This is a genomic window from Serratia sp. J2, assembly GCF_046269175.1.
Taxonomy (GTDB): Bacteria; Pseudomonadota; Gammaproteobacteria; order Enterobacterales; family Enterobacteriaceae; genus Chania; species Chania fonticola_C.
In genome coordinates this window covers 229926-287369 of record NZ_JBKABN010000003.1, presented here as the reverse complement: position 1 = coordinate 287369, position 57444 = coordinate 229926, and the positions used below count along the sequence as shown (strand labels likewise).

The following is a 57444-nucleotide window of genomic DNA, read 5'->3' as shown; positions in this document are numbered from 1 at the left end:
AGCCTTTATCTAACAGGTGTTTCTGATTGTCTGTGAAATCAGGTACAGAGTTATCCAGTACCACAATCTGCTCGCCCTTCACGAAAAAACTGTAAATCACCATAGTATCTTCCTTAAGTTAGTGTCACGACGATCCCAAGATCGGATGAAGGTTGTGTAGACTATTTTCGCATAGGTCGACAAATCACAACCATTGCTATCGCGCTGCAAAATGGGAAAAATGCCAGTTGTAGCCAGGGGAAAATGGCCTCATGGGAAGGGACCAATGCGGCGTCAAGTTGGTTGCCGAGAAAGAAATTTCCCGCTAATACCGCACATCCTCCGGCTGAGGCAAGTGCACCATAGTGTGCGCCCAGCGTCGATTCGTTAGCAAACCATGGGATCAAATCTTTCACTGAAGGTACCAGCAGCATTTGCCCCAGGGTCAGTAACGTCACAAAACAGGCGGCAGGCAAAAGCCGGGAACCGTTTTCTGGCGGAGGCGTGGCAGCAAACAGCGCGACGCTGAGAAACGAGACGGAAATAAGCAGAAAACCCATGGGCAGGATGCGCGCAGCTCCGATGTGGCGAGCAAAGCGTGCAAGCGGTAGCTGTAGGGCAATAATCAGCAGCGATGCCAGCACAAACAACGGGCCAAGATCTTTTTCACTGCCGCCAGCACGTTGGATCTCCACAGGCAGCGCAAAATATAACTGGTTATAGCTTAACAGCCATGAGCTATAGGCGATAATAAAGGCGACAAACCGTGGTTTACGGAATGTCGTCCACCACGGAAAGATGTTTAGTGTCTGTTTCCTGACATTCGCAGCGGGAAGGCAGAAAAACAACACCACCAGTGCGACGACGAAGACACCAGCCCCCGCCAGAGCCACCTGACGAAAACCCAACCCTGTCAACAAAGCCCCTGCCACCGGCCCCAGAACTGCCCCCAGCTCTCCACAAACCGCAAATAACGCAAACCATTCCGCCCGGCTGCGTTTGCCCTGTAATTCGCTTTGCGTTCCAGCCTTTGCCAGTAACGCTTCGATTGACGGAGAGAACAGGGCACCGCCAATGCCTGTAAGGCAGGCGCCAATGATAATCGGACATAGTGACTGCCCAAGTGCCAGTAGCAGATAGCCCGCCACACGGATCATACAGCCGCAGAGGATAATGATACGTGCACCGTAGCGATCGGACAACGCGCCGCCAACGATAAACATGCCTTGCTGAGAAAACGTTCGCAAACCTAATATCAGCCCGATGAGTCCACCGGACAGCATCATATCGTCGCGTAAAAACACGGCCAGAAACGGCACAACGGCGTAAAAGCCAATGTTAAAAACAAACTGGCTGCCCAGTAACACAGGCGGCCAGACCTGAGTCACTGAGCGCAAAATTGGCAAAGACATGCTAGTGACCTGGTCTTAAGCGATGTAGTGGATATGTTTTTTTCCGTGGAAGGGAGAGATTTCAATCTTTGTCTCTACCTTGAATACATCCCAAAGCAGTGACTCTGTGAGGATCTCCTGCGGGCTACCTGCGGCGACGATCTGGCCCTGTTGCATCACAATCAACGAGTCGCAGAACATGGAGGCGTGGTTGAGGTCATGAATAGCCACAATGCTGGTCACTGGCAGTTCGCTGACGAGTTTCATCAACTGTATCTGATGGCGGATATCCAGATGGTTGGTCGGCTCATCCAGGAGGATCTCCGTCGGCGATTGTGCGAGAGCTCGTGCAATGTGAACACGCTGGCGTTCGCCACCCGATAAACTCTGCCACCCTTGCTCACTTTTGCTAAGCATATCGACACGCTGGAGTGCGGCGGTGACAGTATCGTCATCCTGCGTACTCCAGTTAGAAAACGGGGAGTGATGAGGAATACGCCCCAGTTTGACCACGTCGACAACGCGCATATTGGCCTCGGTCATGCCGTGCTGCTCTACAAAAGCTACCCGGCGTGCCAACTGCTTTTTGGTTATCTGGGCGATATTTTGCCCGTCCAGCGTGACAGTACCTGAGTGGGGGCGTCGTAATCCAGCGAGGATCCGCAACAGTGATGACTTTCCGCAGCCGTTAGGGCCCAGTAGCCCGACGGTTTCTCCACTCGAAACGCTCAGCGAGATGTTGTTGACGATGGTTTTTTTACCCACACTCCAGGTAATATTTTCAGCGGCGATACTCATCACTTATTCCTTGAGCGGTAGATGATAACGGCAAAGAATGGCACGCCAACCAGCGCGGTGACCACGCCGACCGGAAGACTTTGCGGGGCTATCAATAAGCGCGAAGCTATATCGGCCAGCACCATCAAGATGGCACCTGCCAATGCGCAGGTGATAAGTAACCTGCGATGCAATGGCCCAAAGAAGAAGCGCATGACGTGTGGAACGACCAAGCCCACAAAGCCGATAGAACCTGCCATGCTGACGATGGTTGCTGTGATCAGCGCAGTGATGGTGAACAGGATCAGGCGAACCCAGGGCACGGCAATGCCCAGCGAGGCGGCTGCATCATCGCCAAAAGTAAAAGCATCCAACGCTCGAGAATAGTAAAGGCATACCGCAAGCCCTACCAGTACGACGACCAGCGCCAGTTGAAACTCAGGCCATCTCACGCCGCTGAAACTGCCCAGCAACCAAAACATCACGTCACGCGCCTGCTGCGCGCTAGCGGATGTGCTGATGGTGTAAGCAGTAATCGCGTTGAAGAGTTGAGACGCAGCAACGCCCGCTAGAATAGTGCGCTCATTACCACCGCGTGCGCCATTGGTCAAAAAGGCGACAAAGGCAAAGGCGGCAAATGCCCCTGCAAATGCCCCGGCGGAGAGCGACACGGCACCGGTGCCGATACCCAAAACGACCACTGAAACCGCGCCGGTTGAAGCGCCAGCAGAAACGCCAAGCACGTAAGGTTCTGCCAGAGCATTCTTCAGCAGGCTTTGCAGCACTGCACCGCATATTGCCAACCCGGCACCGCAGCAGGCCGCGACAAGCGCACGGCTCAGGCGAAAGTCCCAAATCACACTTTCGTAAATGCGGCTAAGGGGTACCTCTGTCAGTCCGAGTTTATTGCTTATGGCATAGAACACGCTTCGCAGCGGGATAGAAAGCTCACCTACGCTAACGCCAATCGCGATCACCAGGAATAACAACACCACTGAAAAAACACTCGACGCGGCTAGCAGAAACGTCTGTTTCATCGGCTGTGACACTACTGTCATTTATCTAGCCCAAGATTTCTGAGCTGTTCGCCAACTTGTTCTGCACCATAGATGGTGCGAATCGTTGGGTTCATTGCCTGACCATCCATCACGACGATGTGGCCTTTTTTCACCGCGTCTAATTGACTAACCGCAGGATCGGTTTTGAGAAATTTAATCTTTTCTTCTGCGTTATCGAGCGCCCAGCGATTTCGGTCAAGGCTTGAAACTACTATCACATTGGGGTTAGCGGCAATGATGCTTTCCCAACCGACGGTTGGCCACTCAGTCTCTGAGGTGATGGCGTTATGGCCGCCTAACAGATTAGCGATAAAACCGGAAGCGCTGTTCTTGCCGCCGACATAGGCATCAGAGGAGGGGGAAGAGCTAGAGAACCAGAAGACAAACGAAAGGTCTTGGTTGTTTTTTCCGAACTCTCGGCGAAGGTCTGCTTCGCGTTGTTTAAAATCGGCAATTAGCGCCTGGCCGCGATCTTCGACGTTGAAGATTTTGGCAAAGTCTGCAATCTCTTGATAAAGGAATGTCATGTCCCACAGTTTTTGGCGGCTACCGTACATATCGCCAATGTCTTTTTTGGTTGCGCACATGCCAGGAGACATGTAGCTATTCACGCCAACGGTGGCGAGATCTTCGCGCTTGGCGACTTTACTTTCTGGGCCGAGCAGCAAAGGCAGTTGTGCGGGAACAAAATCAGGGTTTTGCGCAAGAATAGATTCCAACGTCGGTATTTCTACCGTCAGCGTTTTGATTTTTTCATTCTGTTCAGCTAGTTGCGGTAGCACTTTGGTTGGCCAAAACGCACTGGCGACTATCTTGTCCTGCAACCCCAATAGCAGCAGAATTTCGACGGTATTTTGTCCCAGTGCGACGACGCGCTCGGGGGCTTTGGTAAACGTCTCTTTATACCCACAATTCTCAATCGTTAGAGGATACGTGGTTGCCAAAGCAGAGCTGGCCGAGGCGAGCACCATTCCTAACGCACAGATGACCTTTTTCATTTAACACAACTCTTAACGGAATGAATGTTGACTGCGAAAGCGCAATGATAATGAAAATTATTTATTATGCGATAAAAATTTACTGCTTAACCCATCGGAAAAAACGCATTAAATACACATCAAGACTAGGGATTTAGGCGGCGAAAAACACGTTAAGTTGGGCATGAGGCCGCGGGTAACCATTTCGCCTGATTTTGGCTTTGCATCAGCTCCCTCTGACTAAGGGGCTGTAGGGGGATGTTGGTCACCGTACGTGATAAACACTAACAAAACAGAGCTGGCATCTTGGGCGAACTTATCAAACACGAACGAAGCAATATTTCAGACGCAGCCAAAAAGATATGTAAAAAGCTGCCCCTTTCGGTTGAACATCAAAGAATTCGAGAACAACAAGAAGACCGACAATACGAATAGCGGTTTGAATGACAATAACTCAATTGGAGCATTTGTCTGTCATCGTAGCGGTTCTTCATGGGCCGCTTCGTGCCAAAAGCAAGCGGACGTTAAAACCATCAAGGTGTGCGAATCAACGGGGAGCAGGTCAGACTATCAGGAAACAGTTTCTGCCACCACTCGGGTTTCATATCTTCAAACGAATGATACTCCGGTGTCAGCGCAGGATCGTTTGGATTATCAAATACTCCACTCAGTAATGCGATTATGGGTCCGTCATCTATGGCTCCAATGGAACTGCCACACCGTGGGCAAAAGGCTCGGCTTGAGGCTGGTGAGGAGCGGTAGGTTGCGGGTTTGCCACCTTCCCCGATCCATTGCACATTGGAGGTTGAAAACTCAATCCATACGGCGGATTGGGCACCGGTATGCTTTTGGCAAATATCGCATGAGCAGGTGTGTGGATTTGCTGGGCTGGTTGCCTTAAAGCGTATGGCTCCGCACAGGCAGCCGCCGGAAAACTTGTTGGTCATGCGTATTTGCTCGAGAGTGGAGTGGGTTGCTGAACGGTAGCAGATTGGATTTGAAATCGCTAAAGGAGGTAGGCAGATCAGTCTCGTTAGAAGTTTCTCAGCAAGAAAAAAAGATGACGAAAATAGTATTAGTCGATCACCTATGAACCAAATGTCAATGACAGTAGAGCCGTTGACGGAATCAATGATGATATTATCGGAATCAGTCAGCACAGCATTAAATTAGACACAGCAGACATTAACAAGAGTGAATAAATCATTAGAAACAGCAATAACAGCTTTAAACTCAGTGAAAAACATCATAGACCAACAGACAAAAAAATTAGAAGAACAGCATAGAAAGCTACACAAATACGCAGCAGAGTTGAAAAAGCAACACAGTAAAAAATCAATCAAGCCTTATAATCAAAGCTGTCTCAGTCGTGGGAATACTAAATGTGGCAGCAGTTCTATTAGTAGGATGCTTGAGCATGCAGAAACAGCAACAACAGCGACCAGTAAATTTAGATTAAAATCCGTTACAACATCAATAGTAGAACAACTAAGAACGAATAAATTAGAAAGCGATTAGGAATAAGGAAGCTTATTGTAGTCTCTAAGAATAAATAAAGAAATATTCATGAAGAAATAAATATAAAGTCATCTCATATAATTGAGTGTGAAAAGAGATTCAAATATAAATTTAAATTGAGCTAAAATATTAGGCATGAAAATCATCACAACAAGAAGAAGGTCAAAGCATGAAACATCAAATATTTAAAAGGAGGCACTATGCCTCCTTTATTTTATACGGATTAAAAGACTAATTGTTTTTTCTAATGGTTATTGCTTCTTCAACAGCATTTTCTAGGTGCTCTTTTATCCAGTTATATTTTTCTTGGCTTGTAGAACCAGTGGGGTTATAACATTTCACAATAGCTGAAAGTTTTTTTCCAGTATTACTATACCCAATATAATCGAAAGGATTATCACCTTTAGTAGAGGTATTTCCATCACTATCTTTTAGACCATGAATATAAATACCTACAACACCTTTTCCGTCATCCCATCCTTTGATAATTTCATGATTGATCCACTTGCGATCAGCTGTATCGCTACCAACGAGCACAACAATGCATGACTTTCCATTCATTTCGTCTGCGATCCATTTCTTTATCGCCGCATCTCCGCCTCTTTTAACTGTTTCCCAGTTGTTATCTGAAGTGGGACTATTACCGTCAATGGCTCCGATATTACGCACTGTGGCAGCCCGCCAATTATCGGGTATATAATGAAAGCTGTAGAAGCAATTACGTTTAGTCATGATTGAATCCTTATTTCAATGAGCCAAGTAAGTCGATTAAAACACCCTTAATTGTTTCAAAATCTGAGTTATGATCGGCAAGTTTGTTTATATGCTCTCTTAATTCCTTAGGGAATTCAGCGCTGTCAAAGTACCCATCCTGAGAAAGTTTATTGTAGATTTCTCTTGTCGCATACTCAGTTGCTCCGACAGGGATTAACAAAAGTCCGTTGTTTTTTGCTATTTCAAACTCTTTCATTAAACCATCAGCAACAACAACATTGCCATCGCTGATTTTATTACCAAAAACAAAAATAGCTATCCCAGCATGCGAAATCATATCTGTACGATATTCATTCCATATTTCTGAAATCGGACGTTTACCAACTTCATACTGTGGAAAAGGCCTAAGTATTAACTGTTCAGAGTCTAAGCGTTTACCGCTCATAAACACATTTTCTAATACGCCGGTAATAACTGAGCTACCAACACCTAACCCAAAGCCAGAAACTATTCGGAATCCTAAAACTGCGATCTCTTTTGATAAAGAGTAAATAAAATGTTGGGCTTCATCTGATTTCCACCGGCCATACTCATGTGCCGATCCAGATAAAAAGATAGTTCTTCTTCTATATGCCCATTCCAACTGATGAAGAATGTCTGTTATTTCTGAATAGTCAGATACAAGTATTGTTTTGATACCAAATCGAAGCAAATCTTGAATGAAAAGCTCTTGTTTCCGTTTTCTATATTCTGTGTCTGCCTGAGATTCACCGGTTGTTGACGCCACAATTTTCTGAATGCAATAATGCTGTCTTTGATCATTTGAGTAAGCAATTCTCACTCTACTCAGAATATAATCAAGATTTGGATCTGTAAAACTAAAACCTAAGAATAAAAATGTCTTAGATACTAGATCACCGCTTAAAGCATTAATAAACGGTTGCATCTTGACATGATAACTCTCGTAATCATCTTTCGTGATTACAGCTTCATCAGGATTCTCTATGTCTCCGTGCATTTTGTAAATAACAGCATCTCGGCCCCGCTTTGTGAAACTCAGTTGTTTGACACGATATTTTGTATCGGGTATTTTCCCTGCTTCAGTTAACGATTTCTCAATAAGTTTATCGTAGTTAGTTGTCCAATATGTAGATATTGGAAGTCTTGCAAGAATTCTATGATTTGTTGTTATTTCAACATCATCAGATAGCTTATTTATCAAGAGTTGGTTGAGTTTACCTCGGTTTGCTAAATTTGAATTGCAGTGATATTGAGCTAAAGCAACTAAATCTGTTTCTTTTTCAATGTCGAGTTCTAGGTCTTCAGCTATGGGACGGAGTAATTCAGTCCAACTTACAAAGCCTGCGGGGGCTGAAAGGCCCGCTCCTGCAAAGATTGCTAAATTCTCTTCTGCTAAATCATTTAGCAACGTAGCAATTAATCGTCTCCTTTGTGACTCCGTAGTCGCTTTCAATTTCCCACTCCATAATTTGTAACTGCTATGCCGTGATTTTTATCCTATACACAATGTAAACGAAGCCGTAAACAACAATATAATTAACCATTATAAAAAGTAGGTCAATAGTTTAATTACATCAAATTTTAACCTTTAGATAAATGTAATAATTGGTCATACTATTCAATGTGTTATGATGAATTTTTCTCAAACTACATGGGGAAATGACCCCGGAGTTGCAAGCGCAGCACCACAGCCGGATCTCCAAGCGGGAACTGACCAAAGAGTTCGACGGCCTGATTGAAGAAATGGAGGTGGATAAAATGTACCTCCACCTTTGCTGTGGAACGACAGCCCCCAAGCTGGTCGACGCGCACCGAGATGCTTTGAACGCCTTTGCCGAGCACGCAATGGCTCAGGCCGTGGACTCCCTGGGGAAAGCGCTCTTGAGCGCCGATGTTGTCAATGCCTGCTCCCTGGTAAAGAAAGCCTACAGTGTTTACCACGATAACCCGATGAGAGTGATTGAACAGAGCGTATTGGGGGCGCTGACTGCGCATGTTATTACGGCTACGGCGCAAAAGAACATTGAGCACCCGGTGCTGAGTGAAATCGGACTGGCACAGCCCGAGGAAACGGGGGTATTACCGGCGCTGCGCGACAGCCCAGTCAAACGCTGGCAGTTGGCAACGGAAATAGCGGAAAAACGCAAGAAATTTAAGGAGCGGGGGATTAAATCATGATGCGTTGTCCCTTTTGCCGCAGTGGTTCACATACCCGCACCAGCCGGTATTTAACCGAACAGACCAAAGAGGCGTATTACCAGTGCCAGAATATCGACTGTTCCAGCACCTTTAAAACGCGGGAAAGTATTGAGTATGTTATTCAGCGGCCCTTGCCACCGGAAACTATTGCGGCACCGCCCCCACCGGAACGCCGAACGTTAAACCGTTACGGTAACAATAATCACCCACACTGATTAATCACCCCGCATCTTTTACCAGGATGTGGTTTTTTGCTTTCTACCGCTCTCCCAAACCCCGCCTTTTTTCTGGCTAGCCTGTCTCAAACTGCGCGTGCATGCATAGAGTGCATGATTTTGCATGCGTATAATGTGCGTGTTTAGCCTACCTAGCCCCAGTGCTGGCGCGGCTTCAAGCCCGCTATGCATCTGCATGAAATGCGACACATAAAGCGGGGCAGGCGAGGCGGGGATAGCATTGCGCGCGAGTATAGTAAACCCTACTCGACTTGACTTTTATCTTCTAATTGACGAATGCGACTTCGTATTGCATCTTTTTGTGATAACTGCGGGAATTGTTCCGAATAAGATATAATCCTCTCGTAAGCATTCTCTTTATCAATGTTATTCCATTTTGAGAAATTGAAGCTCTGCTTATCTAACCATTCAGCAATAAATGAATTCTTTTCTATATGTTCAAACAATCTTGACAGCGATCGTGAACCTGTTGATAGTTCGCTGTCATTACAATTCAATAAGTCTCCAAAGTCTTTGATTAAGCTAATCTGTCTTTCAACCTCTATGTCTCTTTGGTATATTATATCGGACAGCTCTCTGAGTAATTTATTTTTAGCAACATCGGAGAATGCATCAAAAATCATTCTGTTATAATTATCTTTTAATTTGTTTATATCTAGCTTTGAATAAAAATCATAAATATATTCTTTTTTATTTTCTAGACTTCTTTTGAAGTGCTTAGCTTGAGTAATTATAAATTCATGCTTTCTATTTTTAGTTGAAGTGAATATATTGAAGTTTTTCTCATCAATTTCCATATCGAGACAATCATAGATAGCGAGGCAAATGGGAAGAGGGCTACGCTTTTCTAAAGTATCGATAATAAATGCTTCGTCCATATTTTTTATATATGTATTTTCTATTTCAGTTACCAATTCATCATGGTTATTATTAATTATTATTTGCATTGCCTCAGGGGATAAGGATTGCTTTATAATCGAGTATGATGAGCTAATAATGTGTATTGGTTCTATTTTTTTTATTTTATCAAGCTTGAGCATTAAATCTATTGCAGGCGAAATATATTCGTTAATGACTTTGTTTTTCAATGCGTTTATTAGTTTCTTTTCATTTTTGATATAACATAAGTAAATCGATAATAGTTCTGTGAATTCATCAAAATCTTGAATTTTATCAGCGAAAATATCAGTTGATGGATAAGTACCTGTTGCTACCATGTGGGCTGTCATGTGCGCGATATAGTGGTTTGGCCAGTCATTAGATATGTTATTTAGTGCTGGGTAGTAACCTGTTAAATTACTAGTATGCCATGTTTTATTTAAAACTAGTAACTCTAGTTTTTCTTTGCAATCCATGCTTATATTGTTTAAAAAATTGCTATATATAACCCTGATGTTATTATGAGCATCTTGATCTATTTCTGTCTGAATAAATTCATTCCCGAAATGTACGTGCTTACTTATATAACTATTAGTTATGTCCATTAGTTCGCTGGATGATATTGTCTCAAAAATCATCCGACAGGTTTCATAGTCATTAAGCGCAATACTATCAGTGGCTAAGTGTGGGTAATCATTGCCGTGGTCGGTCAAATAATAAGCATAAAACACTCCATCAATGTCTGGCATTATCAGTTCAAAAATATTTTCACCAATCAATTCAGAAAACATATCAACTTCAGTAAGAACAGACTTTATTTGATTGTTAGTAGTTGGGTCCTTTACGTTATTGAATGGTGTTGGGAAAGAATTTTTAGCTTTTTTGACTAAATTTTCCTTATAACTCTGAAGGTAGTCGCCATGAAATGGTATGTTTTTATTTTTAAATAGCTTCAATGATAAAAGGAATTCTGTAATAAACGGTATCTCATTGTTATTGTTGAAGTCTACGTTTAATGTCTTGATTAAATTTGGTAGTATCTCACTGACTATTTCCGGTTCTTTGTCCATCACGCGAGATAGTAACACACACCACTCCATAGGATCAGTATTGTCAAGTATTTTTATCCAAGAAGAGCCAAAGCCAAATGATTTAGATAGCTCTATAAATGAATCACTATCACTTCGTTTAATTGACAACATTAATGGCTCATCTATGAGTTCACATTTAGCTAGTTCCACAGAAGTCTGGTAATTAATACATAAAAGCTGGCCGATCCACTCATCTTTTTTTCCATCAAAAATACGCTTTAGTTTCCTATTGGTTTTCTTCATTCGCTCGATTAAATAATTGTCATTTTCATATGTATGACTTCCTTCCTCGTCATAATCAAAAGTCAATTTCTTAAAATCTATGTTATTATATTTCACTGCCAGTATATAATAAGTAACAACTATAGGGTTAACTTCAATTGGTGTAATTAACAAGGTGAGTTGTACGTCGTTTGTTATTTTCTTTAATAGTCTGGGGGTTATTTGTTGAATGCTTTTTGGGAGCCACATCTCGATAAATTCCGCAGCCTCTCTAGATATGCTACTATCATGGTTTGGAAAGCTCTTCTGCCAATAAATATAAAATGCATTTCTCCAGCCAGCAGATAATATTGGTGGAACTTGAAGGCTGATTGGAATTCTTTTTGATATAAACTCTAAACCCTCATCAAAATCTTCTGATAAAGATAATGCAACATGTTTAGATGAATACGGCAATAATATTTTAAATTTTTTCTCTGATGTATTAGCTATTAACTCTATATCACTCCAGATTTCTTTGACTTTATCCGGGTTTACGCGGTCAAGATTATCGATAGTTAAAATAAAAGTGACTCCTGGAGGTATACAGGATTGAAAACCCTTTATTGCTTCGTATAATTCTATGCTGCCGACCTCTTTTGATACTAGCATTTTCTCTGTTATAGTATCCACTGTATTTCTTTTTATAATATCACCAAAACTTATTGAGGTGTTCTTTCTGTTAAAATAACAAAATGCAATAAAAAGAAGAGCAGGTGATAGAGTTAAGGTAGAATTAGCCATGAATGATAACCATGAGAAATCTTTATCGTCAAGATGCTTTATATCTTGAAGTAAAAACCTAATGGACTGCATTGAGAATATGGATAGGCTTATGAAACCTATAGTCCATAAATTCATAGAGCTATTTTGTGTTTTTTTATAGCTTATAGTATTGCCCAAAGCGTTATCTTTATATTCTGTTAGGCTTTCTCGTAAGTCATGAGGTATTTTTTTATTCATCCCATTAAATATTTTAGTTATCAGTGCTTTTTTAGTTGAACCTTGGTGGTAAAGTTCCACGTCGAAATCAATGAATATACACTCTGGGCTTTCTATCTTCTCCTTCAATAATTTTATTACAGTCGATTTCCCTGAGCCTAAACAACCTTCAAGCCCAACGATATCCACATCTTCCTTGCTTAATATATTAGCTATTTGGTTAGCAATATTTTCATGGTTTTTACCATCAAATAAATCTTTAGAAGATGGTTCTTCAGAGTGAAGATAGATAGTCATAAAATTCCTTATTCATAATTTTGATGCAAATTGTCCCCACCAGGACATCAATTTTTTTCTTTGTTCTAAATAACTCGTTCGATTGTAAGCTTTTCGAACTTCATTTCTGTCGGAATGTGCAAGAGCTGCTTCTATCACATCAGGATTAAACTCAGCTTCATTCATTGCTGTACTAGCTATAGAACGTAACCCATGTGCGACTAATTTTCCACCATATCCGATACGTTTTAAGGCCGCGTTTGCCGTCTGGCTGTTCATCGGCTTGTGTGGATCGTTACGGCTTGGGAAAACATGCTCACGTCTACCGCTGATAGGGCGCATGATTTCGAGTATCTCTAATGCCTGGTCTGAGAGCGGAACAATGTGATCGCGCTTTGCCTTCATACGTTCTGCCGGTATGCACCATTCCCTTTTCTCTATATCGATCTCGGCCCAGGCCGTTGCCGAGGCTTCCGCAGGGCGTATCAGCGTTAGCAACTGCCATTCCAGCAAACAGCGCGTTGGTATCGATAGATTACTCATCGAGATAGTGCGCATCAGCTTAGGCAGCTCTTCAGGGCGTATAGTCGGCATATGCTGCTTTTTAGGGCGTTCAAACGCATTACCAATACCTGAGGCAGGGTTCGCCTCAATCAAGCCGGTGTTGACGGCGTAAATCATGATTTCGTTGATGCGCTGTACCAGACGGCGAACTGTCTCCAAAGCTCCACGCGCTTTGATAGGCTCCAGCACCTGGATTAGCAAACGGGCCTTAATTTCCTGAACAGGGACATTCTCCAGGGAAGGCAAAATATCTTTCTCGATAGAACGCCAGATATCTTTCGCGTGATCCGCGCTCACGTGGGCTTGTTTCAATGCAAACCACTGCTTTGCCACGTTAAGGAAAATGCTTTCCTGTGCAATCTGTTTCTGTTCGGTTTCTTCGGCATCTTTGGCCTGTGGGTCGATACCCCGAACGAGTAGCGAAATCTTCTCATCACGGATCTGTCGGGCATCAGCTAACGAGAGGGCAGGGTAGGCACCTAGGCTTACGTTGGTTCGCTTGTCAGTACCTGGGCGTTGGTAGCGTAACCGCCACAGCTTTTTGCCGCTGGTCTTGACCAGGAGGAACAGACCGTCGCCATCGTGCAGCGTGTAGTCTTTGTCTTAAGGCTTGGCTTTGAGGATTTCATTGTGGGACAGGGGGCGTGTTAGGCGCGCCATAGCTAGCTTTCTTCCATAATTGGTACACGATTATTGGTACACATTATAGCGTGTACCTAAACGTGTACCAATTATCTCTGGATTCAGGCGGATATCCTCGGACTACTACAGACACAAAAAAGCCCGCAAACCTAGGTGGGATGCGGGCTTTCCGTACTTCTCCGGACTTATCTGGTAATACCCGGATCATTATTTGGTGGAGCTGGGGGGATTTGAACCCCCGTCCGAAATTACTACACCGTCGGCACTACATGCTTAGTCCAATCTTTACATTCGCCGGTCAGCTGCGGATGGACACGCCACTAACAAACTAGCCTGATTAGATTTAGCACTTTAGCCCCAGGCAGGACTTCCATGCGATCTCTTTTGGGTTTGACCTCTCTTTATCCCCGTCTTAAGAGCGGAAGCTAGGGAGAGAGGGCTCTAAGCAGGGTATTAAGCTGCTAGTGCGTAGTTTTCGTCGTTTGCGACTATTTTTTTGCGGCTTTTTACGAGGCAAACCGCCCCTCGGCATGCTCCTAGGGCTTCGCAAATCCCGTCGAATCCAGAATCAGCCCCAAGTACTTTGTGCAGTATAACAGAAGATTACCCTGTTAAGCCAGCGGCTTAACGATTGGCATGCTTCATGATACGGGCTTTCGCCGTCTGCCACTCACGATCTTTGATGTCATCGCGCTTATCGTGTTCTTTCTTACCTTTGGCTACGCCGATCTTCACCTTGCTCCAGGCATTTTTCCAATACATGGAGAGGGCGACGACGGTATAACCATCGCGGGTAACGCGGCCGATCAGTGAGTCTAGCTCACGTTTTTTCAGCAGGAGTTTACGGGAACGTGTTGGATCGCATACCACATGAGTTGAAGCAACGTTCAGCGGCGAAATGGTGGCGCCAAACAGATAGGCTTCACCGTCGCGGAACATTACATAACTGTCGCTGATGTTAGCTTTGCCAGCACGCAGTGATTTTACTTCCCAACCTTGCAGGGCCAAACCCGCCTCGATCTCCTCTTCAATGGAGTATTCGAAACGTGCTCGCTTGTTTTGTGCAATGGTTGCGGAACCGGGTTTGTATGCTTTTTTCTTTGTCATAGTGCGCTCATTATACTGGATGACGCAGCGAAAGAAATCCTTTCCCACTCAGCACCTGCGCAATTTCTCGCATTTTGGATCCGTGCCGCGCGTAGCAGATTTTTTGTTTGGCGCCAGATAAATGGTATTATCTGTACGTTTTTTGCCTCTCAGGAAATGATATGCCCCAGATCAGTCGTTCTGCCTTAGTGCCGTTTAGCGCTGAGCAGATGTATCAGTTGGTTAACGATGTTCATTCTTACCCCGATTTTCTGCCAGGATGCACCGGCAGCCGGGTGATTGCCGCTTCCCCTAATGAAATGACCGCCGCGGTAGAGGTGGCAAAAGCCGGCATCAGCAAAACCTTTACCACGCGCAATACGCTGCTGGATAACCAAAGCATCAATATGCAACTGGTCGATGGCCCGTTCCGCAAGCTGATGGGCGGCTGGCAGTTCACTGCGTTAAGCCCCGAGGCGTGCAAGGTAGAGCTGCACCTGGATTTTGAGTTCACCAACAAACTGATCGAGCTGGCCTTCGGTAAAGTGTTTAAAGAACTGGCCGGTAGCATGGTGCAAGCGTTCACTCAGCGCGCCAAAGAGGTCTACAGTGTCTGAGATACGCGTTGAGGTGGTCTATGCGTTGCCAGAACGCCAATATGTGCGCCAGGTTAAGTTGGTAGCAGGCAGCAGCGTTGAGCAGGCCATCCTGGCTTCTGGGTTGTTAGAGCTACGGAACGATATCGATTTGGCCAGCAACAAGGTGGGTATTTACAGCCGACCGGCTAAGCTGAACGATGTGCTCAATGATGGCGACAGGGTAGAGATTTATCGGCCATTGATTGCCGATCCGAAAGAACTGCGCCGTCAGCGGGCAGAAAAGGCAAAAAAATAAGGCGCTCAATGCGCCTTATCTTCATCAGAACGTTGTCTTCCGAGTTGCAGCCTGCGACTGTCATGAAGGATCTCACTCTTCCCCCATGGGCCGGATGACAGCTCCGGCTCGGCTTACTCAGTCAGTGCCGGTTTATTCTGCAGATCCGTCAACACACCTGCGCTGTCGAACGTCAACGTCAGCGTTTGCTGCGTGATCTTCTCATGGCCTGGCTCTTGGCGGAACACGTAGAACCACGTCTGGGTACCAAACGGATCCTGCATCATTGGCGTGCCCAATGTGTAAGCAACCTGTTGTTGCGTCATTCCCTTGTGGATTTTTGCCACGTCGGTTGGTGTCAGGTAGTTACCCTGGTTGATATCAGGCCGGTAAACCACCTTCTCAAAAGTAGAACAGCCTGCGGTCAGCATCACAAGAACCACAGCGGCAGCTGTCAGCATTTTACAGCGCATAATAATCACATTCCTTTAGGGCATAGGATGCCGATGATAATAGACCTTGCAGCAGTTGGGAACCTTTACAGGGCCTCATTATGACCTCAGGAAAGTAAAAAAGTTATGCGGCCAGCAATTCTTTTGCATTTGCCAGCGTATTTTTAGTGACTTCACTGCCGCCAAGCAGGCGCGCCAACTCTTGCAGACGGGCGCGTTTGTCCAAGGGGGACATCTGGGTTTCGGTTACCGTGCCGTCGGTTTGCTTGCTGACAAATAAATGCTGATGACCGCAACCGGCGACCTGCGGCAGGTGGGTTACGCACATAACCTGGGTTGATTCACCCAACTGGCGCAGCAAGCGGCCAACAATGGCAGCTGTTGGGCCACTGATACCTACGTCCACCTCATCGAAGATCAGCGCCGGAGTTTCCATTTTACGGGCGGTAATGACCTGGATGGCTAATGCGATGCGGGAAAGCTCACCGCCGGAGGCCACTTTTGCCAATGGTTGCAGCGGTTGCCCCGGGTTGGTGGAGACGCAGAATTCAACGCGGCTGGCCCCCTCACTGCTCAGGTATTCCGGTTCAAAGCGGACGTCGATATTAAATTTGCCGTGCGGCATCGAGAGTGCATTCATGCTCTCGGTGATCAGGGTGGTTAACTCGGCTGCATAGTGCTGCCGCTTCTGGTGCAACTGCTCAGCCAGCGCCAGCGCCTGTTGATGATGCAGGTTGACTGCTTCGCTCAGGTGTTGCTGATCGCTAGCCTGTTGGGAAAGCAGCTGTTGCTCATCCAGCAGTTGTTGATGCAGGCCGGGTAATTCTTCCGGTGAAACATGGTGCTTACGTGCCAGGCTGATTTGGCGCGACAGGCGCTGCTCCAGCTCATGCAGGCGGTTGGGATCGAGATCCATGCGGTCTGCGTAATGGCGCAGTTCATCGCTGGCTTCGCTGATTTGGATCGAGGCCTCTTCCAGCATATCCAGCAGGCCGCTTAGCTTCTCATCCATGCCGATCAGGTCCAGCAGCAGGTGCTTGGTGGTGTAGAGTTGGCTGAGCATGTTGTGTTGCTCGTCATCGGCCAGCAGTTGCAGCGCCTGCTGGCTGAGGGTCAGCAACTGGCCGCTGTTGGCCAGACGCTTGTATTCGCTGTCGATCTGCTCAAATTCACCGGCCTGTGGGGCGAATTCGTTCAGCTCTTTCAACTGGTATTGCAGCAGTTGCTTGCGGGCATCGCGCTCGAGAGATTGCTGCTGATGGTGTGCCAGCTCGCGGCAGCTTTGATGCCATTGGTGGTAAGCCTGGTGCATGGCGGCCTGCAAGGCCGGTTCGCCAGCATAGGCATCCAGCAACTGTTTTTGATGTTCGGGTTTTAGCAGCAACTGGTGAGCGTGCTGGCCGTGGATCTGGATCAGGCGCTGGCCAAGTTCCCGCAATTGGGAAAGGGGAACGGCGGTGCCGTTGATAAAGCCACGGGAGCGGCCATCTGTCCCGATCACGCGGCGCAGCAGGCACTCGTTGCTGTCATCCAGCTGGTTTTGTTCCAGCCATTCGCGGGCGGATGGGGTATCTGCCAGTGAGAAGCGGGCACAGATATCGGCACGGGAGGCCCCCAGACGTACCACGTTGCCGTCTGCGCGGTTGCCGAGGCACAGGCCCAACGCATCAATAGCAATCGACTTACCGGCACCGGTCTCACCGGTGATTGCCGTCATACCCGCTTGAAAGTCGATCTCCAACTCACGAACGATAGCAAAATTGCTGATGGTTAATTGCGCCAACATAGGGACCTTCCTGTGTATAAACACATAACTGTGATTTCATACAGTATAAACTGGTTTTATATACAGTAAAGCGGTTGGCGCCATTTTTAGAATAATTTTTTTGACCAGCCCAATTTGGTGCTCAACGTATTGAAATAGCTGTAGTCCTTGGGGTGGATCAGGTTTAAGTGGAAGTCGCTGCGGCGGATCAGTACCTCTTCGCCTTCCTGAATGGGCAGGGCGATCTGGCTGTCGCAGCTGATTTCCAGATCGCTGCCGATATGGGAAAACTTCAGGCGAATGGTGCTGTCGCCGTTGATCACCAGCGGCCGGGCGGAAAGCGTGTGCGGGAACATCGGCACCAATGCGATGGCTTCCAGCGATGGAGTCAATATTGGCCCGCCTGCGGAAAGCGAGTAGGCGGTAGAACCGGTCGGCGTGGCGATGATCAGGCCATCGGAACGCTGCGAGAAGGCGAAGCGATCGTCTATGTAAACTTCGAACTCGATCATATGCGCCACCTTGCCAGGGTGTAACACCACTTCGTTAATTGCGGTGCTGACGCGGCATTGCTGGTGCTCTTTATGGACGATGGTTTCCAACAGGAAGCGCTTCTCGTCGATATATTCCCCTTCCAGCACGTCCGCCAACTGCTGGAGTGCGTTGTCTGGGTCGAGATCGGTCAGGAAGCCGAGATTGCCACGGTTGACCCCGATCACCTTGATGTCATAACGCGCCAATACGCGCGCTGCGCCCAGCATGTTACCGTCACCACCCACCACGACGGCCAGATCGGCCCGTTGACCAATCTCCGCCAGGCTGCCGGTATCTACGTCTTTCATGCCCAAATCGTGGGCAATCTGGCGTTCAAGGATCACCTTGTAGCCACGGGCAACCAACCATTCGAACAGCATTTCATGAGTAGCCAATGCGGAAGGGTGACGCGGGTGCCCAACAATGCCAATACATGCAAATTTTTTCTTCATCGCTGCCATTTTCCTCACCAGGGACGGTTTATGCCCCACATTGTGACCGGTTGACTTGAAACCCCGGTTTTGATCCCCATAATAAGCCAAGTTGCGAGATTAATGCTAAAACGCGGAGATATTCATGAGTAGTAAAGAACAGAAGACGCCAAACGAGCAAGCCTCGGAAGAAATGGAACAGCAAGCACAGCACGAGGAAGCCATGGCGGCAGGCGCCGATCTGCGCGATGATCGCATTGCCGAGTTGGAAGCCCAACTGGCTGAAGCTCAGCAACGCGAGCGTGATAGTGTGCTGCGTGCCAAGGCCGAAATGGAAAACGTTCGTCGCCGTAGCGAGCTGGATGTCGAGAAGGCTCACAAATTCGCGCTGGAAAAATTCTCCGGTGATTTGCTGCCTGTGATCGACAACCTGGAGCGTGCACTGGAGCTGGCGGACAAGAACAACCCTGAACTGGTCGCGATGATCGAAGGGATTGAACTGACGCTGAAGTCACTGCTGGACGCGGTACGCAAGTACGGCATCGAAGTGGTAGGTGAACTCAACGTGCCATTCAACCCGGACGTTCACCAGGCGATGAGCCTGATGGAATCAGCCGACCATCAGCCGAACCATGTGATGATGGTGATGCAGAAAGGCTACACGCTGAATGGCCGCCTGCTGCGCCCTGCGATGGTAGCGGTATCCAAAGCCAAGTCCTAATAAGACCTGCTGAGGATAAAGGCACCCGCGTGGTGCCTTTTTTGTGCCTGGTGGATCATTCCTGCGGCAGGTGCGGTACCCAGTCAATCGGTGCCAGGCCTTGTTGTTCCAGTAACTGATTGGTTTGCGAAAAGTGGTGGCAACCCAGGAAACCGCGATGGGCAGAAAGCGGGGAGGGATGCGGCGCTTTCAACACATGATGGCGCTGGCGATCGATAAAGCTCCCTTTCTTTTGTGCGTGTGACCCCCACAGCAGGAACACGACACCCTCGCGATTTTCGTTTAACGCGGCAATGACCTTGTCGGTAAAGGTTTCCCAGCCCAGATTGGCGTGAGAATGCGCCCGGCCACCTTCAACGGTTAATACGGTATTGAGCAGCAGTACGCCTTGCTCGGCCCAGCTTTGCAGGCAGCCGTGTGTCGGGCGTTCAAAGCCGGGGATATCCGTCACCAGCTCTTTGTACATATTGACCAGTGAAGGCGGCGCAGGGATGCCTGGGCGCACGGAAAACGACAGGCCATGGGCCTGGTTCGGGCCGTGATAGGGATCTTGCCCCAGGATCACCACTTTGACGTCTGCCAACTCGGTAAAGCGGAAAGCGTTGAACACGTCTTTCTGCGGTGGATAAATGGTCTTACCAGCCTGGCGTTCATTAGCTACAAAGGCGAGTGTATCCAGAAAGTAGGGCTGCTCTTTCTCTTTGCCGATGACGTCGTGCCAGGTGAGGGAGGTAGACATAAGCACTCTCCTTTGTTTTTGTTAGCAATTCATGGTGCATAGCTTACCGTTAACCTCCGCTCGGCGAAACCCGCTATTTTCAATAGGTATGGCGAGCGAGGTATACAAATATTTTTGAAAATTTACAAAAATAATTTTAATGAGCAAAAAGGTAAAATTGATATAAAACATAAATTTGCCTCTACCGCTCATTTCAGTACCCCGTAAAAATTGATTTTAGTCAAAGAATTGACCCGGTTTGACTGGTATACAGAACAACAAGACAACATTGGTTTTACCAAATGGCCGGAAACCACAACCGAGTTTTCGGCGACGTAGAAATTTTTCTCCCTATTACGGAGGCAACAAAATGATTACTGGTATTCAAATCACTAAAGCGAACAATCAAGCACTGGTGAACTCTTTCTGGCTGCTGGATGAAGAGAAATCAGAAGCGCGCTGTGTATGTGCCAAAGCGGATTATGCGGAAGATCAGATCGTGCCTGTTAGCGAACTGGGCCAGATCGAGTACCGCGAAGTGCCGATGGAAATGCAACCTACCGTGCGCGTAGAAGGTGGTCAGCACCTGAACGTGAACGTGCTGCGCCGTGAAACGCTGGAAGATGCGGTTAAGAACCCAGAAAAATACCCGCAGCTGACCATTCGTGTTTCTGGTTATGCGGTGCGTTTCAACTCACTGACGCCAGAACAGCAACGTGACGTTATCGCACGTACCTTTACCGAAAGCCTGTAATTTTCGGCTAGGTAGACAAAAGGGAGCTTTGGCTCCCTTTTCTATTGCCTTCACGGCAGAAAATAGATTTTGATCACATTACCTGCAAAAAATAATCATTCCCATTACAGAACTCGTATGACTCGCCGATAGCTAAATCAGTTCCATTTGGGGCTGTCTATTGATAAGGAGTCTCTATGAGTTTGCCTTTGAGTTTCATTTCGACGATGACGCCCATATCCGCTGTATCTGCTGCGGCACTCCCGGCTCAAAACGCAATAAAACCAGTCCAAACCGACGAGCCACAGGTGACAAAAACTGCTGTGTCGCTCCCCTCTGAAAATAGTCGTAATGCACAAAACCTGTTGAATTCACTGACTCACGATCTCTCTGCTGCGGTCCCTTTGGCTGCTAGGCGGGAGGTGTCTCGTGGGCAAGAGTCTCAGCAGGGCGATTACTCTTTGGCGTTATTGGCCAAGGATGTCTACAACCTAACGGGGCATGGTGCAGAGGGTTTTTCGCGCATGAGTGATAACGATTTGCTGAGTGTTGGCATTGACCCCGCAAGTCTATTGGATACAGCCTCGGGCTTACAGGCGGGTATTTATTCGAATAAGCAGCACTATGTGCTGGCTTTCGCTGGTACTAATGATATGCGCGATTGGCTGAGCAATGTGCGCCAGGCTACCGGGTACGACGATGTGCAGTACAATCATGCCGTGGCGATTGCCAAGAATGCCAAAGCTGCGTTTGGTGAAGCGTTAGTGATCACCGGCCATTCGTTGGGGGGAGGATTGGCGGCAACGGCGGCGTTGGCAACCGGTTCTCTGGCGGTAACATTCAACGCCGCTGGGGTTTCCGATCATACTCTGAACCGTTTCGGTATTAATCCCGCTGCGGCAAAGCAAGATGCAGAATCTGGCGGGATCCGTCATTACAGTGAACAATACGATATGTTGACGGGGACACAGGAGTCGACCTCTCTGCTTCCAGATGCTATCGGGCATAAAATCACCATTGCCAACAATGAAACTCTGAGCGGCACTGATGCTTGGCGGCCAAGCAAATATTTCGATCGCAGCATGACGGCACATGGCATCGATAAGGTAATCAGCTCAATGGCGGAACAGAAGCCGTGGGAGATCAAGGCGAATGCCTAAAAGGTGGTGCAGAGGCTGCTGGATAGCGGCTCTCGTTTTGCCCCTGTTTGGGATCGCTGGGTTATTGATGGTAGCCAAGGAGCACTATATGGAACAGCAAAATTCGCCATTTGCGGGTACCGATAGCCTGTCTTTATCACAGGCGGTGGCTGAAGGTGATGTTTGGCAAATTAGCCAGCAAGCAACAGCTGAACGGCTTCATGTGCGGGGAGATTTGCAGATCACACTGTTGCAGTGGGCGATTCTGCAGCAGAGGCCAGGCAGTGTGCAGGCATTGATACAGGCGGGGGCAGATATTGGGCAACCTGGTATGGAGGGCAACGGGGCATTGCATACGGCGGCGATGGTCAAGGATGCGCAATATTTACGCTTGCTATTGCAACAGGCTCCCCAGGTTAATATGCGTAATCTGGTCACTGGGGCTACGCCATTAGCCGCCGCTGTGCTGGCGGGGCGGGAGGAGCAGGTACGTATACTGTTGAATGCCGGGGCCGACAGTACATTGAGTGACAGAGTAGGGGATACGCCCTTGCACCTGGCCGCAAAAATCAACGCACCACAGTTGGCGCTGCTCCTGTTACAAACGGGGGCTGATGCCAAGGCACTAAATCAGCAAGGGAGGACGTTCCAGTATTACTTTGCCCAGACGCCAGTGCATTTGCAGAATAGCGAGTTGCGTGAGCAGTACCGTCAATTGGAGAGCTGGCTCAAAAGTCAGAAATTGGCTGGGCACTATACTCAGCCTTGAAAATAAAAAAACCGCCTTCAAAGTGATGGCGGTTTTTTGATGGCAGAGAGATTATTGTGCGTCTGGTTTGGCTTTTGGCTGGCGGCGCTTACCGACGTTTTTCGCGTCGCGATGGCGTACCTTCACCTTGGCCTTCTCTTTGTTCTTCAGCTTGTCTTCGATGCGCTTGGCCAGCACCTTCTTCGAAGGTTTACCGTTGCTCTTCTCGCTAGGCACCTTGGTGGATGGACGCAGTTCGTCGATCACACGGGCTTTCAGTGGCTCATTGAGGTAACGCCCCACTTTGCCCAGCAGCAGATGGTCGTGCGCCTCTACCAGCGAAATGGCGGTGCCTTTACGCCCGGCACGGCCAGTACGGCCAATGCGGTGCAGATAGGTATCGGCAGTGCGCGGCATATCGAAGTTGAACACGTGGGTGATATCCAGGATATCCAGCCCGCGCGCTGCAACGTCGGTGGCGACCAGCACGTTGACGCGGCCATCCATCATGCGTTTTACCGCTTCGTTACGCTTGGCCTGCACCATTTCCCCTTCGAGATAGCAGGTATTGATGCCCGCTTCACGTAGCCAGGCGGCCAGCTCATGCACGCGCTCACGCTTACGTACAAAGATCACTGACTTCTGCACGTCCGGCTGTTGCAACAGATGCACCAGCAGGGCGGTTTTATGCTTCACGTCATCGGCGCGGTAATACCATTGCAGGATCTTTTTACGTTCGCGGCGGGAAGGATCGGCTTCAACCTCAACCGGCTCCTTCAGGATGCGCTCGGCAAACTCGCGGATAGCTTCGCCTTCCAACGTTGCGGAGAACAGCAACGTCTGGGTACGCCAGCGGGTTTCCGCCGAGATGGTCTCGATGTCTTGCGCAAAGCCCATATCGAGCATGCGGTCGGCTTCGTCCAGGATCAGTGTTTCTACCGCACGGCAGTCAAAGTTTTCTTCTTTGATGTATTGCAGCAGGCGGCCGGTGGTAGCAACCACCACGTCCTGGTTTTCACTAAAGACTTCGGCGTGGTTCATATACGCCACGCCGCCGGTGATGGTGGCGATATCCAGCGAGGTATGCGCAGCCAATTCACGAGCCTGATCGGCCACCTGCATTGCCAGCTCACGCGTCGGGGTGAGGATCAGTACGCGCGGTGGGCCAGACTTCTTACGTGGGAAATCCAGCAGATGCTGCAGAACCGGCAGCAAGAATGCGGCGGTTTTGCCCGTGCCGGTCGGTGCCGAACCTAATACGTCGCGCCCGTCCATGGCTGGCGGGATCGCCTCGGCCTGGATAGCGGTGGGGCGATCGTAGCCTTTATCACGCAAAGCGAGGATCAGGCGCTCATCGAGTTCGAGTTCGGAAAAATTGGTTGCTGTCATTATCTACCTCTACTTGGGGCGCCGATTATAGACGGGATGGCCGCAGGGTTCACCCTTTTTAACTTTTACCCTAGATCAGTTTGCCTTATGCTACGCCAGTTTTGTCTGCTGGTGGCTATTGTGAGTAATCAAATTAAAACTAAATCGACCCCGCGCCGCGGCGGTTTTACCTTTAAGCAGTTCTTTGTCGCCCACGATCGTTGCGCGATGAAGGTGGGTACCGATGCGGTTATGCTCGGCGCCTGGGCTGCCGTGGAAAACGTGCAACGAGTGCTGGATATTGGCTGCGGCAGTGGGCTGATCGCCCTGATGTTGGCGCAGCGCACGGCTGGCGAGGTCACCATCGATGCGGTTGAGCTGGATAACGCCGCCGCCTTGCAGGCACGTGATAACGTGTTGGAGTCGCCTTGGCCGCAGAAGATCCAGGTGCACAGCCAGGATATCCATCATTTTGCCCAGCAGCATGCTCATTGTTACGATTTGATCGTCAGCAATCCACCGTATTTTGAGCCTTCTGTCGCCTGTCGCGATCTGGCTCGCACCAACGCCCGCTATACCGAAACCCTGACTCATGACGCCTTGCTGGATAGCGCCGAAAGGCTGATAACGGCCGAGGGGCAGTTCTGCGTGGTGCTGCCTTATGAGATTGGCGAAGCTTTTGAAGTGAATGCCCACCAACGTGGCTGGCACACCGCACGGCGGCTGAACATCAGCGACCGGGCCGACACGCCAAAGCACCGTTTGATGCTGGCATTAGCGCGCAAACCGGTGGCGAAAAAAGAGGCCGAGCTGGCAATAAAACTGGCGGATGGCAGCTACACCACCGATTTCCGCCAGTTGATTACCGATTTCTATCTGAACTACTGAAGCCTCAGGGTTGCAGAATGGTGGGTTTTGGCTCCGGCAACATATCCGGGTAATCCAGCGTGTAATGCAGCCCACGGCTTTCCTTGCGCTCCATCGCGCTGCGCACAATCAGTTCCGCCACCTGCACCAGATTACGTAGCTCCAGCAGATTGTTGGAGATGCGGAAGTTGGCGTAATACTCGTCAATCTCCTGCTGCAACGTATTGATGCGGCGTAGCGCCCGCTCCAGGCGTTTGGTGGTGCGCACGATCCCGACGTAGTCCCACATAAACAGCCGCAGTTCGTGCCAGTTATGCTGGATCACCACGCGTTCATCCGAATCATCCACCCGGCTCTCATCCCACTGTGGCAACTGTTTGGCCAGCTTGATGGCAGGCAGACGCGTCAGAATATCTTCGGCGGCGGACCAGCCATAAACCAGGCATTCCAGCAGTGAGTTGGACGCCATGCGGTTGGCTCCGTGCAGGCCGGTGTAGCTTACTTCGCCGATCGCATACAGGCCGTCCAGATCGGTGCGGCCATGCTGATCGACCATCACGCCGCCACAGGTGTAATGCGCCGCAGGGACGATCGGGATCGGCTGCTGTGTCAGGTCAAAGCCCAACGTCATCAACTTTTCGTGGATCATCGGGAAGTGCTGGGTGATGAATTCCGCCGGCTTGTGGCTGATATCCAGATACATGCAGTCAGCACCCAGGCGTTTCATCTCATGGTCAATCGCGCGGGCGACGATATCGCGCGGCGCGAGCTCACCACGCGGATCAAAGTCTGGCATAAAGCGGCTGCCGTCCGGGCGTTTCAGGTGGGCACCTTCACCGCGCAGCGCTTCGGTCAACAGGAAGTTACGCGCCTGTGGGTGGAACAGGCAGGTTGGGTGGAACTGGTTGAATTCCAGGTTGGCGACCCGGCAGCCTGCGCGCCAGGCCATGGCGATGCCGTCGCCCGAAGAGATATCCGGGTTGGTGGTATATTGATAAACCTTGGCTGCTCCGCCGGTGGCTAACACCACCGTTTTGGCACGGTAGGTTTCCACCTGTTCCCGCTCACGGTTCCAGACGTAAGCGCCCACTACGCGCTTGGTGCCCGGTAAGCCGATCTTGTTGGAGGTGATCAGGTCGACCGCATTGCGGCGCTCCATCACGCAAATATTGGGGTGAGCACTTGCTTTCGCTACCAGGGTAGTCTCTACTTCTTTGCCGGTGGCGTCGGCAGCGTGCAGGATGCGCCGATGGCTGTGTCCGCCTTCCCGCGTCAGGTGATAGCGTTCTTCACCTTGGGAGTTGGTTTCGGTGTCGAACAGGACGCCCTGATCGATCAGCCACTGTACGCAGTGGCGTGCATTGCCGGCAATAAACTCGACGGCGTCTTTGTCACACAGGCCGGCTCCGGCGATCAGCGTGTCATCAACGTGTGAGGCGATGCTGTCCGTTTCATCAAACACCGCGGCGATCCCGCCTTGGGCATAAAAGGTGGCGCCTTCATTGAGCGGACCTTTGCTGAGTACAGTAACCTTGCAATGTTGCGCCAGGCGCAACGCCAGGGAGAGGCCAGCAGCACCGCTACCGACGATCAATACATCGCTAACATGTTCAGATGATGGTTGCATAACGTATGATGTGTGCAGAAGAAGAGTGAAATTCATGTTAGCCTACTTGTCCGGGCAAAAGCCACGGACAAGGTGACATCAACAAAAAAACAATGGCGGTATGGAACTTAGCGTTCCGTATGAACTCCAAGCGAGTGCTTGCTCAGGAAAATAATGTATGGCTGGCGGTACAATTTCACGCGTGGAGATAGATTTGGGGAGAATTTACCTCGGATGAGCGAGCAGTTAACGGATCAGGTTCTGGTTGAGCGGGTCCAGAAGGGCGATCAGAAATCGTTTAACTTACTGGTAATTCGTTACCAGCATAAAGTGGCGAGTCTCGTTTCGCGCTACGTACCACAGGGCGACGTGCCGGATGTGGTGCAGGAGTCGTTTATTAAAGCTTATCGCGCACTGGAGTCGTTCCGTGGCGATAGCGCCTTTTACACCTGGTTGTATCGAATTGCTGTCAATACAGCAAAAAATTATCTGGTTGCTCAGGGCCGGCGCCCACCATCAAGCGATGTGGATGCCAATGATGCCGAAAATTACGAAAGTGCGGGCGCACTGAAAGAAATTTCGAACCCTGAGAACTTAATGTTGTCAGAAGAACTGAGACAGATAGTTTTCCGTACCATTGAGTCACTCCCAGAGGATCTTCGCATGGCGATTACCCTGAGGGAGTTGGATGGTCTAAGCTACGAAGAGATAGCCGCCATCATGGATTGCCCGGTCGGAACCGTACGTTCACGTATTTTCCGTGCTCGGGAGGCTATCGATAATAAAGTTCAACCGCTGATCCAACGTTAGCGATAGCGGACACTGGAAGGGTACTTAGGCATGCAGAAAGAAAAGCTTTCCGCTCTGATGGATGGTGAAATGCTCGACAATGAGCTGCTGAGTTCATTGAGTAAAGATCGGGCGCTTCAACAAAGCTGGCAGAGCTATCACCTAATCCGTGACACGTTACGGGGTGATATCGGGCAAGTCATGCATTTCGATATCGCAGACCGTGTTGCTGCCGCATTGGAAAAAGAGCCCGCTCGTCTGGTTCCTTCGGCAATCCCCGAATCTCAACCGCAACCTCACACCTGGGGTAAACTGCCGTTCTGGCACAAGGTTCGTCCTTGGGCTAGTCAGCTAACTCAAGTCGGCGTTGCCGCTTGTGTTTCTCTGGCAGTGATCGTGGGTGTGCAACAGTACAATCAGCCAACTGCCCAATCAGGCGCGGCTGAAACACCAGCGTTCAATACGTTGCCAATCATGGGGCAAGCTTCCCCGGTCAGCCTGGGCGTCCCGGCAGACAGTTTCTCAACCGGCAGCGGTCAACAGCAGCAGGTGCAGGAACAGCGTAAGCGTATCAATGCCATGCTGCAGGATTATGAGCTGCAACGCCGTTTGCACTCCGATCAGCTGCAACTTGAACAAAGCAGGCCACAGCAGGCCGCAGTTCAGGTTCCTGGAACTCAGTCTTTAGGAATGCAACAGCAGTAATGAAGCAAATCTGGTTCTCCGTTTGTCTTTTAACGGGCGGCCTGCTCAATTCAAATATCGCCTCGGCGCAGGAACCTGCGTCCGGGGCGTTATTGCAACAAATGAGCAGCGCCAGCCGTTCACTCAATTATGAACTCGCCTATATCAGCATCAGCAAGCAGGGGATAGAGTCGTTACGCTATCGCCATGCAGTGATCGATAAACAGCCCTTGGGGCAGCTGCTGCATATGGACGGCCCTCGTCGGGAAGTGCTGCAACGTGGCGGTGGGATCAGCTATTTTGAGCCTGGTCTGGAACCGTTCACGCTGTCTGGCGATCACATCGTTGACGCCTTGCCCGCCATCGTATTTGCCGATTTCGACTATCTGGCGAAATACTACGACTTCATCTCCGTTGGCCGCACCCGCATTTCCGATCGGCCTTGTGACGTTTACCGCGTCGTGGCTCGTGACGGTTCCCGTTACAGCTATGTGGTCTGGATGGATATGGAGACCAAGTTACCGCTGCGGGTCGATCTGCTCGATCGTGATGGCGAAACGCTGGAACAGTATCGGGTCATCTCGGTAGTGGTGGGCGATCAGGTGAAAAGCGTCATGCAACCTTTGCTTAAAGCCAATCTGCCACCGCTATTGACCCTACCCGCGGCTGAAGACGTTAAGCTTGCCTGGAAAGCTGGTTGGTTGCCTGCTGGCGTTAACGAGGTGGCGCGTAATCGCCGCAAGTTACCGAATGTGGCAGTGCCGGTTGAATCGCGACTTTATAGCGATGGCTTGTTCAGCTTCTCGGTTAACATCAGCCCTTCGGGCAGCAATGCCAGCCAACAGTTTTATCGTCAGGGCCGCCGTACCATCCAAACCGAAATTCGTAATGGCAATGAAATTACCGTGGTTGGAGAATTACCTCCTTCAACGGCGAAACGCATTGCCGACAGCATTACTTTCAAGGTAGCGCCGCAATGATGAAAGAGTGGGCCACGGTGGTCTCGTGGCAACAGGGCGTGGCACAGCTGCGTTGTGAGCCTAAAGCCGGCTGTGGCAGTTGCACCGCGCGTTCTGGCTGCGGTGCTCGCGCATTCGACGAACTGGTGCCTGAAAGTGAACATCACCTGCAGGTGGCAATCGCCCAGCCTCTGGAACCCGGCCAGCGCGTCGAAGTCGGTATCGCCGAAGGCAGCCTGTTGCGCTCGGCGATGCTGGTCTATCTGACCCCATTATTAGGCATGATGCTAGGCGGTGGCCTGCTGCAATGGTGGTTGGGCAGTGACGCAGCGGCGGCACTCGGTGGGATTTTAGGGGGCGGCCTCGCTTTCCTGATCGCACGTGCATTGGCTAAACGCCTCGGCGAACAGGCCAATTATCAACCCGTAGTGCTGCAAATCGGCTTGCCGCCGGGTGCCTTGCGGTTGCACACCGAAACTGAATCCCCGATTTAATACGGCGGCCGCGTCATCGCCGGGTTGCTATAGGCGGGGATGCGGTTGTTGATCATATGCTCCATCAGTGCAATAAACAGATCGGCGCTGAACAGCGAGTCATAACCCAGCGAAAACAGTTCATTGCCTTGTAGATCCAGCAAACGAAGGGTGCCACGCTGCAGATTGTTTTCCAGCCGGTGGATCTTTTCGATCTGAACCTGGGCCTGGGCGGTACTCAGCGTCGTAGCGCTAAGCCGTAATGTTTGGGTCGGTTTCTCTTGCCATGAACCAAGCCAGCCCTTTCTGCTATTGAGATAGGCGAAGGTCAATATTTCCCCCTGATAAAGCGAATTTAATGCCAGCGGCCCACGCTGCTGGATCTGTTGTTGGATCAGGGTTTCAATCAACTGCCGAGAGTGAGAAATATTGCTCTTGATGTTGTACCAGAACGCCGCCTCCGAGGTGCGAAACGCCATATTGTCGTTCAGCCCGCCAAGCAGCCTGCTACCGCGAGAATGGTAGATATCGGCAATCTTTTCAAACGCAATAAACCGTTCTTTATGACTGTGGTGATCCAGCACGCGCACGCCGTGCTCATACAGGCGATAGGTCAGCATTGGCCGCAGATAATGGCGCAATGCCAGCAACATAGTGCCTAACAGAATGGTAACCGCGCCGGCTTGCAGTAAGGCCAGAACGTGAGGATCTTCCATGTTGCTCAATAACGGCATTAACAACAGCACCGCACCGAGTGTGAACAGCAGCGTTACCGCTGCCAAAATGCCCCAGTTGACCTTGGAAAAATCGTGCCGGCTCAGCATTTGCCCTTTATCGATCATGATAAACCTTCCAATCAATGTTCAGAGGAGATGCTGGTGAACTCTGGTGGGCTTGCCGATGTCGTAGTGCCCTGAAGTCTGTTTTTATCCAAAGTTCTTGTCACTTGTAACCGAGGGGCGAGGGAGCGTATATGGGGGTTTATCCGAAAGCAGGTGTCGTGTCGTTTAAATGTAAGTTATTGATAAAAATATTATTTATGAGGTAATTGAGATTGGGTTTATTGCGTAATCGCATAATATGTATTACCACCGGGTTAATATTGTCTGGCCAACAGGATTGGCGCAATTAACCCACAATTTTTATCAGGCCTTCGCCGCGTTAATATCTGCTTTCATCAACTGCGGCGCGTTGTAACACTAAACTACGTATAATCGAATAGCTTCCCTACACCGATTGCTAGGTTTTCAGTGTTGTGGCATGTAGAATGCTGCGATTCAGGCGAAAAATAGCCGACCCATTCACCGTCGCTTTATGTCCATGCGGGTTCCATAGGCGAGTAATTCAGAAATACCAAGGCAGAAAAACTAATTAAATGAAACACATAAGAAATTTTTCTATCATTGCCCATATTGACCACGGTAAGTCGACGCTGTCTGACCGTATTATCCAAATCTGCGGCGGCCTGACCGAACGTGAAATGGCCGCACAGGTGCTGGATTCTATGGATCTGGAACGTGAGCGTGGTATTACCATCAAAGCGCAGAGCGTAACGCTCGACTATAAAGCCAAGGATGGGCAGGTTTACCACCTTAACTTTATCGACACTCCTGGGCACGTTGACTTCTCCTATGAGGTTTCCCGCTCACTGGCCGCCTGTGAGGGTGCATTGCTGGTGGTGGATGCCGGGCAGGGCGTAGAAGCCCAGACCTTGGCCAACTGCTATACCGCACTGGACATGGATCTGGAAGTGGTGCCGGTGTTGAACAAGATTGACCTGCCTGCCGCCGATCCGGATCGCGCTGCACAGGAAATCGAAGATATCGTGGGCATTGATGCGACTGACGCGGTGCGCTGCTCGGCAAAAACCGGCGTTGGCGTGCCTGAAGTGCTGGAGCGTCTGGTGCGTGATATCCCGCCACCAGAAGGTGATGCGGATGCTCCGTTGCAGGCACTGATCATCGATTCCTGGTTTGATAACTACCTTGGCGTTGTCTCCTTGATCCGGGTGAAAAACGGTACTCTGCGCAAGGGCGATAAAGTTAAGGTCATGAGCACCGGCCAAACTTATAACGCCGATCGTCTGGGGATCTTCACCCCGAAACGTGTCGATCGCGACGTGCTGAACTGTGGCGAAGTGGGTTGGTTGGTCTGCGCAATTAAAGATATCCTCGGCGCACCGGTGGGCGATACCTTGACGCTGGCTCGCCAGCCGGCAGACAAAATGCTGCCAGGCTTCAAAAAAGTGAAGCCACAGGTGTATGCCGGCCTGTTCCCGATCAGTTCCGACGATTATGAAGCCTTCCGCGATGCGCTGGGCAAGCTGAGCCTGAACGACGCCTCCCTGTTCTATGAGCCAGAAAGCTCCACCGCGCTGGGCTTTGGCTTCCGCTGTGGCTTCCTGGGTCTGCTGCACATGGAGATCATTCAGGAGCGTCTGGAGCGTGAATACGATCTGGAACTGATCACGACGGCACCTACGGTCGTGTATGAAGTCGAAACCACCGGCAATGAAACCATCTACGTCGATAGCCCTTCCAAGCTGCCGCCGTTGAATAACATCGCTGAACTGCGTGAGCCGATTGCGGAGTGTCACATGCTGATGCCGCAGGAATATCTGGGCAACGTGATCACGCTGTGTATTGAGAAGCGTGGCGTACAGACCAACATGGTTTACCACGGTAACCAGGTGGCGCTGACCTACGAAATTCCAATGGCCGAAGTGGTGCTAGACTTCTTTGACCGTTTGAAATCCACCTCGCGCGGTTACGCGTCGCTGGACTATAACTTCAAACGTTTCCAGGCCTCGGACATGGTGCGCGTTGACGTGTTGATCAACAACGAACGCGTAGATGCGCTGGCGCTGATCACTCACCGTGATAACGCACAGTATCGTGGCCGTGAACTGGTCGAGAAAATGAAAGAGCTGATCCCACGCCAGCAGTTCGATATTGCGATCCAGGCGGCGATCGGCACGCATATCATCGCTCGTTCTACGGTGAAACAGCTGCGTAAAAACGTGTTGGCCAAGTGCTACGGCGGCGACGTCAGCCGTAAGAAGAAGCTGCTGCAGAAGCAGAAAGACGGTAAAAAACGCATGAAGCAGGTGGGTAACGTTGAGTTGCCGCAGGAAGCGTTCCTGGCCATTCTGCACGTGGGTAAAGACGGTAAGTAAGAGCGAAAGCTCGCGTAACTAGGGAGTTTGCATGGCGAATATGTTTGCCTTGATCCTGGCGATTGCCACTTTGGTGACCGGGATCATCTGGTGCTTTGAGCGCTTTAAATGGGCGCCGGCACGCCGGGCGAAAATCGCGGCGGTCAATGCACAGGCGGCCGGAACGGTCGACGAAGCGGCCTTGGCGAAAGTGGCCAGGCAGCCGGGTTGGGTTGAAACCGGGGCTTCGGTGTTCCCGGTATTGCTGTTGGTGTTTGTGGTGCGTTCGTTTATTTACGAGCCGTTCCAGATCCCTTCAGGCTCAATGATGCCGACGCTGTTGATTGGTGATTTTATTCTGGTGGAAAAATTTGCCTACGGCGTAAAGGATCCGATCACCCAGACCACGCTAATTGAAACCGGTCATCCCAAGCGTGGCGATATTGCGGTCTTTAAATATCCACGCGACACCAAACTGGATTACATCAAACGCGTGATTGGCGTACCTGGCGATCGCGTGACCTATGATCCGGTGAATAAGCGCGTGACGGTGCAAGAGTCCTGTAATAGTGGCCAGGCGTGTGATACCGCATTGGCGGTCACCTACAGCGATATGCAACCGAGCGATTTTGTGCAGATGTTTACCCGCAGCGGCATGGGTGAAGCCAGCAACGGTTTCTTCCAGATCCCTCTGACGGATAACGTGCCACAGGGCGGTATTCGCCTTGGCGAACGCAAGGAAACTCTGGGCAACGTAACTCACCGCATTCTGACCGTGCCCGGTGCACAAGATCAGGTCGGCGCTTACTATCAGCAAGCAGGCCAGCCGTTGGGCGAGTGGGTAGTACCCGCTGGCCATTACTTCATGATGGGCGATAACCGCGATAATAGTGCAGACAGCCGTTATTGGGGATTCGTGCCTGAGAAGAATCTGGTAGGTAAAGCCACTGCGATCTGGATGAGTTTCGAAAAGCAGGAAGGTGAATGGCCAACGGGCGTCAGATTGAGCCGTATCGGTGGTATTCACTAATAGCGTTTTGCAAACTGCAGCCAATTAGGTTGCAGTTTATATGGTCAAGATCCCTATGGATTTCGAGTCGCAGCTAGGCGACACGCTATTTAATCCCCAGGAGCTTACTTTTGGGTAAGTGACTGGGGGAAAATAGTGCAGGTAACAACGCTGCAGCTTGAAAGACGACGGGAAAAACGCAGCAATATATTTCCACTCGTTGTAGAATAGTCCCTCGAGCGATAAAAGTTGGCCCCTTTTGGGCGCCACTGCAAACGAAACAGCTTTGGATTGGCTTTTGGCAAAGCAGGCCTGTTCCGTATGCTGCAAGTTTTTGACGCATTCTTGATCTATTGGTAACTCATGAACCCCATCGTAATAAACAGGCTGCAGCGGAAGCTGGGCTACACTTTTCAACAGCAGGAGCTCTTACTGCAAGCGTTAACTCACCGTAGCGCCAGCAGTAAACACAATGAACGTCTTGAGTTTCTGGGTGATTCGATCCTTAGTTTTGTCATCGCCAATGCGCTCTACCAGCGTTTTCCTCGCGTAGACGAGGGAGACATGAGCCGCATGCGTGCCACGCTGGTGCGGGGCAATACGTTGGCGGAGATGGCGCGCGAATTCGATCTGGGCGAGTGTTTACGCCTTGGGCCGGGCGAGCTGAAAAGTGGTGGATTCCGCCGCGAGTCAATCCTGGCGGATACGGTGGAGGCACTGATTGGCGGTGTGTTCCTGGATAGCGATATTCAAAACGTTGAGCGACTGATTTTGGACTGGTATCGTAGCCGGTTGGACGAAATCAGCCCCGGTGATAAGCAGAAAGACCCGAAAACCCGCTTGCAGGAGTTTTTACAAGGTCGTCATCTGCCGTTGCCAACATATCTGGTGGTGCAGGTTCGCGGTGAGGCGCACGATCAGGAGTTTACTATCCACTGTCAGGTGAGTGGTTTGAGCGAGCCCGTCGTGGGCACCGGCTCAAGCCGCCGTAAAGCCGAGCAGGCGGCAGCGGAACAAGCGCTGAAAAAGCTGGAGCTTGAATGAGCGAAGAAAAACAATACTGCGGTTTTATTGCGATCGTAGGTCGTCCCAACGTGGGCAAATCCACGTTGCTGAACCAACTGCTGGGGCAAAAAGTCTCCATCACCTCGCGTAAACCACAGACGACCCGTCACCGTATTATGGGTATCGATACCGATGGCGCTTATCAGGCCATTTACGTCGACACCCCGGGTCTGCATATCGAAGAAAAGCGCGCCATCAACCGTTTGATGAACCGTGCGGCCAGCAGCTCAATCGGCGACGTCGAGCTGGTGATCTTCGTCGTAGAAGGCACGAACTGGACTGCTGATGATGAAATGGTGGTCAATAAGCTGCGCAGCCTGAAAAGCCCGGTGCTGCTGGCGATCAACAAGGTCGACAACGTTACCGACAAATCCAAGCTGTTGCCGCACATTGCGTTCCTCAGTCAGCAGATGAACTTCCTCGATGTGGTGCCGATCTCTGCCGAAAAAGGCATGAATGTGGACACTATTGCGGCTATCGCGCGCAAAGTGTTGCCGGAAGCGGAACACCATTTCCCGGACGATTACATCACTGACCGTTCCCAGCGCTTTATGGCGTCGGAAATCATCCGTGAAAAGCTGATGCGCTTCCTGGGTGAGGAACTGCCTTACTCGGTGACGGTCGAAATCGAACAGTTCGTACCGAATGAGCGCGGTGGTTACGACGTGCACGGTCTGATCCTGGTTGAGCGTGAAGGCCAGAAGAAGATGGTTATCGGCAACAAAGGTTCGAAGATCAAGACCATCGGTATTGAAGCTCGTCAGGATATGGAACAGATGTTTGAGGCCAAAGTGCATCTGGAACTGTGGGTGAAAGTGAAATCCGGCTGGGCGGACGACGAACGTGCGCTGCGTAGCCTGGGCTATACCGACGACCTGAAATAAACTATCCAATGGATGGCTGGGAGCGCGCTTTCGTCCTGCATGGGCGGCCCTTTAGTGAAACCAGCCTGATGCTGGACCTGTTCACGGAAGGCCATGGGCGGGTGCGCTTGCTGGCAAAAGGCGCACGCAGTCGCCGTTCCAATCTAAAGGGTTGCTTGCAACCCTTTACTCCTCTGTTAGTACGCTGGGGCGGTCGTGGCGAAGTCAAAACGCTGCGCGGTGCCGAAGCGGTTTCCCTTGGTTTACCCCTCAGCGGCATGATGCTTTACAGCGGCCTTTACGTGAATGAACTGTTGTCACGGGTGCTGGAGCAGGAAGGCAACTATTCGGTGTTGTTCTTCGATTATCTGCAATGCTTACAGGCTTTGGCGGCGGAGGACAGTTCCCCGGAACATGCCCTGCGGCAGTTCGAGTTGGCGCTGTTGGGGCACTTGGGTTACGGGCTGGATTTTCTCCATTGTGCTGGCAGCGGCGAACCGGTGGATGACGGCATGACCTATCGCTATCGCGAAGAAAAAGGCTTTATCGCCAGCTTGGTGGTGGATCATTACAGTTTTACCGGCCGTGAACTCCGTGCTCTGGATGAACGCCAATTTCCCGATGCAGAAACCCTGCGTGCAGCCAAGCGCTTTACCCGCATGGCGCTGAAACCCTATCTCGGCGGTAAGCCGCTGAAGAGCCGTGAACTGTTTCGTCAGTTCGTGCGCAAACAACCCGATACCCCCGTCGACGAAGCCTGAGTGGTTTCTGCTTTTGCCGTTTTGCTCGCCCGTGTAAACTGCTGCTACTGAAAATGAATTAGTAGAGGGTTGTCATGGCTGATTTACTGCTGGGCGTCAATATCGATCATATTGCCACGTTACGTAACGCGCGCGGCACCAACTACCCGGATCCGGTGCAGGCGGCATTTATTGCCGAGCAGGCGGGGGCCGATGGCATCACCGTTCACCTGCGTGAAGATCGCCGTCATATCACCGACCGCGACGTGCGTATCCTGCGCCAAACCATCCAGACACGTATGAACCTGGAAATGGCCGTCACCGATGAAATGCTCGATATCGCCATTGAGCTGAAACCTCAATTTTGCTGTCTGGTGCCAGAGAAACGTCAGGAAGTGACCACTGAAGGTGGGCTGGACGTGGCCGGGCAGCAGGACAAAATGGCCGTGGCGGTTGAACGCCTGGCACAGGCTGGCATTTTGGTTTCGTTGTTTATCGATGCCGATCACCGTCAGATCGACGCGGCGGTGGCCGTAGGTGCACCTTATATCGAGATCCATACCGGTGCCTATGCTGAAGCGCAGGGCGATCTGGCCATTCAAGCCGAGCTCAAGCGCATTGCCAAAGCGGCTACCTACGCGGCTAGCAAAGGCCTGAAGGTGAATGCGGGCCACGGTTTGACCTATCATAATGTGCAACCGATCGCCGCGCTGCCAGAGATGCATGAGCTGAATATCGGCCATGCCATTATTGGCCAGGCGGTGATGAGCGGTCTACCGGCCGCGGTGACGGACATGAAACTGCTGATGCGGGAAGCGCGTCGCTAATGGCGGTACTGGGCTTGGGAACCGACATCGTGGAGATGGCGCGTATCGAAGCGGTGGTGGAACGTAGCGGCGATCGCCTGGCTCGCCGGGTGTTAAGCCCGGCCGAATGGGAGGTGTATCAGCAGCATCAGCAGCCGGTACGCTTCCTGGCTAAACGTTTTGCGGTCAAAGAGGCCGCCGCCAAGGCGTTCGGCACCGGCATCCGCAACGGCCTGGCGTTCAATCAGTTCGAAGTGTTCAATGATGGCCTGGGGAAACCCAATATCCGGCTGCATGAACGTGCTGCCGAGCTGGCGCAGGAGATGGGGGTGAAGTCGATCCACGTTTCTCTGGCGGATGAACGCCGCTATGCCTGTGCTACGGTGATCATCGAGGGATAAGGAAGGATTTGCCCTGAGTGGTTGTCAGGTGCCGGAGTCAATCTAGTCCCCTCATCCCAACCTTCTCCCACAGGGAGAAGGAGCTAGTTAGGTGTCGCCGTCTGTTACAGAAGTAAGTCTATGGCACATTCGTTGGAAGAGCAAAGGTGAGCTCAGTAACGATAAATAGCTCGATCGGCCCCCTCTCCCTTTGGGAGAGGGCATTTAACTCACAGGCTATCGGCATGGTGCAGCACGACAAACTTGTCCCACAGCTGTTCCTGGTTCTCTACGTGCTGCGGATCGGTAATGATGGTGTTATCGATCGGGCACACCTGCTGGCAGGTTGGGGTCTCGTAATGCCCCACGCATTCGGTGCAGCGGTTGGCATCGATCTGATAAATCTCATCCCCCATCGAAATCGCCTGGTTCGGGCATTCCAGCTCGCACATATCGCAATTGATACATTTTTTGGTGATTAATAGAGCCATATCAACTGATTGCCTTTTCTTAAATAAATCAATTGGTTAAGTGTTCTTTGCTTTCCTTGTTATTTACCCCATGGAACTAATGGATAAGGAATTTCAACGCCGCGCACTGTAACACAGAATACGGCCAACCCCAAAATCACTAGTGTCTAGCATAGTTTATAAAATGCCGCCTCTAGATAGAGGCGGCGGAAATAATTAGTTGCAACCTTTGGTGAAATCCATTACCAGTATGTTATTTATTTGATAAAGAATAAAATGGTCGGTTTCAGCTTTAAAGGCTGTTGAACAACGAGAGTTTATGGCATCGGCTTGGGCTGCCGACGTAGCTGGAAGCCACTCTCGCTTTATGCCTTCAAATTCAAAGCGTTTATTGGTCCACCACCAACCCGGGGAGTATCTGTTAATGGCGGAAATAATGGGGAAGTTTTTTTCGCTGTTGGCAAAGACTTCTGATTGAGGAAAGCTGCCTACGGTTACAATATGTTTATAGACCAGGTTAGCAGCGCTTGCTTTAATTTCTTGAATTAAAATGCTGGTAAAGTACTCTTGCGATTTTATTGCATTAGTAACGGCACTAACCATGATTAAGGTATAAAGGAATGCCGCCAGGGGAACAATAAGGAAGAGTTTCGTCTTTTCCTTGAGTGCCAGCATGATAACCATGTTAAAGAAGAGGACGACGCCACCGATACCAACGTAAATTCGTGGAAAGTTACTAATAGGGGTTTCAAGAATCAATAGAGAGCCCACGCTCATTATCAATACGGCAAATGGTGAAATTAAGATAATGGCTCTTAACGAAATCTCCTGAATGTTACACTCCTTCTTTTTTCTTGAAAGAAGAATCAATGTGATGGCTATGAGCGTCAAAACTAAAAATAAGGCAACCATTATAGTTCCATTGCCTTTCATGAAACTATTATTAATGAATGTATAGTAGGAAATGAAATTATCAACAATCAGCTTTGTTATACTCTCGCTGGCAAGCCCTGGGTGATCCTCTGTATGGTTGCCACTAAAGTATTTTGGAACGACTACCAATAGGTATAGCAAAGATGCGATGACAAATTGGCCTGTTCTGGATGCCAATCTCAGCAGCGTAAGTTTGTTACTCTCATTATCACTGTAAGACTTAATTAACTCTATCGCTGCAAGAATGACGAAGAGGTTAACCGAAGCTTGATAAGTGCTGTAGGTGCCCACAACGACAGCAACACCAAGCAGAAAGTTTTTATATTCTTGCTGATATCTATAGCTGTAAGCTATCAATGGCAATGAAATGCTGATGAGTAGTGTCAGACTGTCAAATCTATATAACAATATCTCTGGCGTGGAAGGAGCTAGCAGATAGGTTAGTGGAATAATCGCATAAATTTTGTGACTGGGTAGATAGACTTTTGCATAGGCATTGAGGCAGATGACGAGAATGATACTGCCAAATATTAACGGCAATGGGTAAAGATCAACAAGATGGCTTCTGAAGTTAATGATTTTCATTACTAAATCGGCAATAGGTCGCCCATCGGCCCCCCAGTTGGTATAACCAATGGTGGCTCTGCCCATATCATCGACATAATACAGGTTTGCCAATAGAACTGGCAGTATGAGTAGTCCTATAGCATAGCTGAGGAGTTTTAAATGGCTATGGTTTTTCATTTTTTGCCTTTCAGTAAATAGCGTGGTCTTTTTTTAGTTTCGATATAGATCCTGCCAATATACTCGCCGAGTACACCGATCCCTATCAATTGCACACCACCAAGAAACAGTATTGAAACAAGAATCGAAGGATACCCAGCAACGGGATTTCCCCAAATCAGCTTATCAATGATCATCCATACCCCATAGAAAAAGGATAAAGCTGCCACAAAAAAGCCGATATATGACCAGATCCTGAGCGGGAGTGTTGAAAAACTGGTAAAACCTTCAAGTGCCAGGTTCCATAACTTCCAGCCATTAAATTTTGTCTGACCTGCGATTCGCTCGGTACGGGTGTATTCCACGACCGCAGTATCTCCTTCCACCCAACCGAGGATCCCCTTCATAAACAAATTTCTCTCCTGCAACAATTTGATATTTTCTACTGTTTCTCGGGAGAGCAGTCGGAAATCGCCTACGTTCTCTTCAATTTTGGAAGAACTTATTTTATTGTGAAGTTTATAGAACCATCTGGCTGTTTTACGCTTGAAAGGACTGTCGGTGCTCCTATCGGCCCGTTTGGCTAGCACGATCTGCCAGCCTTCCTGCCATTTATTGATCAACTGAGGAATGACTTCGATAGGATCCTGAAGGTCAACATCAATCGGGATGACCGCATCGCCGATGGCATGTTCCAAGCCAGCCAAGAGGGCGGGTTCCTTGCCAAAATTTCTTATGAAGCTGAGGGCCTTTACGGCTGGGTCCGCATTTGCAAGTGATTGAATAATCTGCTCGGTCGCATCTTTGCTACCATCATTAATGAAGACAATTTCGATATCATATTCGGACAGCTTTTCTTTTACTGTACGATAGAATATAGGTATTGCATCTTCTTCGTTGAAGACTGGAACAACTAATGAAATTTTCATTTTTTCACCCTGAAAACAATGAAATTAGAATAGACAAAGCCTGCTATAAGGCTGATAAAGGAAAATGCGACTAGCGTGATCAGGGGAGGAGTATGCATTTTATCAGCCGACCACCCTATAGTTGCCGCCATTGCCCCCATAAAGAGCACAAACAGTATATAGCGCAGAGAGGTTGCCTTTGCTTGAAATGTCCAGCGAGCGTTGGCAAAAAATGAGAAGGTTACTGCGACACAAAATGCTGCTGAATTGGCCAGTAACTGACTGGCTCCCAGCGTGTATAAAGCCGCGAATACCAACCAGTGGATCAGTGTATTAATTAACCCTATTGATGTATACCTGGCGAATAATGATAATATTTTGGATGGCTGGCCCACTCTAGGATCCTGTTTTTGGTGTTTACTCTAGCTACCCAGCATCTTAGCCGTTGTTGGTTAGATGAAAAAGCAGCAATTGCCGTGCTGGGAATGAAATGTTGATTTTATGATCCTGTCTTGGTGGCACGAGCCCTGTGGGCTGGTTTTCTGCTGTGTACCGGATATAACTTCACCTGCTCTAATTAGTTACAGGGGGATTTCTGAGCGCGCAGATTATACGTCTTACACCCGTTTTTTCACTAACTGTTCGCTGTGGTGGAGGCAATCGCGGGCATGATCGAGCTCGAACTCGTGCTGGAGCAGCGCCATAAACAGCAGGTCGGTCAGGGCGAACTGCGCGGTGCTGGAAGATATCGCCGCGCTGCGGATATTGGGCTCTTGCGCAATGGTATAAAGGCAGTGATCGGCCCGTTGCTGTAGGCCATTAGGCGAGAAACTGGTCAGAGCCAACACCTTGGCTCCGGCAATACGTGCTTCTTCGGCGGCCAGGTTGATTTCACGCCGTTCGCCGCTAAACGAGATCGCCAGCAGCAGGTCATCCTTACTCAGCGCCTTTATCGTCGCCAGTTGAACGTACATATCCGCTTCTGCCACCGCCATCACGCCAATCTTTAGCAGCTTGAACGACAGGTCTTTGGCCACTAGCCCGGAAGCCCCGATGCCGACCAAGATCACCCGCCTCGCCGCACGCAGCATCTCCAGGGCGGTAAGCAGCCGCTGTTCACTGTTGATATCCAGAGTAGCTCGTAATGCGGCCTGCTTTTCCAGCAGCAATTTCTCGCCGACGGTTTTGAGTGGATCGCTGCTCAGAATGTGATTATGGACAGTCACCACCGGTGCGACCTGCGGTTGAGCCAACACCTCACCCAATGCCAGTTTCAGCGCCGGAAATCCTTTGTAGCCCAGTTTCTGGGCGAACTTGACCACGCTCGATTGGCTGACACCGGCCAACTGGGCCAGCTTTTGTGAGCTGAGGTGAAGGGCCTGTTCGGCGTTATCCAACAGAAAGTCCGCCAGTTTGCGATCGTTTTGTGCCAGCGTTGGGTAAATCTGACGAATGCGAAGAAGGGTACTCATGGTTTTTTCCTTTGAGCCAACTGGCATTCTGCCACGCCGGTGGCAAAACGGGCAGCAATCATTTTTGCGAGCAGCAACACTATGACTTGATGAGTTAACGCGCCTTTGGCGTTGACCAATGTCGGTTGTATCTGGTTGGTCTAGTGATTACGATAATAGCCGGTTGTATTTTCACCTGCATAATGGGGTCAACGATCCCGAGGAGTAACGCTTGACTGACAAAGCGGTTGCACAGGCCCAGCGCGTGGTATTTTTCGATCTGGATGGCACCTTGCATCAGGAAGACATGTTTGGCAGTTTCCTGCGCTTTTTGCTACGGCATCTGCCGTTGAACCTGGTGCTGGTGGTGCCGCTGTTGCCCATTATCGGATTGGGTTTGTTGATCGGTGGGCGGGCAACGCGCTGGCCCATGAGCCTGCTATTGTGGGCAATGACTTTTGGCCGTTCAGAGGCCAGGCTGAAAGCGCTGGAGGCGAAATTCGTCGACTATTTTCGCCGTAAGGTCACCGCCTTTCCGGTCGTGCAGATGCGTTTGCGTCAGTACCTGGATGCCCAGGATGCTCAAGTATGGTTGATCACCGGCTCGCCGGAACGGCTGGTGGAGCAGGTTTATCGGGACTCTGCGTTCTTGCCACGGGTACAACTGGTGGGGAGCAGCATTGTGCGTCGTTACGGGGGCTGGGTATTGCCCATGCGCTGTCTGGGAGTACAAAAGGTGGTGCAACTGGAGCAGCGTCTGGGAGCGCCATTGAAATTGTTCAGTGGCTACAGTGACAGCAAGCAGGATAACCCTTTGCTCTATTTTTGCGAACACCGCTGGCGGGTGGGTAAAGAAGGTGAGTTACAGCAGTTGGATTAAATAAAGCTCCCCCAGTAAAACGAGGGAGCCTGGCAGCGGTTACATGGCTGCTTTAAAGATTGCAACGATCTGTTCGTGGCTTGCCTGAATTGGGTTGGTAAATCCGCAGGCATCGTTCAGGGCGTTAGTGGCTAACGTAGCAAAGTCTTCTTCTTTGACTTGCAGATCGCGTAAGCCAGCAGGAATTCCCACGTCTTTCGCCAGTTGGCGAATGGCGGCGATACAAGCGGCAGCCCCTTGCTCATCGCTAAGGCCTGCAACATTTACGCCCATAGCGGCGGCAATGTCTTTCAGACGCCCTGCGGCCACCTGAGTATTGAACTCTTGCACGTGCGGCAACAGCACGGCGTTACACACGCCATGTGGCAGGTTGTAGAAACCACCCAACTGGTGCGCCATAGCGTGCACATAACCTAATGAGGCGTTATTAAATGCCATACCGGCCAGGAACTGGGCATAGGCCATGTTCTCGCGCGCCTGCATGTTTTGCCCATCGTTGACCGCATCACGTAAAGACTCGGCAATCATGGTGGCGGCTTTCAGCGCGCAGGCATCGGTGATTGGGTTGGCGGCGCTGGAGACGTAAGCTTCGATAGCGTGGGTCAGAGCATCCATACCCGTGGCGGCGGTGAGGCCTTTTGGCATGCCAGCCATCAGGTGAGGATCGTTTACCGACAGGATCGGGGTGACATGCTTGTCGACAATCGCCATTTTGATGTGGCGCGCTTCGTCGGTGATGATACAAAAACGCGTCATCTCGGAAGCGGTACCCGCAGTGGTGTTGATCGCGACGACCGGCAGCTGTGGCTTAGCTGAGCGATCAACCCCTTCATAGTCTTTGATTTCCCCGCCGTTAGCGGCGACCAGGGCAATCCCTTTCGCACAGTCATGCGGCGAACCGCCACCCAGAGAAACGACACAGTCGCAGCGATGTTCGCGCAACAGTGCCAGGCCCTGTTTTACGTTTTCCGTGGTCGGGTTGGGATGTGTGCCGTCATAGACGCAGCTTTCAATGTTCTGTGCCGCTAACAGGGCTTGCACCTGAGCGACGACGCCAATGCCGTTCAAAACCTTGTCGGTCACGATCAGTGCGTTATGCAGACCATGCTCTTTCATGGTTTTTGCCGCGTCTTCCAGACAGCCGGAACCAATCATGTTGACGGAAGGGATAAAGAATGTTGAGGCAGCCATAACCTACTCCTTATAAAGGCTTTTTGCGTGAGGTAAACCTTATCGTGCTAATGCATAAGAGAATATGATCTATCACAATTTAGTTAGAAAAAATTTGCTTAATTTTACAGCTTGATTTTCCACCAGTTTATAACGTTTATCTGAAATTTTAAGAGGTGAACAAAATTTAATCATCATTAAATATGATGTTATTGATTTGTTGGTGGCGTTTTGAGCGATCGACAAACGTGGCAGGTTCAAGCTTATTTGCATCAACAAGGCCGAGTGGCTGCGGCAAAAGGGACTAGTGTGTATAATGCCCGCCGCGATGCGCACGAGGACTGATGTGGTGAATGAATATAGTGATGAGTATTGGATGCGTCAGGCGTTAAGCCTGGCTCAACGTGCGCAGGAAGAAGGTGAGGTGCCGGTTGGGGCGCTGCTGGTGCTGGACAATCAGGTGATTGGCGAAGGTTGGAACCGGCCGATCGGCCGCCACGATCCCACCGCTCATGCTGAAATCATGGCGCTGCGGCAGGGGGGGGCGGTATTGCAGAATTACCGCCTGCTGAATGCCACGCTGTATGTCACGCTGGAGCCTTGCGTGATGTGCGCCGGGGCTATGGTGCATAGCCGCATCCGTCGTTTGGTATACGGTGCGGCCGATGAAAAAACCGGAGCGGTGGGTTCGCTGGTGGATATTCTGCGCCATCCGGGCATGAATCATCAGGTAGAAATCGTCTCGGGCGTGCTGGCAGAAGAGTGCGCCGCCACGCTCAGCAACTTTTTCCGCATGCGTCGCGAGCAGAAAAAAGCGCTGAAACTGGCGCAGCGGGCCGCAAAAGACCCGCAGTAACGAATTATCGGGAATAACTACAGGGCCAGCGCCAGTTCGGCCTCCACGGCCGGATAGCCCTTGGCCAGTTCGGCCTGTTTCATCGCTTCTACCGCTTTCTTCTCTTTTTCCAACAGATAGCCCACCAGGCTGACCTGATAACGGCGGATGTTTTCCACGTAGTTATAGGCTTCGCGGCCACGGGCATAGCCATAGGTGAGTGACGGATAGTAGCGCTTCTGGCTCAGCATCGGCAGGCGCTGTTTCACATCGACCCAGCTGTCGGGGTTGCCTTGTTGGCTTTTGGTGAGTTTACGCGCGTCCAGCATATGGCCCCAGCCCATGTTATAGGCGGCCAATGCGAACCAGATCCGTTCATCTTCCGGCACCGTGTCGGGTACCTTCTCCATCAGACGTTGCAGATAGAGCGCCCCGCCTTGAATACTCTGCTCCGGATCGAGCCTGTCGGTGACGCCCAGGCCGTCGGCGGTAGCTCTGGTCAGCATCATCAGCCCACGGACACCGGTGGGGGAGGTCGCCTGCGGATTCCAGTGCGATTCCTGGTAAGCGATGGCGGCCAGCAGCTTCCAGTCAATTTCGCTGGCATACTTTTCAAACAGCGAACGGAAAGTGGGCAATACCGAGTCGATGGCCGACAGGAAGGTTTTGGTATCAACGTAGTCAAAACTGCCCACGTGCCCCAGATACTTCTCTTCCAACCGGGCCAGCGTGCCGTCTTCTACCCTTTGGCTATAAAAATCCAGCAGCGCGGCGTACAGGCTATCGTCATTGCTACGCTTCAGATACCAGGTCACAGGTTCTTCATCGGTAATGTCAAAAGCGACGGCCAGCTGTGGATGGATGCGTTGCAGCAGGGCAATGGTCACGGAGTCGCCGATGGTGTAATCCAGCTTGCCATCGGCCACCTGTTCCAGCAGCTCTTTCGAGGTCATATCGCTTGATGCTTCCCAACTGAGATCGGGGTATTTGCTTTGTTTGAGCTGCTTTAGCGTGCTGACGTGGGCCGAACCGGAGGCCACCGCCAGCTTGCCTTTGATATCGGCAAAGGTTTTTGGCCGCGTGGTTCCCAGCCGGTAAACCAACTGCTGGGAAACGGAATAGTACGCTGGGCCGGTACTGGCGCGGCTGAGGCGATCCCGGTTGTAGATCAGCCCGGCGGCGAGAATATCGGCATTGTCATCATCGAGATCGTCAAACAGGTCATTGATGTTTTGGTGTGGGATCACCACCAGCTTGACCCCCAGGTAGTTGGCAAAGCTTTTGGCCAGCTCATAGTCAAAGCCACTCGGCCCCTGCGGGGTAGTGAAATAGGTTAACGGTGAGTTTAACGTGCTGACGCGCAATTCTCCCCGCGATTTGATCGCCTCGAGCTGGCCTCCCTGTCCACCACGCCAGGCGATATTGGGCCACAGGGCAAGCGCCAGTAGCAGGGCCACAACACCGATTAGAATGTAATTTATTTTTAGGCGCTTCAAATAGTTATCTCAAATAAATGCACGCTTTATGTTGACCGTAATCAGGATTTTTTCATGGTTAAATCACCAGTGCCGGGGCATTTTGCGCAACATTACGCCAGCGCGCAACTTTATTGATAGGTTATGAGAATTCGGCAACGGGAATAGCTTTTATCAATAATAGCTACGCAAACGGTTTCGTCGGCGGCTTGGATTATCTATAATGGCGCGCGTTTTCCCCCTGTTGCGCCCAATGAAGTGCTGAACCCAGTTGCTTCGAAGACGAGAGAACTTTGATTATGGAAATACTGCGTGGTTCGCCCGCTTTATCGGCTTTTCGTATTACCAAACTACTGTCCCGCTGCCAGGATGCTCAACTCCCGATCGTTGATATCTATGCTGAGTACGTTCACTTTGCCGATGTCAGCGCACCGTTAAGCGCCGAAGAGCAGGCCAAGCTGCAGCGGCTGCTCAAGTACGGCCCTTCTCTCGCTGAACATGCTCCGCAAGGCCGACTGCTGTTGGTGACGCCACGCCCGGGCACCATTTCGCCGTGGTCTTCCAAAGCCACCGATATCGCCCATAACTGTGGCCTGACGCAGGTGGTTCGTCTTGAACGCGGCCTGGCATTTTATGTCACAGCGCCGACCCTGAACGAGGCCCAGTGGCAACAGCTTGCCACCCTGCTGCACGATCGCATGATGGAAACGGTATTCAGCGAGCTGCAACAGGCGGAAACACTGTTCTCTCATCATCAGCCCGCACCGTATCAGACGGTGGATATCCTGGCCCAAGGCCGCAGCGCGCTGGAACAGGCCAACACCAAACTGGGGCTGGCCCTGGCGCAGGACGAGATCGACTACCTGCTGGCCGCCTTTACCGAGTTGGGGCGCAACCCAACGGATATTGAGCTGTACATGTTCGCACAGGCCAACTCCGAACATTGCCGCCACAAGATTTTCAACGCCGACTGGGTCATCGACGGCGAACAGCAACCGAAGTCGCTGTTCAAGATGATCAAAAATACCTTTGAGCAGACGCCGGACTACGTGCTTTCTGCCTATAAAGATAACGCAGCGGTGATGGAAGGTTCCCAGGTAGGGCGCTTCTTTGCCGCGCCGCAAAGCGGTCTGTATGACTATCATCAGGAAGAAGCACACATCCTGATGAAGGTGGAAACCCACAACCATCCAACGGCGATCTCGCCTTGGCCAGGAGCTGCGACCGGTTCTGGCGGTGAAATCCGCGACGAAGGCGCAACCGGCCGTGGCGCGAAGCCGAAAGCTGGCCTGGTAGGGTTCTCGGTTTCCAACCTGCGTATTCCGGGTTTCGAACAGCCTTGGGAACAGGATTTCGGCAAACCGGATCGCATCGTCACCGCGCTGGATATCATGACCGAAGGCCCATTGGGCGGCGCGGCATTCAATAACGAGTTTGGTCGTCCGGCGCTGGTCGGTTACTTCCGTACTTATGAAGAGCGCGTCAATAGCCACAACGGCGTTGAGCTGCGTGGCTACCACAAACCGATCATGCTGGCAGGCGGCCTGGGCAACATCCGCGCCGATCATGTGCAAAAAGGTGAGATCACCGTTGGTGCCAAACTGGTGGTGCTGGGTGGCCCGGCGATGAACATCGGTTTGGGCGGCGGGGCGGCTTCGTCGATGGCCTCTGGCCAGTCTGATGCCGATCTGGATTTTGCTTCGGTGCAGCGTGATAACCCGGAAATGGAACGCCGCTGCCAGGAAGTGATCGACCGCTGCTGGCAGATGGGCGATAGCAACCCGATCTTGTTTATCCACGATGTGGGTGCCGGTGGCCTGTCGAACGCGATGCCGGAACTGGTTAGCGACGGTGGCCGCGGTGGCCGGTTCGAACTGCGTGACATTCTCAACGACGAGCCGGGCATGAGCCCGCTGGAAGTGTGGTGTAACGAATCCCAAGAGCGTTATGTGATGGCGGTTGCGCCTGAGCAGATGGCGACCTTCGAGGAAATCTGCCGCCGTGAGCGCGCGCCTTTCGCGGTGATTGGCGAAGCGACGGAAGAACGCCATCTGACGCTCAACGATCGTCACTTTGACAATCAGCCGATCGACATGCCGTTGGATGTGCTGCTGGGCAAAACGCCAAAAATGACCCGCGACGTGAAACGTCAACAGGCGAGCGGCGAAGCGTTGCAGCGTGCTGGTATCTCCATTGCCGATGCGGTCAAGCGGGTGCTGCACTTGCCAGCCGTCGCGGAGAAAACCTTCCTGATCACCATTGGCGACCGTACCGTCACCGGCATGGTTGCGCGTGACCAGATGGTCGGCCCGTGGCAGATCCCGGTAGCCGACTGTGCAGTAACCACGGCCAGCCTGGACAGCTATTACGGGGAAGCGATGTCGATCGGTGAGCGTGCTCCCGTCGCATTGCTGGATTTTGCCGCCTCTGGCCGCCTGGCGGTAGGGGAAGCGTTGACCAACCTGGCCGCGGTGGAAATCGGTTCGCTCAAGCGGGTGAAACTTTCCGCCAACTGGATGGCCGCAGCGGGCCACCCTGGCGAAGATGCCGGTCTGTATGAAGCGGTGAAGGCGGTGGGGGAAGAACTTTGCCCAGCGCTGGGGATCACCATTCCGGTGGGCAAAGACTCGATGTCGATGAAAACCCGCTGGCAGGAAGGCAATGAACAGCGGGAAATGACGTCACCACTGTCGCTGGTGATCACCGCATTTGCTCGCGTCGAAGATGTGCGCCACACCGTGACGCCGCAACTGCGTACCGACAAGGGTGAAAGTGCGCTGTTACTGATCGACCTGGGCAATGGTCACAATGCCCTGGGGGCAACGGCGTTGGCGCAGGTCTATCGCCAACTGGGCGACAAGCCAGCCGATGTACGCAACGTGGAGCAATTGGCCGGTTTCTTCAACGCGATGCAGCAGCTGGTGGCGGATCGTGCGCTGTTGGCCTATCACGACCGTTCCGATGGCGGCCTGTTGGTCACCTTGGCCGAGATGGCGTTTGCCGGGCATTGCGGCGTGGAAGTCGATATTCAGGCGCTGGGTTCCGACGCCTTGGCTGCCTTGTTCAACGAAGAACTGGGTGCGGTGATCCAGGTGCCTGCTGCGCAGCTGGCAGCCGTACAGCAAGTATTTGCCCAACACGGTCTGACGGATAACGTGCATCACCTTGGCCAGGCGCTGAGTGGCGATCGTTTCGTTATCACCAGCGCTGGCAAACCGGTGTACAGCGAAAGCCGCAACACCCTGCGTACCTGGTGGGCTGAAACCACCTGGCAGATGCAGCGCCTGCGTGATAACCCGGAATGTGCCGATCAGGAGCACCAGGCCAAGCAGGATGAACGCGATCCGGGCCTGAACGTCAAGCTGACCTTCGCGACCGATGACGACATCGCGGCACCTTATATCGCCAAGGGCGCACGCCCCAAGGTTGCGGTATTGCGTGAGCAAGGGGTTAACTCCCACGTTGAGATGGCGGCGGCGTTCCACCGTGCCGGTTTTGATGCGGTTGACGTTCACATGAGCGATCTGCTGGCAGGCCGCCGCGATCTGCAAGAGTTCCACACGTTAGTGGCCTGTGGCGGCTTCTCTTATGGCGACGTGTTGGGTGCCGGGGAAGGCTGGGCGAAATCGATACTGTTCAACGAGCGCGTACGTGATGAGTTTGCCGATTTCTTCCATCGCCCGCAGACCTTGGCACTGGGCGTTTGTAACGGTTGCCAGATGATGTCTAACCTGCGTGAACTGATCCCGGGGGCTGAGCATTGGCCGCGCTTTGTGCGCAACCTGTCGGATCGTTTCGAAGCGCGCTTCAGTCTGGTGGAAGTGGCCAGTAGCCCGTCGCTGTTTATGCAGGGTATGACAGGCTCGCGCATGCCGATTGCCGTTTCTCATGGTGAAGGTCATGTAGAAGTGCGCGATGCGGCGCATCTGGCGGCGTTGGAACATCACGGCCTGGTTGCGTTGCGCTTTGTCGACAATCATGGTCAAGTGACCGAAGCTTACCCTGCCAACCCGAATGGTTCACCGAATGGGATTACCGCAGTGACCAGCCGCAATGGCCGCGCCACCGTAATGATGCCGCATCCTGAACGCGTGTTCCGCACCGTCAGCAACTCCTGGCATCCAGAGGAGTGGGGTGAAGACAGCCCTTGGATGCGCATGTTCCGCAACGCTCGCAAGCAACTGGGGTGATTTAACCTGAGGTTTGCGTGAAAGTTTACTAAGGCGCCGCGTTGGCGCCTTTTTTTATTTCTTTATTTTTTAAGTGGTTAGCTAATATGTCGGTTTTTTGAGACAAAGGCCATATTGCCTGTCTCTAAAAAGAGACATTTAACTCATTGATTTTAATCAGGGTTAAAGCGATTGGATTTAGTTGTCGTGTTTTGGCGACGGTGTGTCGGATTAATACTCAAACTCGACTACCCAGGTAGCGCGCTGGACGTGACGTTAAAATAATTTATTGTTAATAAACAATATGATGAAAATATTTTTATAAAGTTGGCACGGATGGTGCATTATAACTATCAGTTGCTCATTCACCTTTTTATGATTGGCCCCGTCTAGTACGGAACAGCGCCTCATAAGCCTCCGAATGATGCCTAAGAAATGGTGCCTATCGTCCAACCAAACCGATAACAGACGCGCAAGCGACTTTATCAAGCATCGGACGACACGTGGAGTGAGGCACCGCCTAGTATCCAACTGTGATGAAGCGTTCATCAATCCCGGATACTTTTTGGATGCTATTCGTCCTGATCAGATGCCAGCCTAGTGCTACATCACCTGGGGACGAGGAGTAAGGGCATCCACATATTCCTTGCGATGGGGCATCATGCCCCAGCGTCAATATCCAAACCGCATTGCCTTCGTTATTTCCCTCGATACGTTCTCAAACCACATCAGTTTCCTCTTTTGGGGATAACGCGTTTTTGCTTATCTAAGCGCCATTAATCCGCTGCCGGGCTTTTCTCTCCCCGGATTGTCGGTTAGCATCTGGGCAGACTAGAGATAATGAGATGATTTCTTTGAAAAGATGGCGTCTATTTCCACGCTCGTTGCGCCAATTGGTCGTAATGGCGTTCCTGCTGGTGCTGTTACCGCTGCTGGTATTGGCTTATCAGGCCTACCAAAGCCTGGATCATCTCAGCGCGCAGGCGGCAGATATCAACCGTACGACGCTGGTGGATGCCCGCCGTAGTGAGGCAATGACCAGCGTGGCGCTGGAAATGGAGCGCAGCTATCGCCAGTATTGCGTACTGGTCGATCCGACCCTGGAGCGGCTGTACCAGAACCAGCGTAAACAGTATTCACAAATGCTGGATGCCCACGCCCCGATCCTGCCGGACGAACGTTACTACCAGACACTACGTAAACTGCTGACTCAGCTTGCCACCATCAAGTGCCAGAGCAGCGGGCCGGACAAGGACGCTTCACAACTGTTAGAGTCTTTTTCACATTCCAACGCCGAAATGGTCCAGGCCACGCGCACCGTGATTTTTTCCCGTGGGCAGCAACTGCAACAGGCGATCGCCGAGCGCGGCCAATACTTTGGCTGGCAGGCGCTGTTGCTGTTCCTGGTCAGCGTGCTGTTGGTGGTACTGTTTACCCGCATGATTATCGGGCCCGTCAAGGCCGTTGAGCGTATGATTAACCGTTTGGGGGAAGGGCGACCCATCGGCATGACGGCGTCCTTTAAAGGTCCACGTGAACTGCGTTCTTTGGCTCAGCGTATTGTCTGGTTGAGCGAGCGCCTGGCCTGGCTGGAATCGCAGCGCCATGAGTTCCTGCGCCATATCTCCCATGAGTTGAAAACGCCGCTGGCCAGCATGCGTGAAGGCACCGAGCTGTTGGCTGATGGTGTGGCAGGCCCGCTCACCTCCGATCAGAAAGAGGTGGTGGCGATCCTCGATCAGAGCAGCCGCCATCTACAATTGCTGATTGAGCAACTGCTGGATTACAACCGCAAACTGGCAGATGGCCCGTCGGAACATGAAAACGTCGAGCTGGAAGAACTGGTGGATATGGTGGTCGCCGCCCACAGTTTGCCAGCTCGTGCCAAGATGATCCGTACGGAAGTCAAACTTGAGGCGGAAATCTGCTGGGCAGAGCCTACGCTATTAATGCGCGTACTGGATAATCTCTACTCCAATGCGGTGCACTACGGCAAGGAATCCGGTAACATTTGGATCCGCAGCCGCCAGGTCGGCCAACGGGTACAGATTGACGTTGCCAATACCGGCAGCGCGATCCCGCAAGCGGAACGCACCATGATTTTTGAGCCTTTTTTCCAGGGGAGTCACCAGAGAAAAGGGGCCGTTAAAGGAAGCGGACTGGGGCTGAGCATTGCACAGGACTGTATTCGCCGTATGCGTGGCGAATTGACATTGGTGGATCTCGCCGATGCCGACGTCTGCTTCCGTATTGAATTGCCATTAACCGCCGAGAATGAATAAATAATGTACACAGGGTCTAATCGCGCTTATCAATCGCAGACCGAAGGTTCACCGCGTGTTTCTCTACGCGCACCGCTCGGCAAACATTCGCTTTCTTTTTTGGGCACGATCCTTTTTGCCCCGTTTCTGCTGATCGGCTGTGTCGATCGTGCCGTCAGTAGCGGCCCGGCCCAGCAGCAACAGGAAGCGATCCCGGATACCAAGGTGGTGGATTACCGCATTGCGCCTTGCGATACGCTATGGCAACTTGACGAAAAAGAAGCCTTGGAAAACTCACTCTTTTGGCTAAGGGCGATGGACTGCGCCGATCGTATTGGCTCCACGCAGGCCAGAGCGTTGGCGAAAACCCTGCCGGGCAACGATTGGCAGAACGTGTTCAAGCAAAGCATTTTGCTGGGCAGCGCTGAGCCAAGCTCGAGCGAGCGCCGCCAGATCATCGATCGTCTGAACAGCTATCGCCTCGAATTCCCTAACTCGCTGCGTCCATTGCTGCAACTGTGGCGTCAGCAGCAGGCGTTGCAAGTGAACCTGTTTGACGAGCGGGCGCGTTACCAGCACCTGCAGGAAAGTTCGGACAGCCAGATCGATTCGCTGCGCCAGAACCAGATCCATCTGCAGAGCCAGTTGCAGGAGACCTCCCGCAAACTGGAGAACCTGACCGATATCGAACGCCAGCTTTCGTCACGCAAGCAACTGCAGGGGGAAATCCCGGAAAGCAGCGTGGCGCAGCCTAAAGCAGATGCTGCAGGCAAGCCCGCAGCACCCGCCAAAGTGGCCGAGCCCGCAGAGCCAGCCCCGGTGACTGAAACCGGTACCGCCTTGCCGGTAGAGCCGGAAGAGACCTACACGCCGCCCGCGGCTAACAAGGAGTCCCCAGCGCAATGACAGCTCGCAAACCGGCCAATCTTTTGTTGGTTGACGACGATCCCAGCCTGCTTAAGCTGTTGGGAATGCGCCTGACCAGCGAAGGTTTTCACGTTACCACGGCGGAAAGCGGACAAGAGGCCTTGCGTCTGCTGGCCCGTGAAAAGATCGACCTGGTGATCAGCGATCTGCGGATGGATGAAATGGACGGCATGGCGCTGTTTGCCGAGATCCAGAAATACCAGCCGGGGATGCCGGTGATCATCCTGACCGCCCACGGTTCCATCCCGGACGCAGTGGCGGCGACCCAGCAGGGGGTGTTCAGCTTCCTGACCAAGCCGGTCGATCGTGATGCGCTGTATAAGGCGATCGATGAAGCGCTGTCGCTGTCGTCGATCCCTGCCGGTGATGACAGCTGGCGTGAGGATTTTGTCACCCGTAGCCCGATTATGCTGCGGTTGCTTGAACAGGCCAAGATGGTCGCCCAGTCGGACGTCAGCGTGCTGATCAATGGCCAGAGCGGCACCGGCAAAGAGGTGCTGGCACAGGCCATCCATGCGGCTAGCCCACGGGCCAAGAAAGCCTTTATCGCCATCAACTGCGGTGCGTTGCCGGAGCAACTGCTGGAGTCGGAGCTGTTTGGTCATGCCAAGGGGGCGTTCACCGGTGCCGTCAGCAGCCGTGAAGGTTTGTTCCAGGCGGCAGAAGGGGGCACGCTGTTCCTGGATGAGATTGGCGATATGCCGCTCTCGCTGCAGGTAAAATTGCTACGCGTGTTGCAGGAACGCAAGGTGCGTCCACTGGGCAGCAACCGCGATCTGGATATTGACGTACGTATCATTTCCGCCACCCACCGCGATCTGCCTAAGGCGATGGTAAAAAATGAGTTCCGTGAAGATCTCTATTACCGTCTGAACGTGGTTAACCTGAAAATACCGGCGCTCAACGAGCGGGCCGAAGATATCCCGCTGCTGGCCAACCATCTGTTACGTGCTTCGGCGCTGCGCCACAAACCTTTTGTACGCAGTTTCTCCTCCGATGCCATGAAACGCCTGATGACCGCCAGTTGGCCCGGCAACGTGCGCCAGTTGGTGAACGTGATCGAGCAGTGCGTGGCATTGACCACGGCGCCGGTGATCAGTGAAGCGCTGGTCGAGCAGGCGCTAGAAGGGGAAAACACGGCGCTGCCGACCTTTGTCGAGGCGCGCAACCAGTTTGAATTACACTATTTACGTAAACTGTTGCAGATCACCAAGGGTAACGTCACCCAGGCCGCGCGCATGGCGGGCCGTAACCGTACTGAGTTCTATAAATTGTTGTCGCGCCATGAACTGGATGCCAACGATTTCAAAGAATGATGTTTTCTTTTCTGAACCTGCATGCGCAGGTTCTCAACAAAGTAGCCGGAATGATTTACACTCCGTTTTCTTTGTTGTGGCATGGCAGACCATAGAGATATGAGCAGATCACTTTCCATTGCGTTGGCCCAGCTGAATTTGCTGGTGGGCGATATTGAAGGCAACAGCGAGCGCATGTTGCAAACCGTGCAGGAGCAGCAGAAGGCGGGAGCCGATCTGGTCATGTTCACCGAACTGGCGCTGTCCGGCTACCCGCCGGAAGACCTGCTGTACCGTGATGATTTCTACCAGCGCTGTGATACTCAGCTAAGCCGCTTGCAGCAGGCCTCCGCCGATGTGGCGATCCTGGTCGGCCACCCGTGGCGTGAAGACGGCAAGCTGTATAACGCGCTGTCCCTGTTCTCTGAGGGGGCCTTGCAGGCCCGTTACTTCAAGCAACAGCTGCCTAACTACGGCGTATTCGATGAGAAGCGCTATTTCCATGCGGGCGATAAAAACTGCGTGGTGGAGCTGAAAGGTTATCGTCTGGGATTGCTGATCTGCGAAGATTTGTGGTTCCCGGAACCGGTCGATGCGGCGAAAGCGGTGGGGGCAGAGATCCTGCTGTCGATCAACGCTTCCCCGTATAACCGTGAAAAGCCGTATATCCGCAAAACCCTGATGGCGGGCCACTGCCAGCGTACCGGTCTGCCGTTGGTCTATCTGAATCAGATCGGCGGGCAGGACGAACTGATTTTCGACGGCTGTTCAAAAGTCTTTGATGCCGCTGGCAATATGACTCATCGCCTGGCGGCTTTCGCCGAGCAGGTGACTCTGCTTGAGTTCAAAGGCCTGGAAGTGGTGCCGATGACGGCTCCGGCGGCGGAGTTGCCACAGCTGGCGCAGGTGTATGAAGCGCTGGTGCTGGCCGTACGAGACTATGTGACCAAGAACGGTTTCAAAGGTGCGGTGCTGGGCTTGTCTGGCGGGATCGACTCGGCGCTGACCCTGGCGATCGCCGTGGATGCGTTGGGCAAAGACAAGGTTCAAGCCTTGATGATGCCGTTCCGCTATACGGCAGACATCAGCATCGCCGATGCCAAGGAAGAGGCCGAAATCCTCGGTATCGAATTTGACATCGTCTCGATTGAACCGATGTTCGACGCCTTTATGGGCCAGCTCGCCCCGATGTTTGCTGATAGCGCACGGGATACCACCGAAGAAAACCTGCAGGCCCGCTGCCGTGGCGTGGTGCTGATGGCGTTGTCTAACAAACGCGGTAGCATCGTGTTAACCACGGGTAACAAAAGCGAGGTGGCTGTCGGGTATTGCACGCTGTATGGTGATATGGCCGGTGGCTTCGACGTATTGAAAGATGTGCCGAAAACCCTGGTGTTCAAGCTTTCCGAATACCGTAATACTGTCTCCTACGTGATCCCTCAGCGGGTGATCGATCGTCCACCGTCTGCTGAACTGGCGCCGGATCAGCTCGATCAGGACAGCCTGCCACCGTATGACATTCTGGATGCTATTCTGGAAGGTTATGTCGAGCGCGATAAATCGGTTGCCGATCTGGTTGCTGAGGGCTTTGAAGAAGCCGTGGTGCGCAAGGTGATCCGCCTGGTGGATATCAACGAGTATAAACGCCGTCAGGCCGCCGTCGGGCCGCGCATTACCGCTCGTAACTTTGGCAAAGACCGCCGCTACCCGATCACCTCCGGCTTTGGCCGTAAAAATTGGTAATTAAGGAATAAAAATGAAAAAAATTGACGCGATTATCAAGCCCTTCAAACTGGATGACGTGCGTGAAGCACTGGCCGAAGTAGGCATCACCGGCATGACGGTGACCGAAGTGAAAGGCTTTGGTCGCCAGAAGGGCCATACCGAACTGTACCGTGGTGCCGAGTATATGGTCGACTTCCTGCCAAAGGTTAAAATCGAGATCGTAGTGGCTGACGATATCGTGGACACCTGTGTGGAAACCATCATGCAGACGGCGCAGACCGGTAAAATCGGCGACGGTAAAATCTTTGTCTTCGACGTGGCCCGTGTGGTGCGTATCCGTACCGGCGAGCAGGACGAAGAAGCGATTTAATCATTCGGCTGACAAGCCAACAGGCTCACAACAAAGGCGCGGCTTAGCTGCGCCTTTGTTGTTTTTGTGCACTGCCTCCCTATTTGCGTTCTAAAAAAGCGAACGATATCGCGTTTTTCACACATTTCCTGATGGCTTTCCGGTGAGCATCTACACTCAAACCAACTGTTTTGTTTGAGGTTGTTACCATGATGACGTTACGCCAAATCCGCCATTTTATTGCCGTGGCCGAAACCGGGTCGATCTCGGCGGCGGCGCAGGCGGTGTTTGTGTCACAGTCTTCGCTTACGCTGGCGATCCAGCAGTTGGAAACCGACATTGGTGTGCGGTTGTTTGAACGTCACGCCAAGGGAATGAACCTGAC

At 51.3% G+C, this 57444-nt stretch carries 54 protein-coding genes, 1 other RNA gene and 1 pseudogene (2 of these 56 running past the window's edge); 30 read left to right on the top strand and 26 right to left on the bottom strand.

The annotated features are described in order from the left end of the window. The 6 genes from ACKWMY_RS04915 to ACKWMY_RS04890 form a co-directional block, all read right to left on the bottom strand. On the bottom strand, positions 1-103 hold the 5' portion of the coding sequence (locus ACKWMY_RS04915) for a hypothetical protein (protein WP_098929996.1). The gene continues 155 nt to the left of window position 1, outside the view; only the first 103 of its 258 coding nucleotides appear in the window; the start codon lies at positions 101-103; its stop codon lies off the left edge, out of view. 58 nt (positions 104-161) lie between these two features. Next, positions 162-1391 (bottom strand): MDR family MFS transporter, encoded by a 1230-nt coding sequence (locus tag ACKWMY_RS04910; RefSeq protein ID WP_409485976.1) that lies wholly within the window; start codon positions 1389-1391, stop codon positions 162-164. 15 nt (positions 1392-1406) lie between these two features. Then, on the bottom strand, positions 1407-2168 hold the full coding sequence (locus tag ACKWMY_RS04905) for an ABC transporter ATP-binding protein (protein WP_098930000.1): 762 nt from the start codon (positions 2166-2168) through the stop codon (positions 1407-1409). Next, on the bottom strand, positions 2168-3184 hold the full coding sequence (locus ACKWMY_RS04900; protein WP_370592699.1) for a FecCD family ABC transporter permease: 1017 nt from the start codon (positions 3182-3184) through the stop codon (positions 2168-2170). The genes ACKWMY_RS04905 and ACKWMY_RS04900 overlap by 1 nt, the downstream gene beginning before the upstream one ends. Positions 3185-3201: 17 nt before the next feature. After that, positions 3202-4203: an ABC transporter substrate-binding protein gene (locus ACKWMY_RS04895; RefSeq protein ID WP_094982617.1), complete on the bottom strand. Its 1002-nt coding sequence runs from the start codon at positions 4201-4203 to the stop codon at positions 3202-3204. A gap of 512 nt (positions 4204-4715) precedes the next feature. Next, entirely contained in the window at positions 4716-5129 is a 414-nt protein-coding gene (locus ACKWMY_RS04890; protein ID WP_409485975.1) for a GFA family protein, read from the bottom strand. 247 nt (positions 5130-5376) lie between these two features. Between ACKWMY_RS04890 and ACKWMY_RS04885 the strand changes: the two genes are divergently transcribed. Continuing rightward, on the top strand, positions 5377-5700 hold the full coding sequence (locus ACKWMY_RS04885) for a hypothetical protein (RefSeq protein ID WP_409485974.1): 324 nt from the start codon (positions 5377-5379) through the stop codon (positions 5698-5700). Positions 5701-5931: 231 nt separating this feature from the next. Here the strand turns inward: ACKWMY_RS04885 and ACKWMY_RS04880 are convergent, their stop codons facing one another. After that, a complete protein-coding gene (locus ACKWMY_RS04880; RefSeq protein ID WP_261160881.1) occupies positions 5932-6432 on the bottom strand; it encodes a TIR domain-containing protein in 501 nt (166 codons plus the stop codon). Positions 6433-6442: 10 nt separating this feature from the next. Beyond that, on the bottom strand, positions 6443-7888 hold the full coding sequence (locus tag ACKWMY_RS04875; RefSeq protein WP_409485973.1) for an SIR2 family protein: 1446 nt from the start codon (positions 7886-7888) through the stop codon (positions 6443-6445). Between the two features lie 206 nt (positions 7889-8094). Here ACKWMY_RS04875 and ACKWMY_RS04870 point away from each other — a divergent pair, with 206 nt between their 5' ends. Beyond that, the gene (locus ACKWMY_RS04870) at positions 8095-8613 is read left to right on the top strand and encodes an NAD-dependent aldehyde dehydrogenase (RefSeq protein ID WP_409485972.1); all 519 of its coding nucleotides are present in this window, start codon (positions 8095-8097) and stop codon (positions 8611-8613) included. Next, complete coding sequence (locus ACKWMY_RS04865) at positions 8610-8849, top strand: ogr/Delta-like zinc finger family protein (protein ID WP_409485971.1); 240 nt, start codon at positions 8610-8612, stop codon at positions 8847-8849. Before ACKWMY_RS04870 ends, ACKWMY_RS04865 begins: the two co-directional genes overlap by 4 nt. Before the next feature lie 263 nt (positions 8850-9112). Here ACKWMY_RS04865 and ACKWMY_RS04860 read toward each other — a convergent pair whose 3' ends face one another. The 4 genes and pseudogenes from ACKWMY_RS04860 to smpB all read right to left on the bottom strand — a co-directional run bounded on the left by ACKWMY_RS04860 (position 9113) and on the right by smpB (position 14632). Further along, complete coding sequence (locus ACKWMY_RS04860) at positions 9113-12340, bottom strand: hypothetical protein (RefSeq protein ID WP_409485970.1); 3228 nt, start codon at positions 12338-12340, stop codon at positions 9113-9115. Between the two features lie 12 nt (positions 12341-12352). Continuing rightward, positions 12353-13543, bottom strand: a pseudogene (locus ACKWMY_RS04855) (integrase domain-containing protein). 194 nt (positions 13544-13737) lie between these two features. Further along, positions 13738-14101: a transfer-messenger RNA gene (gene ssrA / locus ACKWMY_RS04850) on the bottom strand. 48 nt (positions 14102-14149) lie between these two features. After that, positions 14150-14632, bottom strand: coding sequence for an SsrA-binding protein SmpB (gene smpB, locus ACKWMY_RS04845; RefSeq protein ID WP_021178921.1), 483 nt, complete (start codon positions 14630-14632; stop codon positions 14150-14152). Positions 14633-14793: 161 nt separating this feature from the next. Between smpB and ACKWMY_RS04840 the strand changes: the two genes are divergently transcribed. Further along, on the top strand, positions 14794-15228 hold the full coding sequence (locus ACKWMY_RS04840) for a type II toxin-antitoxin system RatA family toxin (protein WP_021178920.1): 435 nt from the start codon (positions 14794-14796) through the stop codon (positions 15226-15228). Then, positions 15221-15505, top strand: a complete 285-nt coding sequence (locus ACKWMY_RS04835; RefSeq protein WP_074029510.1) for an RnfH family protein — start codon at positions 15221-15223, stop codon at positions 15503-15505. The genes ACKWMY_RS04840 and ACKWMY_RS04835 overlap by 8 nt, the downstream gene beginning before the upstream one ends. A 113-nt stretch (positions 15506-15618) precedes the next feature. Here the strand turns inward: ACKWMY_RS04835 and bamE are convergent, their stop codons facing one another. From bamE to nadK, 3 genes are all read right to left on the bottom strand, one after another. Continuing rightward, a complete protein-coding gene (gene bamE, locus ACKWMY_RS04830) occupies positions 15619-15957 on the bottom strand; it encodes an outer membrane protein assembly factor BamE (protein WP_021178918.1) in 339 nt (112 codons plus the stop codon). 103 nt (positions 15958-16060) lie between these two features. After that, positions 16061-17722 (bottom strand): DNA repair protein RecN, encoded by a 1662-nt coding sequence (recN, locus tag ACKWMY_RS04825; RefSeq protein ID WP_024485806.1) that lies wholly within the window; start codon positions 17720-17722, stop codon positions 16061-16063. A gap of 86 nt (positions 17723-17808) precedes the next feature. Beyond that, a complete protein-coding gene (gene nadK / locus ACKWMY_RS04820; protein WP_024485805.1) occupies positions 17809-18687 on the bottom strand; it encodes an NAD(+) kinase in 879 nt (292 codons plus the stop codon). Between the two features lie 124 nt (positions 18688-18811). Between nadK and grpE the strand changes: the two genes are divergently transcribed. After that, positions 18812-19387: a nucleotide exchange factor GrpE gene (grpE, locus tag ACKWMY_RS04815; RefSeq protein ID WP_021178915.1), complete on the top strand. Its 576-nt coding sequence runs from the start codon at positions 18812-18814 to the stop codon at positions 19385-19387. A 55-nt stretch (positions 19388-19442) separates the two neighbouring features. Here the strand turns inward: grpE and ung are convergent, their stop codons facing one another. Continuing rightward, a complete protein-coding gene (gene ung, locus ACKWMY_RS04810) occupies positions 19443-20126 on the bottom strand; it encodes a uracil-DNA glycosylase (protein WP_021178914.1) in 684 nt (227 codons plus the stop codon). Positions 20127-20475: 349 nt separating this feature from the next. On the opposite strand from ung, the gene grcA reads away from it, so the two are divergent. The 3 genes from grcA (at position 20476) to ACKWMY_RS04795 (ending at position 22746) form a co-directional block, all read left to right on the top strand. Beyond that, positions 20476-20859: an autonomous glycyl radical cofactor GrcA gene (gene grcA / locus ACKWMY_RS04805; RefSeq protein ID WP_021178913.1), complete on the top strand. Its 384-nt coding sequence runs from the start codon at positions 20476-20478 to the stop codon at positions 20857-20859. 176 nt (positions 20860-21035) lie between these two features. Then, entirely contained in the window at positions 21036-21998 is a 963-nt protein-coding gene (locus tag ACKWMY_RS04800) for a phospholipase (protein WP_309048434.1), read from the top strand. Continuing rightward, on the top strand, positions 21991-22746 hold the full coding sequence (locus tag ACKWMY_RS04795) for an ankyrin repeat domain-containing protein (protein WP_309048435.1): 756 nt from the start codon (positions 21991-21993) through the stop codon (positions 22744-22746). The genes ACKWMY_RS04800 and ACKWMY_RS04795 overlap by 8 nt, the downstream gene beginning before the upstream one ends. A 51-nt stretch (positions 22747-22797) precedes the next feature. Here the strand turns inward: ACKWMY_RS04795 and srmB are convergent, their stop codons facing one another. Beyond that, entirely contained in the window at positions 22798-24114 is a 1317-nt protein-coding gene (gene srmB / locus ACKWMY_RS04790) for an ATP-dependent RNA helicase SrmB (protein ID WP_024485802.1), read from the bottom strand. Positions 24115-24201: 87 nt separating this feature from the next. Between srmB and trmN the strand changes: the two genes are divergently transcribed. Next, positions 24202-24981 (top strand): tRNA(1)(Val) (adenine(37)-N(6))-methyltransferase TrmN, encoded by a 780-nt coding sequence (trmN, locus tag ACKWMY_RS04785; RefSeq protein ID WP_409485969.1) that lies wholly within the window; start codon positions 24202-24204, stop codon positions 24979-24981. A 4-nt stretch (positions 24982-24985) separates the two neighbouring features. Here trmN and nadB read toward each other — a convergent pair whose 3' ends face one another. After that, positions 24986-26587: an L-aspartate oxidase gene (nadB, locus tag ACKWMY_RS04780; protein ID WP_024529381.1), complete on the bottom strand. Its 1602-nt coding sequence runs from the start codon at positions 26585-26587 to the stop codon at positions 24986-24988. A 213-nt stretch (positions 26588-26800) separates the two neighbouring features. Between nadB and rpoE the strand changes: the two genes are divergently transcribed. Genes rpoE through rseC form a run of 4 tightly spaced genes read left to right on the top strand, consistent with a single transcriptional unit; the run spans position 26801 to position 29492 of the window. After that, entirely contained in the window at positions 26801-27376 is a 576-nt protein-coding gene (rpoE, locus tag ACKWMY_RS04775) for an RNA polymerase sigma factor RpoE (RefSeq protein ID WP_012146382.1), read from the top strand. Positions 27377-27406: 30 nt separating this feature from the next. Next, entirely contained in the window at positions 27407-28060 is a 654-nt protein-coding gene (gene rseA, locus ACKWMY_RS04770) for an anti-sigma-E factor RseA (protein WP_024529380.1), read from the top strand. Next, positions 28060-29019, top strand: coding sequence for a sigma-E factor regulatory protein RseB (rseB, locus tag ACKWMY_RS04765; RefSeq protein WP_199062701.1), 960 nt, complete (start codon positions 28060-28062; stop codon positions 29017-29019). Before rseA ends, rseB begins: the two co-directional genes overlap by 1 nt. Then, on the top strand, positions 29016-29492 hold the full coding sequence (gene rseC / locus ACKWMY_RS04760; RefSeq protein ID WP_024529378.1) for a SoxR-reducing system protein RseC: 477 nt from the start codon (positions 29016-29018) through the stop codon (positions 29490-29492). Before rseB ends, rseC begins: the two co-directional genes overlap by 4 nt. Here rseC and ACKWMY_RS04755 read toward each other — a convergent pair. After that, positions 29489-30313, bottom strand: a complete 825-nt coding sequence (locus ACKWMY_RS04755; RefSeq protein ID WP_074029500.1) for a hypothetical protein — start codon at positions 30311-30313, stop codon at positions 29489-29491. The genes rseC and ACKWMY_RS04755 overlap by 4 nt on opposite strands. A 533-nt stretch (positions 30314-30846) precedes the next feature. Here ACKWMY_RS04755 and lepA point away from each other — a divergent pair. From lepA to acpS, 7 genes are all read left to right on the top strand, one after another. Then, complete coding sequence (lepA, locus tag ACKWMY_RS04750; protein WP_024529376.1) at positions 30847-32646, top strand: translation elongation factor 4; 1800 nt, start codon at positions 30847-30849, stop codon at positions 32644-32646. Between the two features lie 31 nt (positions 32647-32677). After that, on the top strand, positions 32678-33655 hold the full coding sequence (gene lepB / locus ACKWMY_RS04745) for a signal peptidase I (RefSeq protein ID WP_074029498.1): 978 nt from the start codon (positions 32678-32680) through the stop codon (positions 33653-33655). A 342-nt stretch (positions 33656-33997) separates the two neighbouring features. Then, entirely contained in the window at positions 33998-34678 is a 681-nt protein-coding gene (rnc, locus tag ACKWMY_RS04740; protein ID WP_021178901.1) for a ribonuclease III, read from the top strand. Continuing rightward, the gene (gene era, locus ACKWMY_RS04735; RefSeq protein WP_024529374.1) at positions 34675-35583 is read left to right on the top strand and encodes a GTPase Era; all 909 of its coding nucleotides are present in this window, start codon (positions 34675-34677) and stop codon (positions 35581-35583) included. The genes rnc and era overlap by 4 nt, the downstream gene beginning before the upstream one ends. 8 nt (positions 35584-35591) lie before the next feature. Further along, entirely contained in the window at positions 35592-36323 is a 732-nt protein-coding gene (recO, locus tag ACKWMY_RS04730; RefSeq protein ID WP_021178899.1) for a DNA repair protein RecO, read from the top strand. 74 nt (positions 36324-36397) lie between these two features. Further along, a complete protein-coding gene (gene pdxJ, locus ACKWMY_RS04725) occupies positions 36398-37129 on the top strand; it encodes a pyridoxine 5'-phosphate synthase (protein ID WP_024529373.1) in 732 nt (243 codons plus the stop codon). After that, positions 37129-37509, top strand: a complete 381-nt coding sequence (gene acpS, locus ACKWMY_RS04720; RefSeq protein WP_024486233.1) for a holo-ACP synthase — start codon at positions 37129-37131, stop codon at positions 37507-37509. Before pdxJ ends, acpS begins: the two co-directional genes overlap by 1 nt. A gap of 209 nt (positions 37510-37718) precedes the next feature. Here acpS and ACKWMY_RS04715 read toward each other — a convergent pair whose 3' ends face one another. The 5 genes from ACKWMY_RS04715 to ACKWMY_RS04695 all read right to left on the bottom strand — a co-directional run bounded on the left by ACKWMY_RS04715 (position 37719) and on the right by ACKWMY_RS04695 (position 41994). Then, on the bottom strand, positions 37719-37979 hold the full coding sequence (locus ACKWMY_RS04715) for a YfhL family 4Fe-4S dicluster ferredoxin (RefSeq protein ID WP_211135890.1): 261 nt from the start codon (positions 37977-37979) through the stop codon (positions 37719-37721). Positions 37980-38174: 195 nt separating this feature from the next. Continuing rightward, positions 38175-39635 (bottom strand): glucosyltransferase domain-containing protein, encoded by a 1461-nt coding sequence (locus ACKWMY_RS04710; protein ID WP_409485968.1) that lies wholly within the window; start codon positions 39633-39635, stop codon positions 38175-38177. Further along, positions 39632-40543 carry a glycosyltransferase family 2 protein gene (locus ACKWMY_RS04705; RefSeq protein ID WP_211136576.1) on the bottom strand — a complete coding sequence of 304 codons (912 nt, stop codon included), beginning with the start codon at positions 40541-40543 and terminating at the stop codon, positions 39632-39634. Before ACKWMY_RS04705 ends, ACKWMY_RS04710 begins: the two co-directional genes overlap by 4 nt. Continuing rightward, entirely contained in the window at positions 40540-40899 is a 360-nt protein-coding gene (locus ACKWMY_RS04700) for a GtrA family protein (RefSeq protein WP_211136579.1), read from the bottom strand. The genes ACKWMY_RS04705 and ACKWMY_RS04700 overlap by 4 nt, the downstream gene beginning before the upstream one ends. Positions 40900-41139: 240 nt before the next feature. Next, entirely contained in the window at positions 41140-41994 is an 855-nt protein-coding gene (locus ACKWMY_RS04695) for a MurR/RpiR family transcriptional regulator (RefSeq protein WP_409485967.1), read from the bottom strand. A gap of 211 nt (positions 41995-42205) precedes the next feature. On the opposite strand from ACKWMY_RS04695, the gene yfhb reads away from it, so the two are divergent. Continuing rightward, the gene (gene yfhb / locus ACKWMY_RS04690) at positions 42206-42853 is read left to right on the top strand and encodes a phosphatidylglycerophosphatase C (protein WP_211134453.1); all 648 of its coding nucleotides are present in this window, start codon (positions 42206-42208) and stop codon (positions 42851-42853) included. 39 nt (positions 42854-42892) lie between these two features. Here yfhb and yiaY read toward each other — a convergent pair whose 3' ends face one another. Beyond that, the gene (yiaY, locus tag ACKWMY_RS04685) at positions 42893-44044 is read right to left on the bottom strand and encodes an L-threonine dehydrogenase (protein ID WP_024529370.1); all 1152 of its coding nucleotides are present in this window, start codon (positions 44042-44044) and stop codon (positions 42893-42895) included. Positions 44045-44372: 328 nt separating this feature from the next. Between yiaY and tadA the strand changes: the two genes are divergently transcribed. Continuing rightward, positions 44373-44879, top strand: coding sequence for a tRNA adenosine(34) deaminase TadA (gene tadA, locus ACKWMY_RS04680; protein ID WP_074029608.1), 507 nt, complete (start codon positions 44373-44375; stop codon positions 44877-44879). A 17-nt stretch (positions 44880-44896) separates the two neighbouring features. On the opposite strand, the gene mltF is transcribed toward tadA, so the two are convergent. Next, on the bottom strand, positions 44897-46354 hold the full coding sequence (mltF, locus tag ACKWMY_RS04675) for a membrane-bound lytic murein transglycosylase MltF (RefSeq protein ID WP_409485966.1): 1458 nt from the start codon (positions 46352-46354) through the stop codon (positions 44897-44899). Between the two features lie 275 nt (positions 46355-46629). Between mltF and purL the strand changes: the two genes are divergently transcribed. The 7 genes from purL to ACKWMY_RS04640 all read left to right on the top strand — a co-directional run. Continuing rightward, positions 46630-50523 (top strand): phosphoribosylformylglycinamidine synthase, encoded by a 3894-nt coding sequence (gene purL / locus ACKWMY_RS04670; RefSeq protein WP_409486000.1) that lies wholly within the window; start codon positions 46630-46632, stop codon positions 50521-50523. A gap of 824 nt (positions 50524-51347) precedes the next feature. Beyond that, the gene (locus ACKWMY_RS04665; RefSeq protein WP_074029482.1) at positions 51348-52784 is read left to right on the top strand and encodes a sensor histidine kinase; all 1437 of its coding nucleotides are present in this window, start codon (positions 51348-51350) and stop codon (positions 52782-52784) included. Positions 52785-52787: 3 nt separating this feature from the next. Continuing rightward, the gene (gene qseG, locus ACKWMY_RS04660) at positions 52788-53669 is read left to right on the top strand and encodes a two-component system QseEF-associated lipoprotein QseG (RefSeq protein ID WP_074029481.1); all 882 of its coding nucleotides are present in this window, start codon (positions 52788-52790) and stop codon (positions 53667-53669) included. After that, a complete protein-coding gene (gene glrR / locus ACKWMY_RS04655) occupies positions 53666-55006 on the top strand; it encodes a two-component system response regulator GlrR (protein WP_021178888.1) in 1341 nt (446 codons plus the stop codon). Before qseG ends, glrR begins: the two co-directional genes overlap by 4 nt. A 99-nt stretch (positions 55007-55105) precedes the next feature. Then, positions 55106-56728: an NAD+ synthase gene (locus ACKWMY_RS04650; RefSeq protein ID WP_409485965.1), complete on the top strand. Its 1623-nt coding sequence runs from the start codon at positions 55106-55108 to the stop codon at positions 56726-56728. A 13-nt stretch (positions 56729-56741) separates the two neighbouring features. Continuing rightward, positions 56742-57080: a nitrogen regulatory protein P-II gene (gene glnB, locus ACKWMY_RS04645; protein ID WP_004847623.1), complete on the top strand. Its 339-nt coding sequence runs from the start codon at positions 56742-56744 to the stop codon at positions 57078-57080. 188 nt (positions 57081-57268) lie between these two features. Next, positions 57269-57444: the start of a LysR substrate-binding domain-containing protein gene (locus tag ACKWMY_RS04640; RefSeq protein ID WP_021178886.1), read on the top strand. It continues 748 nt past the right edge of the window; only the first 176 of its 924 coding nucleotides appear in the window; it begins with the start codon at positions 57269-57271; its stop codon lies beyond the right edge, outside the window.

Excerpts from the sequence above, each read along its gene's own strand:
- ACKWMY_RS04910 (WP_409485976.1), bottom strand. The coding sequence starts at position 1,391 with ATGTCTTTGCCAATTTTGCGCTCAGTGACTCAGGTCTGGCCGCCTGTG.
- ACKWMY_RS04905 (WP_098930000.1), bottom strand. The coding sequence starts at position 2,168 with ATGAGTATCGCCGCTGAAAATATTACCTGGAGTGTGGGTAAAAAAACC.
- ACKWMY_RS04900 (WP_370592699.1), bottom strand. The coding sequence starts at position 3,184 with ATGAAACAGACGTTTCTGCTAGCCGCGTCGAGTGTTTTTTCAGTGGTG.
- ACKWMY_RS04895 (WP_094982617.1), bottom strand. The coding sequence starts at position 4,203 with ATGAAAAAGGTCATCTGTGCGTTAGGAATGGTGCTCGCCTCGGCCAGC.
- ACKWMY_RS04890 (WP_409485975.1), bottom strand. The coding sequence starts at position 5,129 with ATGACCAACAAGTTTTCCGGCGGCTGCCTGTGCGGAGCCATACGCTTT.
- ACKWMY_RS04880 (WP_261160881.1), bottom strand. The coding sequence starts at position 6,432 with ATGACTAAACGTAATTGCTTCTACAGCTTTCATTATATACCCGATAAT.
- ACKWMY_RS04870 (WP_409485972.1), top strand. The coding sequence starts at position 8,095 with ATGACCCCGGAGTTGCAAGCGCAGCACCACAGCCGGATCTCCAAGCGG.
- ACKWMY_RS04865 (WP_409485971.1), top strand. The coding sequence starts at position 8,610 with ATGATGCGTTGTCCCTTTTGCCGCAGTGGTTCACATACCCGCACCAGC.
- ACKWMY_RS04860 (WP_409485970.1), bottom strand. The coding sequence starts at position 12,340 with ATGACTATCTATCTTCACTCTGAAGAACCATCTTCTAAAGATTTATTT.
- smpB (WP_021178921.1), bottom strand. The coding sequence starts at position 14,632 with ATGACAAAGAAAAAAGCATACAAACCCGGTTCCGCAACCATTGCACAA.
- ACKWMY_RS04840 (WP_021178920.1), top strand. The coding sequence starts at position 14,794 with ATGCCCCAGATCAGTCGTTCTGCCTTAGTGCCGTTTAGCGCTGAGCAG.
- bamE (WP_021178918.1), bottom strand. The coding sequence starts at position 15,957 with ATGCGCTGTAAAATGCTGACAGCTGCCGCTGTGGTTCTTGTGATGCTG.
- recN (WP_024485806.1), bottom strand. The coding sequence starts at position 17,722 with ATGTTGGCGCAATTAACCATCAGCAATTTTGCTATCGTTCGTGAGTTG.
- nadK (WP_024485805.1), bottom strand. The coding sequence starts at position 18,687 with ATGAAGAAAAAATTTGCATGTATTGGCATTGTTGGGCACCCGCGTCAC.
- grpE (WP_021178915.1), top strand. The coding sequence starts at position 18,812 with ATGAGTAGTAAAGAACAGAAGACGCCAAACGAGCAAGCCTCGGAAGAA.
- ung (WP_021178914.1), bottom strand. The coding sequence starts at position 20,126 with ATGTCTACCTCCCTCACCTGGCACGACGTCATCGGCAAAGAGAAAGAG.
- grcA (WP_021178913.1), top strand. The coding sequence starts at position 20,476 with ATGATTACTGGTATTCAAATCACTAAAGCGAACAATCAAGCACTGGTG.
- ACKWMY_RS04800 (WP_309048434.1), top strand. The coding sequence starts at position 21,036 with ATGAGTTTGCCTTTGAGTTTCATTTCGACGATGACGCCCATATCCGCT.
- ACKWMY_RS04795 (WP_309048435.1), top strand. The coding sequence starts at position 21,991 with ATGCCTAAAAGGTGGTGCAGAGGCTGCTGGATAGCGGCTCTCGTTTTG.
- srmB (WP_024485802.1), bottom strand. The coding sequence starts at position 24,114 with ATGACAGCAACCAATTTTTCCGAACTCGAACTCGATGAGCGCCTGATC.
- trmN (WP_409485969.1), top strand. The coding sequence starts at position 24,202 with ATGCTACGCCAGTTTTGTCTGCTGGTGGCTATTGTGAGTAATCAAATT.
- nadB (WP_024529381.1), bottom strand. The coding sequence starts at position 26,587 with ATGCAACCATCATCTGAACATGTTAGCGATGTATTGATCGTCGGTAGC.
- rpoE (WP_012146382.1), top strand. The coding sequence starts at position 26,801 with ATGAGCGAGCAGTTAACGGATCAGGTTCTGGTTGAGCGGGTCCAGAAG.
- rseA (WP_024529380.1), top strand. The coding sequence starts at position 27,407 with ATGCAGAAAGAAAAGCTTTCCGCTCTGATGGATGGTGAAATGCTCGAC.
- rseB (WP_199062701.1), top strand. The coding sequence starts at position 28,060 with ATGAAGCAAATCTGGTTCTCCGTTTGTCTTTTAACGGGCGGCCTGCTC.
- rseC (WP_024529378.1), top strand. The coding sequence starts at position 29,016 with ATGATGAAAGAGTGGGCCACGGTGGTCTCGTGGCAACAGGGCGTGGCA.
- ACKWMY_RS04755 (WP_074029500.1), bottom strand. The coding sequence starts at position 30,313 with ATGATCGATAAAGGGCAAATGCTGAGCCGGCACGATTTTTCCAAGGTC.
- lepA (WP_024529376.1), top strand. The coding sequence starts at position 30,847 with ATGAAACACATAAGAAATTTTTCTATCATTGCCCATATTGACCACGGT.
- lepB (WP_074029498.1), top strand. The coding sequence starts at position 32,678 with ATGGCGAATATGTTTGCCTTGATCCTGGCGATTGCCACTTTGGTGACC.
- rnc (WP_021178901.1), top strand. The coding sequence starts at position 33,998 with ATGAACCCCATCGTAATAAACAGGCTGCAGCGGAAGCTGGGCTACACT.
- era (WP_024529374.1), top strand. The coding sequence starts at position 34,675 with ATGAGCGAAGAAAAACAATACTGCGGTTTTATTGCGATCGTAGGTCGT.
- recO (WP_021178899.1), top strand. The coding sequence starts at position 35,592 with ATGGATGGCTGGGAGCGCGCTTTCGTCCTGCATGGGCGGCCCTTTAGT.
- pdxJ (WP_024529373.1), top strand. The coding sequence starts at position 36,398 with ATGGCTGATTTACTGCTGGGCGTCAATATCGATCATATTGCCACGTTA.
- acpS (WP_024486233.1), top strand. The coding sequence starts at position 37,129 with ATGGCGGTACTGGGCTTGGGAACCGACATCGTGGAGATGGCGCGTATC.
- ACKWMY_RS04715 (WP_211135890.1), bottom strand. The coding sequence starts at position 37,979 with ATGGCTCTATTAATCACCAAAAAATGTATCAATTGCGATATGTGCGAG.
- ACKWMY_RS04710 (WP_409485968.1), bottom strand. The coding sequence starts at position 39,635 with ATGAAAAACCATAGCCATTTAAAACTCCTCAGCTATGCTATAGGACTA.
- ACKWMY_RS04705 (WP_211136576.1), bottom strand. The coding sequence starts at position 40,543 with ATGAAAATTTCATTAGTTGTTCCAGTCTTCAACGAAGAAGATGCAATA.
- ACKWMY_RS04695 (WP_409485967.1), bottom strand. The coding sequence starts at position 41,994 with ATGAGTACCCTTCTTCGCATTCGTCAGATTTACCCAACGCTGGCACAA.
- yiaY (WP_024529370.1), bottom strand. The coding sequence starts at position 44,044 with ATGGCTGCCTCAACATTCTTTATCCCTTCCGTCAACATGATTGGTTCC.
- ACKWMY_RS04665 (WP_074029482.1), top strand. The coding sequence starts at position 51,348 with ATGATTTCTTTGAAAAGATGGCGTCTATTTCCACGCTCGTTGCGCCAA.
- qseG (WP_074029481.1), top strand. The coding sequence starts at position 52,788 with ATGTACACAGGGTCTAATCGCGCTTATCAATCGCAGACCGAAGGTTCA.
- glrR (WP_021178888.1), top strand. The coding sequence starts at position 53,666 with ATGACAGCTCGCAAACCGGCCAATCTTTTGTTGGTTGACGACGATCCC.
- ACKWMY_RS04650 (WP_409485965.1), top strand. The coding sequence starts at position 55,106 with ATGAGCAGATCACTTTCCATTGCGTTGGCCCAGCTGAATTTGCTGGTG.
- glnB (WP_004847623.1), top strand. The coding sequence starts at position 56,742 with ATGAAAAAAATTGACGCGATTATCAAGCCCTTCAAACTGGATGACGTG.